The organism is Streptomyces sp. NBC_00178, assembly GCF_036206005.1.
GTDB lineage: Bacteria > Actinomycetota > Actinomycetes > Streptomycetales > Streptomycetaceae > Streptomyces.
In genome coordinates, this window is the sequence record NZ_CP108143.1 from 2172858 (window position 1) to 2228865 (window position 56008).

Consider the following 56008-nt stretch of genomic DNA (forward strand, 5'->3'; position numbering starts at 1 on the left):
GGCCGCCTCCGCGGTGCCGCCGTGCCACCCGTACGGGTGGACCGCCGCGATCGGGCTGCGCCGGCCGCGTACCGCGTGCATGATTCCGGGTCATGGACGCGGTACGTGTCGCTCTGCTGCGCGAGGTGCTCGCCGGGACGCAATGGCCTTCCGCGGCCCGGGGGTTCGCCCGCACCCTGCGGTCGTCGGTCGTCCCCCGTGGCGGCGGGCTGCTGCTCGTGGGGACCGAGGTCTACGAACCGTGGCACATGGCCGCGCACCTCGTGGACGAGTCGACGTGGTGCGGACTGCCCCAGCTCAGACCCACGCTCGTACGCCACCGGGTGGAGCCGGACGACCCCGCGCACCTGGCCGTCGGGCTCGGCCGGATCGAGGCGGCCGGACGGGGCGAGACGCTGCTCCTGGTGGCGCCGGCGCGGCCGGACGCCGCGCTGCTGGAGCGCGTGCACGACGCGCGCCGGGCGGGGGCGACGGTGCTCTCGCTGGACGGCGGCGATCCTGAGGTGCGCGGTCTCGCCCACGAGGCGCTGACGGTCTCCGCCGAGGACGAGGTGGACCTCGACACGGTGCAGCACCTGGTGAGCGCGGCGGCCGGGGAGAACGTGGCCGTCGCCCCGCGCGGCCGGAAGTCGTTCCGGGACCGGCTGTCCCGCCTCGCCGACCAGCTGACGGCTCCCCCGCCGGCCCGGTGGTGAGCGGCGCCGGGGACGACGGACCCGTCGCCCCGGCCGGGAAAACACGTTGCCGTCGCGGGCGCGGCGACGGACCATGATCCCTCGTGACCTCCCGCCTGCTGCCCGACCTCTCCCCCTGGCGCTCCTCCGCCGACTTCCGCCTGCTCTGGGTCCAGGGGCTGGTGACCTACTTCGGCAGCTTCATGGCCCTGATCGCGCTCCCGCTGCAGATCAAGCACCTCACCGGGTCGCCGCTCGCCGTGGGGGCGATGGGCGCGGTGGAGCTCGTGCCGCTGGTCGTCTTCGGACTGTACGGAGGGGCGCTGGCCGATGCGGCCGACCGCCGCAGGGTGATCCTGGGCACCGAGGCGGGGCTCGGGCTGCTGGCGGTGGTCCTGCTGGTCAACGCGCTCGCCCCGGAACCCGCGCTGTGGCCGCTGTACGTGGTGGCGGGCGGGGTGTCCGCGCTGGCGGGGCTGCAGCGGCCGGCCCTGGACTCGCTGATGGCCCGGATCGTGCCGCACGACCAGCAGACCGCGGCCGCCGCGCTCAACTCGCTGCGCTGGCAGGTCGGCGCCATCGCCGGGCCCTCGCTGGCGGGGGTGGTGGTGGCCTACGCCGGGCACGCGACGGCCTACGCCGTCACCGTCGTCACGTTCGCGGTCTCGGTACTGCTGTGCCTGCGACTGTCGTCGGCGCCGCCCGCCCATGACGCCGAGAAGCCGTCCCTGCGCGGGATCGCCGAGGGCGCGCGCTACGCGTGGAGCCGCCCGGTGCTGCTCGGGACGTACGCGATCGATCTCGCCGCGATGTTCTTCGCCTTCCCGAACGCGGTCTTCCCGTTCCTCGCGGACGACCTGGACGCCGAGTGGGCCCTGGGCCTGATGTACGCCGCGGGGTCGGTGGGCTCGCTCGCGCTGGGGCTGACCAGCGGCTGGACCTCGCGGGTGCGCCGGCACGGACTGTTCGTGGTGGGCGGCGCCGCGGGCTGGGGCCTGGCGATCGCGGCGGCCGGGTGGTTCCAGAACATCTGGCTGGTCCTGGTCTGCCTCTCCCTCGCGGGAGCCGGCGACATGCTCAGCGGGCTCGGCCGGTCGACGATCTGGAACCAGACGATCCCGGACGAGCTGCGGGGGCGGCTCGCCGGGATCGAGGTGCTCTCGTACAGCGTCGGCCCCCAGCTGGGGCAGGTCCGGGCCGGCGCGATGGCCGGCTGGACGGGGGCGCGCTCCGCGGTGTGGTCGGGCGGGGTGGCGTGCGTCGCCTCGGTGGCGCTGCTGGCCGCGGCGCTGCCGAAGCTACTCACGTACGACTCCGCGACGGACGAGGACGCGAACCGCAGGAGGGCGGCGGCGGGCGCCGGCCCCGTGGAGGACCGGCACGGGACGGAGCCCGGCACGGGGGCGGGCGTCCTGCCCGACGGGCGGCCCGCCGCCTGAGGGGCCGCCCCGGACCCTGACGGGCGCGCGACGACGGCCACGGCACCTCGCCGGAGCGCCCGGAACGCGTGCCCGTGTGCGGACGGACGTCTCTCCGCCGCGCGACGCACCGCGTCCGGCAGCGCGCGCCGGTCCACCACGGATGACGGGACAGCCCTCAGGGGCCGTCCGGGGTCCCGCCCGTGCGGTCGTGCCACTTCGGGTCGTTCTCCCACTCGAGGTTCCGCTCGCGCGCCGTGTCCATCGCGTGCTGCGCCTCCTCCCGGGAGGTGTACGGGCCGAAACGGTCCTTGGCAGGGCAATCGGGCCCTTCCTCGACCTTCTTGTGCTCCAGGCAGTAGAACCATTCGCCCGGTTTGCCCACCGTGCGCTTCTTGAACAGGGCCATCGACGGATCCTTTCCTCGCTGCCATGGTGCCCCCGAGACCGCTGGTTAGACTCGCTGACATGTCTGGCCAGTCGCTTCTCGTACCAGGGGAGATCACTCCCGTCCGATCCGTTCCCGGAAACATCCGGCGTCCCGAGTACGTGGGCAAGCCCGCCCCCACGCCGTACACGGGGCCGGAGGTCCAGGACTCCGACACCGTGGAACGCATGCGGATCGCGGGCCGCATCGCGGCGCAGGCGATGGAGGAGGCCGCCAAGCACATCGCCCCGGGGGTCACCACCGACGAACTCGACCGGGTCGCCCACGAGTTCATGGTGGACCACGGGGCGTACCCGTCGACCCTGGGCTACCGCGGGTTCCCGAAGTCGCTCTGCACCTCGCTCAACGAGGTCATCTGCCACGGCATCCCCGACTCCACGGTGCTGCGCGACGGGGACATCGTGAACCTCGACGTCACGGCGTACATCAACGGGGTGCACGGCGACAACAACGCCACCTACCTCTGCGGGGACGTGGACGAGGAGTCACGGCTCCTGGTGGAGCGCACCCGGGAGTCGCTGAACCGCGCCATCAAGTCCGTGCGCCCCGGCCGGCAGATCAATGTGATCGGGCGTGTCATCGAGTCGTACGCCAAGCGGTTCGGCTACGGCGTGGTGCGGGACTTCACCGGGCACGGCATCAACACCTCGTTCCACTCCGGCCTCATCGTCCCGCACTACGACAGCCCGCACGCGACGACCGTGATGCAGCCGGGGATGACGTTCACCATCGAGCCGATGCTGACGCTCGGCACCCACGACTACGACATGTGGGACGACGGCTGGACCGTGGTCACGAAGGACCGCAGGCGCACGGCCCAGTTCGAGCACACACTGGTGGTGACGGAGACCGGCGCGGACATCCTCACCCTTCCGTAGGGCCCGGGGAGAGCCTTCGGAAGACCGCGGGGTTGTACCGACGCCGAGTCGGGAACCTGTTGACTTAGGTAAACCTAAGTAGGAGGATCAGCGTATCGGTGCGCGGCGGCATGTCAAAGCTGCTGCCGGTATGTACGTATCCGTCCGGACTTCCCGTCCCCTCGGTCCCCGGAGGCCCGTCTTGGACCCGACCGCCACCACCACGCCCTTCTCGACGCTCATCCGCACCGCTTCCCACGAACAGCACACGGAGGCGGAGACCTCGGCCTTCATGGGCGACATGCTGGGCGGACGGCTCGGGGTGGACGCGTACACGCGCTACACGGAACAGCTGTGGTTCGTCTACCGCGCGCTGGAGGACGGGGCCCGGTCGCTGCGCGAGGACCCGGTCGCCGGACCCTTCATCCGGCCGGAGCTGATGCGCGCCGCCGAGCTGGAGCGCGACCTCACCCACCTGAGCGGCGAGGGGTGGCGGGACGGCCTCGAACCGCTGCCCGCCACCGCCGCCTACGCGGCGCGGGTCGCGCAGTGCGCCCGCGAGTGGCCGGGCGGCTACGTGGCCCACCACTACACCCGCTACCTCGGGGACCTCTCGGGCGGCCAGATCATCCGCGGCACCGCCGAGAAGACCTGGGGCTTCGCCCGCAAGGGCGACGGGGTGCGGTTCTACGTCTTCGAGCAGATCCCCAACCCGGCGGCCTTCAAGCGGGACTACCGGGAGCTGCTGGACGCGGTGGACGCCGACGACCTGGAGAAGCAGCGCATCGTCGACGAGTGCAAGCGCGCGTTCGCGCTGAACACCGCCGTCTTCCGCGAACTCGGCCAGGCCTTCCCCCTCGGCGCGTAGGCGCCGGGCGGCGCTCCCACCGCGGGCCCGGCCCGGCGACGCATGACTGTCGCCGGGCCGGGCCGTCTCCGGGCGGCCTCTCCGAACCGCGTCAGGACGCGACCACGAGAAGGACGCGTCCCCCGATCTCCACCATGCCGTCGGGCGCGGGCGCGGTGAGGATCTGCGAGCCGCGCCCTTGAGTGATGTTGAGCGCCCGGCCGAGCCGGGCGCTCAACTGCATGGCGGCGGCGCCGGTCGCCTCGTCCTCGTCGATCCCGTCGTGGCGCCGGGGGAAGGCCCGGGCCCGTACGCGTCCGGCCGCCTCGTCCTCCCAGGCCCAGACGTAGAGCCATCCCTCGCCGTCCGGCGGCCCGGTCAGCGCGTCGACCTCCGCGGCCGACGCGTACTGTTCGAGTGTCCTGGGCGGAGCCCACTCCGGGCGGGCCGTGATCCAGGTGAACTCGCCGTCCTGACGGGCCACCACGTCCCCGACCGGCATCTCCAGGAACTCCAGGTCCAGCAGCCAGGCCGCCCCCACGAGCGGATGCCCGGCGAACGGCAGCCGGAGGCCCGGCGTGCGGATGTCCACGACGCCGCGCTCGGGATCGTCCACGAACACGGTCTCGCTGAATCCCAGCTTCCGGGCGAGCGCCTGCCGGGTGTCGTCGCCGGGATACCCTCGCCCGTCCCGCACGACCCCGAGCGGGTTGCCGTGGCGGCCGTCCGGGCCGCAGAACACGCGCAGTACGTCGATGCCTTCGGGTACGTCGAAGTCGTTCACCCAGGCATTCAAGCACCGGACCCGCCCGGGTACACCCCAGGACCGCACCGGCGTGGAGCGCCGGTGCGGTCCTGGTGGCGCGGGGGCGGGGATCAGACGGTACGGCGGCGGCGCGCGGCGATCACCACGCCCGCGCCCGCCGCGACGACGACACCGGAGGCGGCGATCAGCGCACCGGCCGGGACGTCCGCACCGGTGGAGGCCAGGGCGCCCGAGCCGCCGACGGTGCCGCCGCCGACCGTGGCGCCGGTGGTGGACCCGCTGCCGCCGGTGCCGCCCGATCCTCCGGTGCCGCCCGATCCGCCCGCGGTGCCCGGGAGTTCGGCGTCCTCGTCGAGGGCGACGGAGACCGTCAGGGCGTCGAGCGGGGTGCCCTTGGCGTACATGCCGCCGAATGCCCTGGTGCCGTCGGCGGTCAGTGTGGCGGGCACGGCCGAGAGCGTCACCACACCGCCCTTCGCGGCGAGCCCGCCTCCGGGGAGCTTCAGGTCGGCGAGGGCGAGGTCGGTGTAGGCGGTGACCTTCTTGGTCTCGCGGTCCTTGGCCGAGACGTCGGCGACGAGGGTGCCGGAGCCGCCCTTCACGCGCACCTCGAGCCCGCTGAGCGACAGGTCGAGGGCGTGGGACCCGCCCTCCTCGTGGCCGAGGAAACGGACCGTGCCGTCGAACCCGGCGTCCAGGGTCTGCTTTTCGGCGTCGAAGGCGCCGGTCGCGTCGGGGAAGCGGTATCCGCCGGATGTGGCGGTGGCGCCGCCGGTCGTCTCGACCTTGCCGTGGGCGATCGGGCCCGTGACGTACGAGCGGAAGGACTCCTTGACGCCCCAGTCCAGGGTCCCGTCGACCAGTTTCCCCTGGCCGGCGGCGGGCGTGGTGGCCGAGGCGGTGGGGGCGGGGGAGGCCGGCCGGCCGGTGGGGGTGGCCGTGGGCTCCTTGGTCGGCTCCTTGGTCGGCTCCTTCGTGGGTTCGCCGGTGGGCTCCTTGGTCGGCTCCTTCGTGGGTTCGCCGGTGGGCTCCTTCGTCGGCTCCCCCGTGGGTTCCTCGGTCGGCTCCCCGGTGGGAGGCGCGGTGACGGCCTTGACGGAGAGGGTGGCCGGGTCGAGCACGTCCCCTTCCTTGTACATGCCGTTGAAGGCCTCCGCGCCGGTCTTCGTCAGCGTCGCGGGGATGTCCTTGAAGACCATGGCGCCGCCCTCGCCCTGGCCGGGCCTGACCGCCGAGAGGTCGAGCCGGGCGAGTTCGACGTCGTCCGAGGTGCCCTGCGGTGTCTTCAGGTCGACGGTGATGGCGCCGCCCGTGCCCTTCGTGGCGACCTTGACGTCGGAGAGCGTGATGTCGAGGACCCCGCCGTGGGCGTTGAAGTTGACGCCGCCGTCGAAGGCGGTGTCGGTGCCGTGGGTGGTCGTGTCGTAGGTGCCCTTGCCGTTGCCGAAGGTGAACACGCCGTTGCCGGCCGCCTGCGTGGCGCCGTCCTTGACGGTGATCTTCCCCGCGCCTCCGACGTATCTGCGGAAGGACTCCTTGAAGCCCCAGTCCAGCGTGCCGTCCGTCAGCCGCATGGTCGCGGCGGGAGCGGCGGCCGGGACCTCGGTGCCGGCCGCGAGCGCGGGGAGGGCGAAGGCCGCTCCGAGGGCGGTGACGGTGGCGACGGCTGCGGCGAGGGCTATGGGGCGGCTGGTGGCTGCCATGGGTGTGCTCCTGGTGGCGTGAGTGATGAGAGGGAGGAAAGCGGGGAACGGGGAGGACAGGCGAGGGGGTTCAGCTGTCGGGTCCGGTGCGGCGGCGGTGGACCGTGAACAGCACCGCGGCGAGGGCCACGAGCAGTACGGCGCCGCCCCCGACGGCGAGAGAGGTACGGGAGCCGGACTCCGCAGCGGCCGGGCGGGCGGCGGGGCTCTCGGCGGGGCCCGCCGAGGGCGCCTTCGAGGGTCCGGCTTCGCTGCCCAGGTCACCCATCGCCGTACCGGCCTTGTAGAGGGAGCCGAAGGCCTCGGCGCCGTCCGCGGTGAGCGTCGTGGGGGCCTCGGTGAGGGCGGCGAGCCCGTCCTCGGGGGTGAAGTCCTCCACGGGGAAGGCGACGAGCGGGACGTCCTCGCGCGTGACGCCCCCGGTGGTGACGTCGGCCAGGAGCGCGCCCCTGCCCGAGGCCACCCGGGCGGTGAATCCGCCCAGCCGGAGGTCGAGGCCGTCGGCGCCGGTGAAGTGGACGCTCCCGGCGAAGGAGGCGGTCAGCTCCTGCCGCGCCGCGTCGTAGGTTCCCTCGCCCCGGGGGAAGCGGAAGAGGGCGCCGCCGTCCTGGGCCCCGCCGGTGAGTGTCCACCTGCCGCGGCCGATGGAGCCGGTGACGTACTCGCGGTAGGTGCGGCGCACACCCCAGTCCACCGCGGCGTCCTCGAAGCGTCCCGCGGTGTCCTTCCTCTTCTGCTGCCCGGGGGCGGAGTCCGTGGGCGCCGCGGACTTCGCCGGCTTCGCGCCGGCCGGGGCCCTCGTGTCGACGGAGAGGCTGACCGGGTCCAGCGGCGTGCCCGCCGCGTAGTAGCCGGCGAAGGCGCGCGCGCCCTGCGCCGTCAGAGTCGCGGGGACACCCACGAGGGCGACGGGCGTGGATCCGCCCCTCATGTCGATGCCGGAGAGCCCGAGCGTGGCGAGCGGTACCTGGGCGTTGGTGGTGACCCGGCCGCTCGCCCGGTCCCTGCTGACCATGTCGGCGTGGAGCGTCCCGGCTCCGCCGGAGATCCGGACGGTGGGGCGGCTGATGGTGAGGTCCAGCCGGTTGCCGCCGCCGGCCTGCTTGTGGCCGACGAAGTGGACCCCGCCGGAGAAGCCGGCCCGGAAGGCCCCGCTCGCCGGGTCGTAGGAGCCGGTCGCGGAGTGGAAGCGGAACTGGCTTCCACCGACCGTCGCGGCTCCGCCCGTCAGGCTCCAACTGCCCTGCGCGATGGGCCCGGTGACATAGCTCTGGAAAGAGGACCTGATGCCCCAGTCCAGTCGGCCCCCCTGAACCGTGCGGCTCGCGGCCTGCGCGGCGGTGGCCGGGAGCAGGGCTCCGAACAGCACCGCGAGGAGCGCGACGGCGAGCGCGCGGGCGGAGACGGACGGCGGCATGGGAACCCCCCGGGGCTAGAAAGTGAGGTAAGGCTAACCTAAACTCAAAACCCTGCGTGCCGGAACCCCTTCCGTCACAATTGCCTCGTACCACCACAGGACGGTGCCCCCGTGCGATTGCCCCAGTACTCCGCCGCAGCGGTCCGAAGAGCCGTGCGACGGCGCACCGGTGGGCCCGCGGCCCTGGCCTCCGCCGTGGCACTCGCCGCGGTGCTGACCGGCTGCGGCGGTGCGGGAACGCCGGCCTCCGGGCCGGCCGACGGGACAACCGCCGCTGTCGCGCGGGGCGTTGTGGAGCCCCTGGCCGCCACCCCCTCCCCGCGTCTGCCCGTCACCGTGCGCTCGGCCGACGGCGACGACGTCACCGTCACGTCGACCGACCGGATCGTGCCGCTCACCGGCTCGCTCAGCGAGATCGTCTTCACGCTCGGCCTCGGCGAACAGGTGGTGGCGCGGGACATCACCGCCACCTTCGAACAGGCCGCGAAGCTGCCGGTCGTGACGCGCGCCCACGACGTCTCCGCCGAGGGCGTGCTCTCGCTGCGGCCCACCGTGGTCCTCGCCGACACCACGACCGGACCCGCGGAGGCCGTCGCCCAGATCCGTGACGCGGGGATCGCCCTCGTGGTCGTCGAACCGGCGAAGGAACTCGCCGACGTGGGCCGGCGGATCGGTGCCGTGGCGGCCGCGCTGGGCGTGCCGGCGGCGGGCGACGAACTGAAGGCGCGCACGGAGTCACGCATCGCCGCCGTGCGCGAGGCGGTCCCCGCCCGGCCCGAGGACGAGCGCCCGCGCGTCGCCTTCCTCTATCTGCGCGGCTCGGCCTCCGTCTACCTGCTGGGCGGTGGCGACTCCGGCGCGAGCTCGCTGCTCGAAGCGGCGGGCGCCGTCGACGCGGGCAAGGCCTCCGGCCTGGCCAAGGACTTCACCGCCCTCACCAGCGAAGCCCTCGCGGCGGCCGCGCCGGACGCCGTCCTCGTCATGAGCAAGGGCCTCGCGTCGGTGGGTGGCGTGGACGGCCTGGTGAAGATCCCGGGCGTCGCCGAGACGCCGGCCGGCATGGACCGCCGCGTCGTGTCGGTGGACGACGGGGTCCTGCTGAACTACGGGCCGCGCACCGACCGCGTGCTGGCCGAACTCGTGGAGCAGCTCTACCCGGACGGCGGGAAGAAGTGACGGCCACCTCGTACGACGGGCCGGCGACGCGGGCGGCACGCGCCCGGCGCGGCAGGACCCTCGCCCTCACCGCGTCCCTGGCCGCCGCGTTGTTCGCCTGCTGCCTGTCGTCCGCCGGACTCGGCGCGTACGGCATCCCGCTCGGGGACGTCCTCTCCTCCGTCCAGCACCGGCTCGGCCTCGGCGGGCACGCCCTGGACCGGGTCGGTGAGAGCGTCCTGTGGAACGTACGGCTGCCGAGGGTCGTCCTCGCCCTCCTCGTCGGCGCCTCGCTCGGCTGCGCCGGGGCGCTGATGCAGGGGGTGTTCGGCAATCCGCTGGCCGAGCCCGGGGTGATCGGCATCTCCTCGGGTGCTGCCGTCGGCGCGGTGGCGTCCATCGCGCTCGGCCTGACCTTCTTCGGCAACTGGACGGTCACCGTCTGCGCGTTCGCGTCCGGCCTCGCGACGGTCCTGCTGGTCTACGCGCTCTCACGCTCCGGCGGCCGGACGGAGGTGGTGACGCTGATCCTGACCGGCATCGCCGTGAACGCCTTCGCGGGCGCGCTGATCGGTCTGTTCATCTTCTTCGCCGACAACGCCCAGATCACCCAGATCACCTTCTGGCAGCTCGGTTCGCTGGCCCAGGCGACCTGGCCGAAGGTGCTCGCCGTGCTGCCGTGCGCGGTCCTCGGGCTGCTCGTCGCCCCGTTCCACGCCGGGAAGCTGGACCTGCTCGCACTCGGCGAACGCCCGGCCCGCCATCTGGGCGTCGACGTCGAACGGCTGCGGATCGTCCTCGTCCTCGTCGTGGCGCTGCTGACCGCCGCCGCCGTCGCCGTCGCCGGGATCATCTCCTTCGTCGGGCTGCTCGTCCCGCATCTGCTGCGGATGGCGAACGGACCCGGGCACCGCTTCCTCGTGCCGGGCAGCGCGCTCGGCGGGGCGCTGGTGCTGGTCGCGGCCGACCTCGCGGCGCGCACGGTGGCCGACCCGGCCGAGCTCCCGCTCGGCGTACTGACCGCACTCCTCGGCAGCCCGTTCTTCTTCTGGCTGCTGCGCAGAACCCGTCGCAGGCAAGGTGGTTGGGCATGAACCCGTTCAGGAGGCCGCTGGGGACCCGCCGCCGGGTGCTGCCCTCCCCCGCGGCCGCCGGAGCCGCCGTGGCCGAGGCCACCGGTCTGGGCGTCCGGCTGGGCGGACGCCCGGTCCTCGATTCCGTGGACCTGACCGTCCGGGCCGGTGAGGTACTGGCCCTCGTCGGGCCGAACGGCGCCGGGAAGTCCACGCTGCTCGCCGCCCTGTCGGCCGATCTGCCGGTGGACAGCGGGGAGGTCCGTATCGACGGCCGCCCCGTCGCCGGCTGGTCCGCGGCCGAACTCGCCCTGCGGCGGGCGGTGCTGCCGCAGACGGCCGCACTCGCCTTCCCCTTCCCGGTCGAGGACGTCGTACGGATGGGGCGCGCGCCGTGGGCGGGGACGGCCCGCCAGGACGAGGACGGGGAAGCGGTCGCCGCGGCCATGGCGGCGACGGAGGTGTCGGACTTCGCCACCCGCCCCTTCTCCGCCCTGTCCGGCGGCGAGCGCGCCCGCGTCGCCCTGGCCCGGGTGCTCGCCCAGCGTGCCCCTCTGCTGCTCCTGGACGAGCCGACGGCGGCGCTCGACCTCCGCCATCAGGAACTGGTGCTGCGGATCTGCCGGGAACGCGCGGCCGCCGGGGAGGCGGTGGTCGTGGTGCTGCACGATCTCGGGCTGGCCGCGGCCTACGCCGACCGGGCCGTGGTGCTGCGGGGCGGCAGGGTCGCCGCGGCCGGCCCGCCCGCCGGGGTGTTCACCGGCGCGCTGCTGGGCGAGGTGTACCGGCAGGCGGTCGAGGTGTTCCCCCACCCGCGGACCGGTGTGCCGCTCGTCGTACCGAAAAGGCTTGCTTGACCCGTCTTTGACCTTTCTGTGGGTTCCCCATGAGGCTGCTGTGACCGGGCCGTTTCCCACCCCTCCGAGTGAGACCTGAATCACGCGAAAGACGGGTATCGGTGAGGTAAGGCACGGTTAAGTTAGGGCCGCCTCACCTACTGTCTTCCGCACCGTCCCCCGCTCTTTTCACCCTTGTGGAGCCCCGCATGCGAGCCCTTCGTACCTCCGTCGTCACCGCCGTCGCCACGGTGGCCGCACTGACCGCCGTCACGGGCTGCGCGGAGAAGAGCGACGGCAAGGGCGACGGCGCCGTCCGGGTCGTCGCCAAGGACGACTCGTGCGCGGTGTCGGCGAAGAAGATCCCGGCGGGCCACGTCGAACTCGCCGTGGAGAACAAGGGGTCCAAGGTCACCGAGGTCTACGTCCTGTTCCCGGACGACCGGATCGTCACCGAGCGCGAGAACATCGGCCCGGGCACCAAGGCGAAGATCACGGCCGAGATCAAGGCCGGCACGTACGAGATCGCCTGCAAGCCCGGCATGCAGGGCAAGGGCATCCGCCAGACGGTCGAGGTCACCGGGGGCAAGGCGGCCGCGCGCAGCCCCGAGATGGACCGGGCCGTCGCCGGTTACCGCACCTACGTGCAGACGCAGGCCGACGAGACGCTGCCGAAGGTGAAGGCCTTCACGGACGCCGTCGCCGCGGGTGACGTCGAGGCGGCGAAGAAGGCGTACGCCGGCTCCCGGATCGGCTGGGAGCGCACCGAGCCGGTCGCCGAGTCCTTCGGTGACATCGACCCGAAGGTCGACGTCCGCGAGGACGGGCTGGAGGACGGCCAGAAGTGGACCGGCTGGCACCGCCTGGAGAAGGCGCTGTGGCAGGACGGGAAGCTGGGTTCCGAGGAGAAGGCCCTCGCACCCACCCTCTACACGGACCTGCTGGACTGGCAGAAGCGGGTCGGCCGGGCCGACATCACCCCGACCTCGATGGCCAACGGCGCCAAGGAACTCCTCGACGAGGTCGCCACCGGCAAGGTCACCGGTGAGGAGGAGCGCTACAGCCACACCGACCTCGTCGACTTCAAGGCGAACGTCGAGGGCGCCGAGCAGTCCTACACGCTGCTCAAGCCGGTCGCGTCGAAGAACGACGCGGCGCTGACCGCCTCCCTGGACAAGCAGTTCGCGGCGCTGAACACGCTGCTGGACAAGTACCGCGCCGACAAGGCCTCCTACGACTTCACGTCGTACGACAAGGTCGGCAAGGCGGAGCGCAAGGAGCTCTCCGACGCGGTCAACGCGCTGGCCGAGCCGCTGTCCAAGCTGGCCGCCGCGGTCACGAAGTAACGGGAGCGGAACATGACCGCGGAGACCGGGAACACCGGGAACACCGAATCGGGCACCGTCCCCTCGCGCCGGGCCCTGCTCGGCTGGGGCGGTGCCGGGCTGGCGCTCGGTGCCGTGGCCGCCGGTGGCGCGGTCGCCGCCGTGCGCTCCGGAGGGGATGCGGAACCCGCGTCGGACAGCGGCGCCGCCGTGCCCTTCCACGGTGAGCACCAGGCGGGCATCGCCACCGCCGTCCAGGACAGGCTGCACTTCGCCTCGTTCGACGTGACGACGAAGGACCGGGCCGAACTGGTCGCGCTGCTCCGGGAATGGACCCGGGCGGCCGAGCGGATGACGGCAGGGCGGACCGTGGGCGAGGGGGCGTACGGCGGTGCCGAGGAGGCGCCGCCGGACGACACGGGCGAGGCGCTCGGGCTCAGGCCCTCCCGGCTCACCCTGACCCTGGGTTTCGGCCCCTCCCTGTTCGCGACGGGCCGCTTCGGCATCGAGGACCGGCGGCCCGAAGCACTCGTGGACCTGCCGAAGTTCCCCGGCGACAACCTCGACCCGGCCCGCAGCGGCGGCGACCTGTGCGTCCAGGCCTGCGCCGACGACCCCCAGGTCGCCGTGCACGCCATCCGCAACCTCGCCAGGATCGGCATGGGGCGCACCGCGATCCGCTGGTCGCAGCTCGGGTTCGGCAAGACGTCCTCGACCACGCCCGGCGCACAGACCCCGCGCAACATGATGGGCTTCAAGGACGGCACCCGGAACATCTCGGGTACGGACGCGGCGGCCCTTCGCAAGCACGTGTGGGCCGGCGCGGCGGACGGTTCCGGGTGGATGGCGGGCGGCTCCTACCTGGTGGCCCGGCGCATCCGGATGCACATCGAGACCTGGGACCGCGCGCCGCTACGGGAGCAGGAGGACATCTTCGGCCGGGACAAGGGCGAAGGCGCGCCGGCCGGCAAGGCCAAGGAGCGCGACGAGCCGTTCCTCAAGGCGATGCTGCCCACCGCCCACGTGCGCCTGGCCCACCCGGACAGCAACGGCGGGGCGACGATCCTGCGCCGCGGCTACTCCTTCACCGACGGCACCGACGGTCTGGGCCGGCTGGACGCGGGACTGTTCTTCCTCGCCTACCAGCGGGACATGCGCACGGGCTTCATCCCGGTGCAGCGCGGCCTCGCGGGCTCCGACGCGCTCAACGAGTACATCCAGCACGTGGGTTCGGCGGTCTTCGCCGTCCCACCGGGCGTCCGCGACGGGGACGACTGGTGGGGCCGGGCACTGTTCTCATGAGCGTCACCCCTCGTCCGGCCGGCGATCGCCGGGCCGGCACCGCACCCAGGACCGGCACCGTGGAGGGACCCGCATGTTCGGCAACTATCTGATCGGCCTGCGCGAGGGTCTGGAGGCGGGACTGGTCGTCTGCATCCTGATCGCCTACCTGGTCAAGACCGGGCGCCGCGACGCACTGCGCCCGGTGTGGACGGGCATCGGGATCGCCTGCGCCATCTCGCTGGCCTTCGGCGCCGCGCTCGAATTCGGTTCGCAGGAGCTGACGTTCGAGGCGCAGGAGGCGCTGGGCGGTTCGCTGTCGGTCGTCGCCGTCGGGCTGGTGACCTGGATGGTGTTCTGGATGCGGCGCACCGCGCGGCATCTGAGGAAGGAGCTGCACGACAGGCTCGACTCGGCTCTCGCGATGGGGACCGGCGCGCTGGTGGCGACCGCGTTCCTGGCGGTGGGCCGCGAGGGCCTGGAGACCGCCCTGTTCGTCTGGGCGTCGGTGCGGGCGAGCGGCGAGGGCTCCTCGTCGCCGCTGATCGGTGTCCTGTCCGGCATCGCGACGGCCATCGCGCTGAGCTGGCTGTTCTACCGGGGCGCGCTGAAGATCAACCTGTCGCGGTTCTTCACCTGGACGGGCGGCATGCTCGTCGTCGTGGCGGCCGGTGTGCTCGCCTACGGAGTCCACGACCTGCAGGAGGCGCGCTTCCTCGGGGGCCTCCAGGACAAGGCGTTCGACGTCACGGCCACGATCCCGCCGGACAGCTGGTACGGCACGCTGCTCAAGGGCGTCCTCAACTTCCAGGCCGACCCGACCGTCCTCCAGGTCACGGTGTGGGCGCTGTATCTCGTCCCCACACTCGCGCTGTTCCTCGCCCCGGTAGGGTTCAGGCGGTCAGTGCGGACGACGGATCAGAAGGCGCAGAAGGCAACGGATGACAAGGCTGGGTCGACTGGCGGCGGGGCTCGCGACGGCGACGGTGCTGAGCGTGACGGCGAGCGGCTGCGTGACGGTGCACGGGGAGCGGGAAGTCGTGCCGGGAGCGACGAGGTCTGAGGCCGCGAAGGCCCTGGAGGACTTCACCGTCGCGTACAACAAGGCGGACAAGGCGTACGATCCGGCGCTGGACGCGGACCGGGTGACCGGTTCGCTGGGCGCGATCAACCAGGCCGGGCTGGCCGCACGGGGGAAGAACAACCCGGGCGGGAACCGGGCCCACAAGCCGCTGGAACTGACGGACGCCTCCTACGTCATCCCCGAGAAGGCGGGCTGGCCGCGCTGGTTCGTCGCGGACACCGACTCCGACCGCGACCAGGACGGCGGGAAGGCGGACACCCGCTGGCTGCTGGTGTTCGTGCGCACCGCCCCGGACGCGAAGTGGAAGGCCGCCTATCTGGCGGTCGTGGCGGCGTCCGAGGTGCCGAAGTTCCGCAGGAGCGCCGAGGGCTGGGCCCAGCCCGTGCCCTCGGCCGGCACGGATGCCGCACTCGCCACGCCCCCGGCCCGACTGAGCGCCACGTACACCGGCTTCCTCCGGACGGGCGCCCCGGACGTCTTCGCCCCGGGCGCGACGACCTCGGGCTGGCGGGACGCGCGGAAGAACACCCGCAGGCCGGGCTTCTCGTTCCAGTACATCGACCAGAAGCTGGACTACGGGACGTTCGCGCCGCTGGGCCTGACGACGGAGGACGGCGGCGCGCTGGTCTTCTTCAGCAGCAAGCACTTCGAGCGCCAGACCGCGGCCGAGGGCCTGCGTCCGGCGGTCACGGCGGACGTGCGGGCGCTGCTGACCGGCGAGGTGAAGAACACCCTGACCAAGGAACGGGTCTCCAGCCAGCTGGTCTACGTGCCCAAGAAGAGCGCGGGAGACCCCGGCGGCACGGACGGCAGGGTACGGGTGCTGAACCGGCTGCCCGGACTGATAGCGGCGCAGGGTTCCTGACCGCCGGCTCCGGGACGGGTCCCGGGCCGACGGGACGTCAGCGGCTGAGCGGCCAGGCGACCGCGTCGTGCGCGAGGTCGCTCTCGTCGGCCGTGTCCGCGTACTGCGCGCAGGCGTCGGTCAGCGCCTCCAGCAGGGTCAGCGGATCGGGCAGGGGGTTCTCGGGACCGCGGATCCAGCGGACGTCCAGCTCACCGGGCAGCCGGGCGGGCGGCAGGAGGACGTAACTGCCACGGCAGTGCCAGCGCAGTCCCGGATGCTCGTCCATGGTCTCGGGGTGGCTGTCGAGCTCACAGGGCCACCACTCGTCCTCGTCCTCGGGGGTGCCCCGGGTGGCGGTGAAGAACAGCATCCGGTCGTCCCCGGACTGTGCGACCGGGCCCACGTCGACGCCGTCGTCGGTGAGCCGCTGCAGGGCGGCGCGCCCGGCGGTCAGGGGCACGTCGAGGACGTCGTGCACGAGGCCGGTCGCGGTGATGAAGTTGGCCAGCGGCTGGCCGGCCGCCCAGCGCTCGATCTGGTCGCGGTCCGTCGTGGACTGCGTCTGCCAGGCGAAGGAGACGGGGTGCCGTGCCGGGGTGGGGCAGCCGATGCGTTCGCACGAACACCGGTAGCCGGACGGGTGCGCCGCGGGTGAGATGGGCATTCCCGCTTCGGCGACGGCCAGGAGCAGCCCCAGCCGGGCCGCGTCGTCGGCCTCCGGCTGCTGTTTCGGCCGCCTGCGCAGCCACTGGGAAATCCTGCCCTCTGTGCCGCGATAGCGGCCGGAATCGGCGCCCATCTATCCCCTCACCTCAGCGGTTTCGTCTCCATGGTCCCACCATCCTGCTCCTCGGGTGGCCGAAGTCGGCGAGCGGGGTGCCCGGACAGCCGTGCGGAGAGGCGGCGACTCGTGGCGAATGTCACGAAATCGTTGATCGTTTCAGGGCCTCGGAGTGAGTCCGCGCAGGGCGTGGTCGACGACCGCGTCGGCGTACTCGTGGGTCAGGGGAAGGGTTCTCAGCAGCCAGCGGTGGGTCAGCGGGGCCACGAGGAGCTCCAGGGCGACCCGCGGATCGGCGTCGGCGCGGACGTCTCCGGCCTCCTGCGCGGCGCGCAGGCGTGTGACATACAACTGGAGCTGGGGTTCGAGGAGGTCCTCGACGAACCGGGCGGCCAGCGCCGGATCGATGACCCCCTCCGCGGTCAGGGCCCGAGTGGGCGCCTCGGTCGCGGGGTCGTTCAGCTCGTCGACCGTGGCCCGCAGGACGGCTCTGAGGTCGGCGGCCAGGTCCCCGGTGTCCGGGATGGCGGGCTCGCCGGCTTCCTCCGACCGCCGGGCGGCCATGTCGAGGAACGCCTCCATGAGCACGGCCGACTTGGAGGGCCACCAGCGGTAGATGGTCTGCTTGCCGACCCCCGCCCGGGCCGCGATGCCCTCGATCGTGGTCCTCGCGTACCCGGCCTCGCCGACCAGGGCGAGCGCGGCGTCGTAGATCGCACGGCGGGAGCGGTCGCTGCGGCGGCTGGAGTCGGGGGCCTTCTGGGGTGCCATCGGGCCAGCCTAGAGCCCGTACGGTCCGGTGCGGGGCGTCCCGCCGGTCACCCCGCCGGCCCACGCGAACCACCCGAACGGATCACAGCGCGACGGCCCGGCGGGGGCGCACCATGAGCTCACGCACACACCCCGTGCGTATCCCGCCGTTCCGCGGCCGAGGCCGCCGTTCGTAGGAGCCCGCATGACCCGTGACGCCACCCCTCGTCGCTACCTGATGTGCGCCCCGGTCCACTTCGAGGTCACGTACTCCATCAACCCGTGGATGGACCCGTCGAAGCCCGTGGACCTGCCCCTGGCCAACACCCAGTGGGAGGACCTGCGCGACCGCTACCGGGCGCTCGGCCACACCGTCGAACTCCTCACCCCGCGCCCCGACCTGCCCGACATGGTGTTCGCCGCCAACGGCGCGACGGTCGTCGACGGGCGCGTCCTGGGTGCCCTGTTCGCCTACCGCGAGCGCTTCGCGGAGGCCGAGGCGCACCGCGACTGGTTCCGGTCCCACGGCTTCACCGAGATCCACGAGCCGGACCACGTCAACGAGGGCGAGGGCGACTTCGCCGTGACCTCGTCGTACGTCCTGGCCGGACGCGGCTTCCGGTCCAGCCCGCTCTCGCACGGTGAGGCGCAGGAGTTCTTCGGGCGCCCGGTGATCGGCCTCGACCTGGTGGACCCGCGCTACTACCACCTGGACACCGCGCTGTGCGTGCTCGACGACGCGGCCGACGAGATCATGTACTACCCGGGGGCGTTCTCGCCCGGCAGCCGCAGGGTGCTGGCCCGGCTCTTCCCCGACGCGCTGACCGCCAGGGAGGCGGACGCCGCGGCGTTCGGCCTCAACGCGGTGAGCGACGGACGGCACGTGCTGCTGCCGCAGGGCGCCGTGGGGCTCTTCGACCCGCTGCGCGACCGGGGCTTCGAGCCGCTTCCGATGGACCTGAGCGAGTTGCTCAAGGGCGGTGGCAGCGTGAAGTGCTGCACCCAGGAGCTGCGGCCCTGAGCACCGTCCCGTGATCCCGCCGGGCGGCCCTCAGGGCCGCTCGTCGGTCCCGGGCGGCGGCCACGCGTCACCCCACGCGGTGTCCCGGGCGGCACGGTAGAGCGAGCCGTGCCGCTTGGTGACCGTGGCGCGCCGCAGGCCCTCCTCCAGCGTGCAGAGCTCCAGCAGCACCTGCCCCTTGCGGATCTGCGGCCTGCGCGTGACGCGGGCGGAGGCGGGGGCGGTCGGGAAGCGCGTCGCGACGACGTAGCTGAACTTCTCGTCCTCGTGGCTGAGGGTGCCCCCCTTGACCCGGCGGTGGAGCGACGAACGGCTGACCCGCGCCGAGAAGTGGCACCAGTCGGTGCCGGGCTCGATGGGGCAGGTGCCGTCGTGCGGGCAGGGCGCCGCGACGCTCAGCCCCGCGGCGATCAGCCGGTCCCGGGCCTCGATGACGCGGGCGTAGCCGTCGGGGGTGCCGGGCTCGACGACGACCACCGCCTGGGCGGCCGCCGCCGCGGCGTCCACGAGGGCGACCCGGTCCTCGGGCGTGAGCTCCTTGAGCACGTACGACACCGTCACCAGGTCGGTGGGCGCGAGGTCCAGGGCGGTGCCGATCCGTGCCCGCTGCCAGACCGCGGCGCGCAGGCCGGGGATGCCGGACGCCTCGGCCAGCTCACGGCCGAGCGTGAGGGCGGGCTCGGCCCAGTCCAGCACCGTCGTCCGCGGCCCGTCCCACGCCCCGGCGACCGCCCAGGCCGCCGCACCCGTGCCGCCGCCGATGTCGGTGTGCGTGGCGGGCGTCCACCCGGGGGCGGCCTCGCGGAACGCGTCGAGGCAGGACCGTACGGCCTCGAAGGTCGCGGGCATGCGGTACGCGGCGTACGCGGCGACGTCCGAGCGGTCCCGGAGCACCGGAACGTCGGTGGGGGTGGTCCCGCGGTAACTGGCGATCAGCCGGTCGACCGCCTGCGCGGCCTGGGACGGCGGCAGTCCGTCCAGCAGTGCTGACAGCGCCGCGCGCAGGGATTCCGCGGTGGGGAGGGTGTCGTTCACCGCCGAATTCTAGGCGCAGCGCGACCGGGGCCGTGACGGGCAGGTCCCCCCGCCTTCCCCGGGTCCTGGTACACGACCGCGACGAAACCGCCGCGCGGCCGAACCCCTGCCTGTCACCGCCCCGTTGCTACGCTGATCGCCGCCCGCGCCCGGGGAGGGTGCGGCGGATGCTCATCCGGGGGAAACCATGGGACAGAGGATCGTGCGCCTGGCTCTGGTCGGCGGGGTGCTGGTTCTCGCCCTGCTGCTCCTCCTCGCCATGTGCGCAGGGGGCGCGGACGGCGGCGGGGACGACGGGGCACCGGAGCGGCCCCGGAAGAGGAGCGCGGGCCCGGCGACCCGGCTGAACGTGCCGCGGGAGTACACGACGGGACGCGGCTGGGAGGTCGTCGGCGCGGGCCCCGACTACGCCGTCTCGCATCCGACGGGGCGACTGGGCTACCTCGTGCGGACGCCGGACGGGCGCTACCGGCTGCGGACACTCGACGCGGAGACGGGCCGGGCCGGCTGGCACGGCGAGGCCCTGACCTCGGCGGACCCCGAGCGCTTCCCGAAGCTGATCACCGTGGCCAAGGACGACCGGCAGTTCTTCGTGACGTGGTCCCTCGGACGGACCGGAGACGCGCTCACCCCCGCGAAGGGCTTCGTCTCCCTCGACGTGTACGACGTCGAGGACGGTGGGCACCGGCACGTCGAGGTGCCGTGGACGGGCGTGCCGGCCGTCACGGCGACGGGCCCCGGCGTCCTGATCACCGACGGGAGCGCGGCCGGCACGGTCGTGGACCCCGTGGACGGCGGGGTGTCGGCGATCGGCGCGTCCGCGGCCCGGTACCCGGAGGACTGTCCCGCCTGCGAGCAGCTCACCGAGGTGCGGGGGCAGACGGCGAAGGGGCTGCTCCTGAGCGGGTCGCGCGAGTTCTGGGTGCGCGGCGGCTGGTTCAGCCGCCGGTCCGCCCCGCCGGGCGCCGACCCCCGGTCGGGGATTCCGACGTCCGTCGTGCCCGGGCTCGTCCTGGCCAGGTGGCAGCCGGCGGCGGGGACGCGGCAGGCCGCGACCCACCAGATCTGGACGGTCCACGACACGGTGAGCGGGAAGCCGGTCGTGTCGGTCCGGTGCCACAGGCCGGCCATGGAACCCGGGACCCATCCGCAGGCGGTTCTCTCCCCCTCGGCCCGCTACCTGGTGGCGGGGAACCTGGCCTTCGACCTGACCGGTGGGAAGGCGTTCTGCTTCGAGGACGAGGGCGGCGCGGCGCGGCTGACGTTCGCCTCGGTGACGGACGGCGGCAGCGCGTACGGCGCGACGGACGCGCGCGACGCCGACGAGGCGCTGCGCGGCGGCACGGGCCCGGTCTCGATGAGCTTCCCGTCCTGGGACGTCGAGGCGCTGCCCCCGAACACGCGCCTGCCGGACATGGAGACCGCCGGCACCGGGGTGTTCCGCTGGACGGACCGCAAGGACCGGCTCCACCTGATCGGCTACCCGCGCACCGGGTGAACCTGCGGGGCGTACGCCGTCCCCTCAGTCGGCCCGCCGGGCAGACCGGAGCAGGGCGCGCCGGTAGCGGACGCGGAAGACGCGCTGGGCGACGAGCAGCAGCGGGAAGAGCCGCCGCCACACCCCGGCGGGCGCGGGGGCGGTGAGCGACCGCAGGGTCAGGGTGACGCGGCCGCCGGGGCCGCGGCGTACGACGAAGGCCTCCTCGCCGGACACCGGGTGCCCGGGGAGCGTGCCGTAGGCGAAGCCGCGGGTGTCGGCCGTGTCGACGACCGCCACGATCCGCACGGGTTCGTGCACGGCCAGGCGCCTCCAGCCCGCGGTGATGCGGTACTCGGCCCCCTCGGCGACCTCGTCGTCCGCGTCGCCCGCGCCCGTCGGCGGTTTCGCACCGTCCGCGCCCGCCGACGGTGCGACGGCGAAGCCGCTGCGCCGCTTCACGCCCCAGCGGAGCACCGCCTCGGAGGCGGCGCGCCAGTCGTCGTCGCCCCGGCCGATGTCCACGGTCGTCTCGAACCGCCGGAAGCCCGGGACGGCGTCCCGCCACTCCGGGTCGCCCGGGCGGGTCGCACCGGCCGGGGCGTAGGTGAGCGGTGTGCGGCCTGGGCCGTCGGACCGTTCGGGGCTCATGGCCGGCTCCTGTGGCGGACGTCGGTGTGTCTCCCGGTCACCCGGATCCGCCCTGTGCGGCGCGGGCGGTGCACCGTCAGCCATCAGTCGTCTGCCATCAGTCGTCAGCCGGACAGGCTGCCGCTCCGCCACGGCCGGCAGAGCAGCAGGAAGCACGCGGTGGCGGACAGCCCGCAGACCACCTGCACGACGGCCATGGGCACGGCGGTCGACTCGCCCGCGATCCCGACGAGCGGCGAGGCGATGGCACCGATGAGGAACTGGGACGTGCCCAGCAGCGCGGACGCCGAGCCCGCGGCGTGCTTCGTCCGCATCAGGGCCTGGGAGTTGGTGTTCGGCATCGCGAGGCCCATGCAGGACATCAGGACGAAGAGCCCGGCGGCGACCGGCAGCAGACCGACGTCCCCGAACACGCCGGACGTCATCAGCAGCAGGGCGATCGCGGCGAGGGAGATGACCACGAGTCCGAAGCCGAGCGCCTTGTCGAGGCTGACCCGGCCGACCAGCAGCTTGCCGTTGATCTGGCCGACGGCGATCAGCCCGACGGAGTTGATGCCGAAGAGGAGGCTGAAGGTCTGCGGTGACGCCCCGTAGATCTCCTGGACGACGAAGGGGGACGCGCTGACGTAGGAGAAGAGCGCGGCGAAGGCGAGGCTGCCCGCCACCATGTAACCGGTGAACACCCGGTCGGCGAGCAGCCCGCGCATGGTGCGCAGGGCGTCCGTGAAGCCGCCGGTGTGCCGCTCCTCCGGGGGAAGGGTCTCGTGGAGGAACTTCCAGACGACGAAGGTGAGGGCCGCGCCGACGGCGACGAGGACGACGAAGATGCCGCGCCAGTCGGTGAACCGGAGGACCTGGCCGCCGATCACCGGGGCGATGACCGGGGCCACCCCGGAGATCAGCATCAGCGTGGAGAAGAACCGGGCCATGTCCTCGCCGTCGAAGAGGTCGCGCACGACGGCCCGCGAGATCACGATGCCCGCCGCGCCGGCCAGTCCCTGCAGCAGGCGGAAGCCGATGAGCAGCTCGGCGGTGGGGGCCAGGGCGCAGATCGCGGTGGCGACGACGTAGACGATCATGCCGAGGAGCAGCGGCCTGCGGCGGCCCCAGCGGTCGCTCATGGGTCCGACGACGAGCTGGCCGAGCGCCATGCCGGTGAGGCAGGCGGTCAGGGTGAGCTGGATGGTGGCGGCCGGCGCGTGCAGGACGTCGGTGACCTCGGGCAGCGCCGGGAGGTACATGTCCATGGAGAGGGGCGGCAGCGCGGTCAGTCCGCCCAGGACCAGGGTGACCAGGAGTCCGACCCGCCGTGCCGCGGGGACGGAGATGCCTGGTGCGGCGCTGCCGGTGATCGGTATGTAGGGATGCTGCTCTCGCTGGGCCCGGCTCACGCCGCTGTCCGGCATCATCGTCTCCGCTTCGTTGAAACCGCATCTATGCTCTCAGGTCAGTCGTAGTGGTCGAAACCTTTTCTCCGGGAGCGGGCGGGCATGAGCGGAACTGTGCGTTGGGGCGTTCTGGCCACGGGCGGCATAGCCGCGACCTTCACGGCGGATCTGCTGGCCATGAAGGACCCGCGGGCCGAGATCGTGGCGGTCGCCTCGCGCACCGAGGCCTCGGCGAAGGCCTTCGCCGAGCGGTTCGGGATCGGACGGGCGTACGGCAGCTGGGCGGAGCTCGTCGCCGACGAGACGGTCGACGTGGTCTACGTCGCGACCCCGCATTCCGCGCACCGGGAGGCGGCGGGGCTCGCCCTGGAGGCCGGCAAGCACGTGCTGTGCGAGAAGGCGTTCACGCTCGACGAGCGCGAGGCCCGGGAGCTGGTGGACCTGGCGCGGGAGCGCGGGCTGTTCCTGATGGAAGCCATGTGGACGTACTGCAATCCGCTCATCCGCCGCATGACCGAGCTGGTGCGGGACGGGGCGATCGGCGAGATCCGCACGGTGCAGGCGGACTTCGGGTTCGCGGGCACGTTCGGGGCCGAGCACCGGCTGCGGGATCCCGCCCTGGGCGGCGGCGCGCTGCTCGACCTCGGCGTCTATCCGGTGTCGTTCGCGCATCTGCTGCTGGGTGAGCCGGACCGCGTACAGGCCGACGCCCTCCTGTCACCCGAGGGCGTGGACCTGAACACGGGAATGCTGCTGGGCTGGGACTCGGGTGCGACCGCGCTGCTGGGCTGCTCGATCGTGGGGGACCTGCCGACCGTCGCGTCGGTGACCGGGACGGCGGGGCGCATCGATTTCCCGCACGGCTTCTTCCACCCGGACAGCTTCGTCCTGCACCGCACCGGCCGGGAGCCGGAGACGGTCACCTCGGGCCCCGGCCCGCAGGGGCTGACGGGTATGCAGTACGAGGCCGCCGAGGTGAACCGGGCCCTGCTGGCCGGCGAGAAGGAGTCCCCTCTGGTGCCGCTGGAGGGCTCCCTCGCCGTGATGCGGACGCTCGACGCGGTGCGTGAGCGCATCGGCGTCCGCTACCCCGCGGACCGGGCCTGACCCGGGCCGGCTAGGCGGGGGTGAGCCCCGGGTTGCCGGCCTCCGTCACGAAGGAGGCGGCCGTGCTGACGGGCGCGCCGGGGGTGGTGACCGCCGGCACCGTGCGGTAGTCGGCGCGTGCCGAGTCCTTGCCGAGACCGACGAGGACGTAGCCGCGGCGGCCGTTGTAGAACTTCAGGTGGGGGTTGGCCGCCATCTGGTTGGCGTAGCTGGCCGGCTTGTCCGAGCCGTCCTTGCCGCTGGTGATCGAGGTGGCCACGATCTCGGTGCCGACGGTCCGGGACGCCGGGTCGTCGAAGTCCTTCTTCAGGTCGAAGCCGTAGGCGACGTGGACGTCACCGGTCAGGACCATCAGGTTGTCGATCCCGGCTGCCTCCGCGCCGTCCATGATCCGCTGCCGGGACGCCGGGTAGCCGTCCCACGAGTCCATGGACAGCTTGTAGGCGTCGGTCGGCACGTCCCGGCGCTGGGCGAAGGTGACCTGCTGGGGCACGACGTTCCAGAGAGCGTCCGAACGCTTCCAGCCGTCGATCAGCCAGCGCTCCTGTGTGGCGCCCGTCATGGTGCGCGACGGGTCCTCGGACTCCGGGCCCGGGACCTTCCAGCCGTCGCCGTACGCCTGGTTGCTGCGGTACTGGCGGGTGTCGAGGATGTCGAACTGCGCGAGGCGCCCGAAGCGCAGGCGGCGGTAGAGCCGCATGTCGGGGCCGGCCGGGCGCTGCGGGGTGCGCAACGGCTGGTTCTCCCAGTACGCGCGGTAGGCGGCGGCCCGGCGCAGCAGGAACTCCTCCGGCGGGACGTCGTTCTCCGGGGTGTCGCCCGCGTAGTTGTTCTCCGTCTCGTGGTCGTCCCAGGTGACGACGAAGGGGTGCGCGGCGTGGGCGGCCCGCAGGTCGGGGTCCGACTTGTAGAGGCCGTACCGCATGCGGTAGTCCTCCAGCGTGAGCGTCTCCCGGTTGAAGTGGTCGGGGAGCACGCGGTCCGTGTAGTTGCGGGCGCCGCCGACGGCCGTGACGGCGTACTCGTAGAGGTAGTCGCCGAGGTGGAAGACCACGTCGACGTCCTCGCCCGCCAGGTGCTTGTAGGCGGTGAAGTAGCCGTCGTGGTAGGCCTGGCAGGAGACCGCGGCCAGGTTCAGCGAGCTGTTGCGGGCCCCGGCGGAGGGTGCGGTGCGGGTGCGGCCGGTGGGGCTGATCCAACTGCCTGCGCGGAAGCGGTAGTAGAACGTCCGGTCGTCGTCGAGGCCCTTCACGTCGACGTGGACGCTGTGGCCGAACTCCGGGTGCGCGGTGGCGGTGCCGCGCCGCACCGAACGCCGGAAGCGCTCGTCGCGGGCGATCTCCCAGTGGACCACGACGCGCTCGGCGGGCAGTCCGCCGTTCGCCTCGTAGGGGCGGGGCGCGAGTCTGGTCCACAGCAGCACGGAGTCGGGCAGGGGGTCGCCGGAGGCCACACCGAGCGTGAAGGGGTCCTCCGTGATCTTCCGGGCATCGAACTCGGCGGCGCTCGCGACACCGGCCGCGGGCAGGTTCGCGGCGAAGGCGAGCGCGGCGGCCGCGCCGGTGACGGTGAGGAAGCGGCGGCGGCCCACTCCCGAACCGAGGCGCCTCGCGGCGGCCCGGAACTCTTCGGAATGCCCCTGCCCTGCGGGCGCGGTGATGATCTGTGCGGGTGTCATATGCCCCTCCCCTGCTGGATGTTGCCAGAGGCATTCGAGACCGCGCGGACAACGTCCCGTGGGCACGTACACAACATCCGAATGGCGGTGCGATGAGCACCGGGTGCCGGCACGGTGCAAACCCTCCCGTACGCTGCCGGGCCATGAACGCTGAGCAGCACATCGCAGTCGTCACAGGTGCGGGATCGGGGATCGGGAGGGCGGTCGCGCTGGCGCTCTCGGGTGCGGGATGGACGGTGGCACTGGCGGGCCGGCGGGCAGCGGCCCTGGAGGAGACCGCCGCGGCGGCCGGCCCGGGCCGCACGGTGTGCCTGCCGACCGACGTGACCGATCCGGACGGCGTGGCGGCGCTCTTCACCGCCGTGCGGGAACGGTTCGGCAGGCTCGATCTGCTCTTCAACAACGCGGGTACGTTCGGGCCCGGTTCGCTACCGGTCGAGGACCTGGCGTACGAGGACTGGCGGACCGTCGTGGACGTCAACCTGACGGGAGCCTTCCTGTGCGCCCAGGGGGCGTACCGCCTGATGAAGGACCAGGAGCCGCAGGGCGGGCGGATCATCAACAACGGGTCCGTCTCCGCGCACGCCCCGCGCCCGCACTCGATCGCCTACACGGCGACGAAGCACGCGGTGACCGGCCTGACGAAGTCGCTGTCCCTGGACGGGCGGCCGTACCGGATCGCCTGCGGCCAGATCGACATCGGCAACGCGGCGACCGACATGACGGAGCGCATGAGCACGGGGATCCTCCAGGCCGACGGCACGGTGGCCGCGGAGCCGGTGATGGCCGCGTCGGACGTGGCTCGGACGGTCCTGCACATGGCGGAGCTCCCCCTGGAGGCCAACGTGCAGTTCGCGACGGTGCTGGCCACGGCGATGCCGTACGTGGGCCGAGGATGACTGTTTCGCTTCACAATCGCCCGCATTTCGGCGCTAATTGAAAGAGTTTGCAAATTTCCGCCGACCAGTCCGCGCAAGCGCGTGCTGCCCGTATGCTGCTGACCTTCACCAGTTGCACACAGAAGGACCACACCGCATGCGCATACGCACCGCCGCGCCCCTCGCCCTGGCCGCCGCCGCCGCACTGGCCGGCTCGCTCCTCGCCACGGCCCCGGCCTCGGCGGCCTCCCACCAGGGCGGGCTGCACCTCGGCAAGATCCAGTACGACAGCCCGGGGTCCGACAACCGCTCGAACACCTCGCTGAACGCCGAGTACGTGGACATCCACAACAACGGCCGGTCCACGCTGCAGCTGAGGGGCTACAAGCTGAAGGACAACACCGGCTACACGTACACCTTCCCGTCCCACACCGTCGGCGCGGGCAAGACGGTCCGGGTCCACACCGGCAAGGGCCGCGACAGCGGGGCCCACGCCTACTGGAACCGCGGCTCGTACGTCTGGAACAACACCGGCGACAAGGCCCGGCTGTACAAGCCGGGCGGCACGCTCCTCGACTCCTGCTCCTGGCCGAAGGGCAGCGGGGTCAAGGTCTGCCACTGACCACAGTGACCGGGCCACCGCGGCCAAGGGGGGTCCGCGGGACGGCCGGGAGGTGGTCCGGAGTGTCAGGACTCCGGACCACCTCGGGACCCGCCGGGGGACGCCCTCCCCGCGGACACTCCCGCACCGCACCGAAGGACACGGGCCGGGAATGCGCGCCGGGGCCGCCGGGTTGGGCCCGTACATGAGCCCACTCCCGCGCGCCGAGGTACTCCGCTACACCGCCTTCTCCGCCGACCCGGACGGCGGCAACCCCGCCGGGGTCGTCCTCGACGCCTCCGGACTGGACGATGCCGGGATGCTCGCCGTCGCCGCGGAACTGAACTACAGCGAGTCGGCGTTCCTCACCGCCCCGGACGGCCGCGGCGGCCACACCATCCGCTACTTCAGCCCCCGGGCCGAGGTCCCCTTCTGCGGTCACGCCACCGTCGCCGCCGCCATCGCGCTGGCGGAGCGGGACGGCCCGGGCGACCTGGTCTTCTCCACCGCCGCCGGACCGGTCCCGGTCACCGTCACCCGCGAGGGCGGAGAACTGCGCGCCACCCTCACCAGCGTCGAGCCCCGCGTCACGGACGCCGCCCCCGGAGACCTCGCGGAGGCCCTGTCCGCCCTGGCCTGGCCGGCCGTCGACCTCGACCCGGCGCTTCCGCCCCGCATCGCCTACGCGGGCGCCCGCCACCTGGTCCTGTCCGCGGCCACGCGGGAACGCCTCGCGGACCTGTCGTACGACTTCGACCGACTGGACGCGCTCATGCAGCGGCTCGACCTGACGACCGTTCAGCTGGTGTGGCGCGAGTCGGAGACCGTCTTCCACGTGCGTGACCCGTTCCCGGTCGGCGGCGTGGTCGAGGACCCGGCGACGGGCGCCGCGGCGGCCGCCTTCGGGGCGTACGCGCGTGAACTCGGCCTCGTCCCGGACGACGCGGTGCTCACCCTCCACCAGGGCGCCGACATGGGCCGCCCCGGCACCCTGACGGTCGGGCTCCGCCCGGGCGACCCGCGCGTCAGGGTGAGCGGAACGGGCACCCGTATCGGCTGACCCCACTATTCCCGGTCCCGGGCGAGCAGATCCCCCATCTCCTCGAACTGCTCCGGCGTCAGCGGACCGCGGGTAGGGGGGCAGCCGATACGGGTTGGAGTGCATGAGGAGGCAAGCGGTCCCTGCCGGTCACGCTCCGACGACGTACACCCCGCCCCGCGCCGCCGCTGCCGCCGCGGCCGCCGCGCGGTCCGCGACAGTCTCGTCGAGGACGCCGCCGGCGGCCAGCAGCCGGTAGTAGAGGGGCGCCGAGACCGCCCCGACCACCTCACGGGCATCCGTGCCGGCGGGGAGTTCACCGCGGGCGACCGCCGCGTCGACGCAGCCGGACCATTCGTCGATGCGCACCGCGTAGAAGCGGTGCAGCGCCTCGGCCGTGCGGTCGTCGCAGGTGGCGGCGGCGATGACGGCGGCGAAGAGGGGGCCCTGGCGCGGGTCGGCCAGAGTGCGTGCCACCAGCCGCGCGTTGGCCCTGAGGTCCTCGTCGAGGGAGCCCGTGTCCGTGCGCGGGACGGACTGCTCCGCCATGTCCGTCAGCAGGTCGGCGACCAGTCCCGCCGTCGTGGACCAGCGGCGGTAGACCGTCGTCTTGCCGACCTCCGCGCGGCGTGCGACGTCGGCGAGGTCCAGCCCGTCGAAGCCGTGCTCGATCAGCGCGTCACCGGCCGCGCGCAGCACCGCTTCGCGCACCCGGGCCGTGCGCCCGCCGGGCCGGACCGTTCCCGGCTCCGCGTCGCCTGCATCCATAACGGGTCTCCAGTTCCATTAATAGCCGCACCCTGTTACGTTGAGCCCATTCTAACGGAACTCCGGAACCATTAAGACTCCATGGACCCCGGACCATGTCCAGGAAAGGGCACCCCATGTCCCACACCGGCACGAGACCGGCCGACGCACCCTCCCGGGCGGCCGCACCGCGCATGACCGGCCGCCAGAAGCTCGTCCTCGCCCTCCTCCTCGGCGCACAGTTCATGATCGCCGTCGACTTCTCCATCCTGAACGTCGCACTGCCCGCCGTCGGCCAGGGCCTCGGCTTCTCGCTCGCACACCTCCAGTGGATCGCCACCTCCTTCGCGCTCGCCGCCGCCGGATTCACGCTCCTGTTCGGGCGCGTCGCCGATCTCGTGGGCCGCAAACGCCTGTTCACCGGCGGCATGGCCGTCCTCGGTCTCGCCTCCGCACTCGGCGGGATCGCCACGTCCCCCGAGGTCCTGCTCACCGCGCGGGTGCTGCAGGGCCTGGCGACCGCGGCGGTGACCCCGGCCGGACTCGCGCTGCTCACGACGGCGTTCAGGGAGGGGCCGCTGCGCGAGCGCGCCCTCGGACTCAACGGCGCCCTGATGTCGGCCGGGTTCACCGCCGGAGCGGTCCTCGGCGGGCTCCTGACCGATCTGCTCTCCTGGCGCTGGGCCTTCTTCGTCAACGTCCCCGTCGCCGCGCTCGTCGTCGCCCTGGCCCCGTCCGTGATCACCGACTCCCGTCCGGCCGTACGCCCGAAGCTCGACGTACCGGGTGCCGCTGCCGTCACCGGCGGTCTGCTGCTGCTGGTGTACGGGCTGACGCGGGCGGGCGAGTCGGGCTGGACCGCGCCCGCCACCCTCACCGCCCTGCTCGCCGGGGCCGCGCTGCTCGGCGCGTTCCTGCTCGTCGAGAAGCGGTCCGCGGAGCCCCTCGTCCCGTGCGCATCCTCCGGCGCCGCAACGTGATCTGGGGCAACGCCGCCGGGCTGATCGCCTTCGTGACCGAGACCTCCCTGGTCTTCCTGCTCACGCTGTACCTCCAGGAGGTGCTCGGCTACTCGCCGCTGGCCACCGGCCTCGCCTTCGGGGTCCTGGGCATCGGCACCGTGACCGGCGGGATGCTGGGCGGCCGCGCCGTCGGCCGGTTCGGCAACCGGCGCACCCTCGTGCTCGGCGGTGTCGTGCAGGCCGCCGCCACCCTCTCGCTGGTGGCGCTCGGCACGTCCGGCGGATGGATCGCCCTCCTGCTGGCCGCGACCTTCGTGGGCGGCGTCGGCAACATGCTGGTGATCGTCGGCTTCATGGTCACCGCCACCTCCGGGCTCCCCGACGAGGAGCAGGGACTCGCCACCGGGCTCGCCACGATGACGCAGCAGGTCGGCATCACGATGGGCATCCCGGTCATGAGCGCGGTGGTGACCGCCCGTACGGGCGCGACGACCGGGCCGGACGCGGTGCTGTCCGGAGTCTCGGCGGCGGTCCTGGTGAATGCCGTGCTCGTCCTGGCGGGTGCCGTGCTCGCCCGGGCGTTCCTCGGACGGCCGGACGCGCGCTCCACGACCGGGCGCGCCGATGGGTGAGTCGGACCGGGGGTGAGTCGGACCGGGGGTGAGTCGGGACGGTGAGTGGGTCGGGACGGCGGGTGAGTCGGGCCACGGCCGGGCGGCGGGTGCGCGGCAGGATGGCGGTCATGGCACCACCTCTGACCGTCCCCAGCATGACCGCAGGAGCGGACTTCGTCCTGCGGCCCTGGGAGATGAGCGACCTGCCCCTCGTCCGCGAGGCCGCGCAGGACGACTACATCCCGCTGATCACCACGATCCCGTCGCCGTACTCCGACGCCGGAGCGCAGGCCTTCGTCAGACGGCAGTGGAGCCGGGCGGCGGCGGGCACCGGCTACCCCTTCACCATCGCCAGGACCCGGGACCGCAGGCCGGTCGGCGCGATCGGCCTCTGGCTCGGGGACGAGGCGGAGGGCCGGGCCTCGCTCGGCTACTGGATGACGGGGCAGGCCCGTGGCCAGGGCGTGGCGGGAGCGGCCCTGCGCACGGTCACGACCTGGGCCCTGCACGAGCTGCGCATCCCGCGCGCACAGGTCCTCATCGAGCCGTGGAACACCGCGTCGGTGCGGACCGCGGAGAGCGCCGGATACCGCCGTGAGGGACTTCTGCGCGGCTGGCAGGAGATCGGGGGCCGCCGCCGCGACATGCTGATGTACGCCCGGCTGAACGACGACCGTCCCTCCGGTGACAGGGCGCCGACGGAGAGCTGAACAGCGGGACGTTACGATCGCGGGCACCGTGGCCGGAACACGCCGCCGCGGCAACCGAACCCCAGGAGTGACGCACCGTGTCCGCACCACGCATCGGCGTATCGGTCGTGACCATGGGAGACCGCCCCCAGCAGGTCGAGGCGCTGCTGGCGTCGGTGGCCATGCAGGATGTGCGGCCCACTCGTGTCGTCGTGGTGGGCAACGGCTGCACGCTCCCCGACTACACCGCCTTCCCGGGGCTGGCGGATCTCACCGGCGGGGTGACCCTGCTGGAGCTCGACGAGAACCTGGGCTGCCCCGGCGGCCGCAACGAGGCCCTGACCGCCCTCGCGGACTTCGGCGACGTCGACGTGGTCATCGAGCTCGACGACGACGGGCTCCTGGTCGACAAGGACGTCTTCCGCACGGTCGAGAGGCTGTACGCGGAGGACCCCCGGCTCGGCATCGTGGGCTTCCGGATCGCCGACGAGCACGGCGAGACCCAGCGCAGGCACGTCCCCCGGCTGCGCGCCAAGGACCCGATGCGCCGCGGTCCGGTCACCGCGTTCCTCGGCGGCGGCCACGCGCTCTCCATGGAGATGCTCGCCGGGACGGGGCCGTGGCCGGCGGAGTTCTTCTTCACGCACGAGGAGACGGACCTGTCCTGGCGCGCCCTCGACGCGGGCTGGAAGATCCTCTACGAACCCTCACTGCTGCTCCAGCACCCCAAGACGTCCCCGGCCCGGCACGCGGTCTACTACCGCATGACCGCCCGCAACCGCGTCTGGCTGGCCCGCCGCCACCTGCCCGCGCCCCTGGTCCCCGTCTACCTCGGCACGTGGATCCTGCTCACCGTCCTGCGCACCCGTTCCGTCTCCGGGCTGCGCGCCTGGGCGTCCGGTTTCGCGGAGGGGATGCGCACCCCGTGCGGGGTACGCCGGCCGATGCGCTGGCGGACCGTGTGGCGCATGACGCGTCTGGGCCGCCCGCCGGTCATCTGACCACCGTGTGGCGCAGCGCATGACGCGTCTGGGCCGTCCGCCGGTCATCTGACCGCCGGCCGCCGCGAGGATGCCGAAAGCGCTCCGCTCCCGGCGTTCCCGGTCGTCCGCCGGCCGGGCCGTCAGCACCCCGTCATGATCCGGGGCCGCGGCGTCAGAGCGCCGTCAGTGCCGTACGCGGCGCACCGCGGCCCGCGCTCTCATGGGAGCGGCGGGTCGGACGGGAGTGAGGCGGAGCGGATGTCGTCCAGGGTCGTGGTCGGAGTGAGCGGGACGTCCGGAGGGCTGGCGGCGTTGCACGCGGCGGCCGCCGAAGCGCGGGTGCGCGCAGCGGAGTTGTGGGCGGTGCTGGCCTGGGACGTCCCCGGGGGCGGGGTCGGCGGCCGGGGTCCCGACGCCCTCTCCCCAGCCCTTCCGCTGCATCGCGCCGACGCCGCCGCGCGACTGCGCGACATCCTCGACCTGGCCTTCGGCATCGGCGGTCCCGGGGTGCCGGTCACCGGTCTCGCGGTGCGGGGCACACCCGGCGCCGCACTCGTGGACGCGGCCGGCGGCCCGGAGTGCGTGATCGTGGTGGGGACGGGATCGGGCGGGGCGCTGTCCCGCCGACTGCGGCCGTCCGTGGCGCGCTACTGCCTGGCGCACGCACCGTGCCCGGTGCTGACCGTGCCGCCGTGGCCGGGCCTGACGGGACCGGACCTCGCACACCGGCACATCGCCTGAACGGCCCGTGCCCCGGGCGCCGGGCGGGACGGACCCGGTCGGGTGCGAGAAGGGGAGTTGGCGCGTATCACCGCAGCCGTTCCGGGACGAACGTTGCATAATGCGGCGCTGAGGCACCATCACCCGGCCCCTGTCGAGGAGTGCACCCGTGGCATTGACCCGTGCAGAGCGTGAGCAGTTTCTGGCCGAACCGCACGTCGCGGCCCTGGCCGTGGACGCGGCGGAGGGACGGGCACCGCTGACCGTGCCCATCTGGTACCAGTACGCTCCCGGCGGCGACCTCTGGATCATGACGGGACGCGATTCCCGCAAGGGCACCGCGATCGCCCGGGCGGGCCGTTTCAGCCTGATGGCCGACCGTGTCGAACCGACCATCCGCTACGTCTCCGTCGAGGGCCCCGTCGTCGCCACGCTCCCCGCGACCCGGGAACAGCTCGTCGAGATCGCCTCGCGCTACCTGCCGGCCGAGAAGGTCGACGGCTACGTCGACTACGCGTGGAAGGAACACGGCGAGCAGGTCGTGATCCACATGCGGCCCGAGCGCTGGCTCAGCTCGGATCTCGGAAACCTCTGAGCACCGAGGGCGACCCGCCCGCCGGCGGACACGCAGGGGGCGGACCCGGAGAGAGCAACGTGCGCCCTCGGTCCGGAACGGTCGCGAGGGCGCCGGCTCCGCCGACTCCGCACCACCAGCGCATCACCCGTTCGAGGAGTGACGCCCCGGGGGTCCAGGCGAGGCGGCCCCGACGGCCCCGGGGAGCCCCGGGGACAACATCTATTTGACCTGTCAATTATGTCGTGATTGGGTCCTTCACAACAGCACCGACCGGCCGCGGCCGGTCGCGGCAGGCCGTCGGCGCGGAGCAGCTGCCGACGTGTGACCGCTGCCTACGGCACTCGCGACGCGAAAGGCGACGACACGGCCGGCACACCAGGCCCGACGCGGCCTCCTTGCGGCATTACCCCAGGACTTGATCATGACTGAACGTCTGACGCGCGGGTTCGCCGTGACGGACCGCGAGCCGAAATGCCCCTTCGATCCGTCGGCCCGCCTCGTCGGGATGGCCCGGGCGGAGGAACCGGTGCGGGTCCCGATGTACGAGCCGAGGTTCGGTGACGCGGACGTGCTCGTCGTGTCCCGGTACGCGGACGCCCGCGCCGCCCTGGGGGACAACCGCCTGCGGTACAGCCACCTGCCGCTCGCCGACGGCAGCCCCCGGACGTACATGCCCGGCTTCCCGCCCGACTTCGACGGCGCCGAGCACGCACGCCTCCGCCGCATGCTCTCCGGGATCTTCACCCGCAAGCGGGTACAGACCCTGCGACCGATGATCGAGCGGGTCGTGGCCGAGTGCCTGGACGCGACGGAGAAGGCCGGCCCCGGAGCGGACCTCGTCGCGACGTTCGCTCTCGCGGTCCCCTCGAACGTGATCGGCGAGGTGCTCGGAGTGCCCACCGAGCTGCGTCACGACTTCCACCGGCTCAGCACCGGCATCGTCAACTTCGCCAGCTCCCCGGCGGAGTACTTCGCACACCTCGGCGCGTTCCGCGAGTACATCACCCACGTCGTGGAGGAGATCCGCCGGCAGCCCGGTGAGGGCCTCATCAGTTCCCTGCTGAGGGACGAGGAGGGCAAGCTCAGCACGGAGGAGATCATCGGCATGACCAGCGCCCTGGTCGTGGCCGGGCACGAGACGACCGCCGCGATGATCGGCGTGAGCGCGCTGGCGCTCATCCAGCAGCCCGAACAGCTGGCGCTGATGCTCGCCGGCGGTGAGGACGGCACCGAGAAGGCCGTGGAGGAGTTCCTCCGCTACATGAGCATCTCGGGCGTGTTCCCCCGTGCGGCGACCGAGGACGTCACCATCGGTTCATGGCAGGTGAAGGCCGGCGAACGCGTCCTGATCTCCCTGCTGAACGCGAACCGCGACCCGGAACTGGTAGCGGAACCGGACCGGCTCGACCTCTCCCGCGAACCGGTCGGGCACCTGGCCTTCGGATTCGGCACCCACCAGTGCCCGGGACAGCACCTGGCCCGCCTGGAACTCCAGGTGGCCCTGACCGCACTGTTCCGACGCTTCCCCGGCCTCGCGTCGGCGGTCCCGGCCGAGGATCTGGCCTTCCACAGCGAGGGAGCGAACGTCTACGGCCTGGAGGCCCTTCCCGTCACCTGGTGACGACGCAACGACCGGAAGGGGCCTCCTACGCAGGGCCCCTTCCGGCGTATTCCGGGAGGCGGTGGCGGGAGACGGGTCGGGCGACTCGGGATCCGGCCAGGGGCAGGGGCAGTTCGATCGGTTCGCACCGAATCCTCCCGGCCGCAGACCGGCCTCGTCCCCCACGACGGGCCTTCCGCTCTTCCCCTTTAGCGGCGGTGTGGCGCAGGACACGGGAACGCGGTCGGGTCGGCGGAGAGTCATTGGGTGTGAGGCATACAGAAACCAGTGAGTCGTTGCGAGCGCGCGTGCGGGCGGGGGACCGTGCGGCGTTCGCCGAGCTGTACGACCAGAACGCTCGCGCTGTCTACAGACAAGCCCTGAGGCTGACGGGTAACTGGTCGGAGGCCGAGGAAGTGATGTCAGAGACCTTCCTGGGTGCCTGGCGCACCCGGGAGGCGCTGGATCCGGAGGGTGGTTCCCTCACACCGTGGCTGCTCGGCATCGCCACGCACAAGGCGCACAACGCCAATCGCGGTCTTCGTCGGCGGCTCGCCTTCCTGGCAGGCAGCCCGGAGCCCCGGCCGGTGGAGGACTTCGCGGACGAGACGGCCGGCCGGATCGACGATGCCCGCCACCTCGAGTCGGTCCACGAAGCCCTGCGCCGGCTGAGCCGCCCGGACCGTGAGGTGATCGCTCTGTGCGTGGGTGCCGGGCTGGACTACCACCAGGCCGCCGAGGCGCTGGGCGTCCCGGTCGGCACCGTGAGGTCGCGGCTCTCCCGCGCCCGGGCGCGACTGGCCCGCCACAGCTCCGGCCCCGCGTTCCGAAAGAACCGGGAACCGCGCGGCCGTCGCGGAGAGAAAGAGAGTGAAGCCGCAATCGCGGCCCTGTTCCTGCAGGAGGAAACCCGATGAACGCCGACAACTCACGCGCCGGCTTTGCCCGGAGTGAGGCGGAAGAACTCCTCGCCGCTCCGGTCGACTGGGACCTCTCGCCGAGCCGCCACCTTCACCACAAGGACGTCCTGATGCAGCAGATCGATCACGATCGCAACTCCGTCGGCGAGACCTCGCCCGCTCCCTCCCGCCGCCGCAGGCTGCCGCGCCTCGCCCTGATGGTGCCCGCCACGTCACTCGCCCTGGCCGGCGCACTGGTCGTCACCCTTTCCGGCGGCGACCACGCCTCCGCCCCGACGGCCAAGTCCGCTGTCTCCTCACCGGCCCGGGTCACCAACGCATCCGTCACGCTGGGCCGGATCGCCGACGCGGCCATGAAGACGGACGCGACGCCGGTCCGGGAAGACCAGTTCGTGTACTTCCGGCGCCTGGTGCGCGAGAACAAGGGCACGTTCGGCGGCCCGGTGGTGCTCGGTGCAGCACACAAGGACGAGCGGTGGCTGGCTCAGAAGCCCGGCCCGGTGACCACGACCGGCTGGCTCCGCTCGAGCGGGAAGGACGCCATGATGCCTGGTCAGCTCGGCCCTGTGACCACGACATCGCCCGTGCGGCCCGGTGTGTGGTACCCCACCTACGCGTGGCTTGCCTCGCTGCCCACCGACCCCGACGCCCTGCTCGAACTGCTCTACACCCAGACCAGGGTGGATGAGCGGGAAACGAAGGACGAGGCCGTCTTCGGGACTGTCGGCGACCTGCTCTTCAACGCGATCATGCCGCCCGCTACAGCCTCCGCGCTGTACCAGGCTGCCGCAAGGATCCCCGGCGTCACCTGGATCCCCGACGCCGTCGACGCGGCCGGACGCCATGGCATCGGCATCACCCGCAGGGACGCCCGCTCCGCCACCCGGACCGTGTTGATCTTCGACAAGGACACCCTCGCCTACACGGGCTCGCAGTCGTACTTCATCAACCACAAGTCCAAGGCCGACGCCAGGGGCACCACCGGCGACGTGCTGTACGGCACCGACGCCGTGATGGAACGCGGCGTCGTCGACCGGCATGACGAGGCACCCGCGAAGACCGCCGGCTGACTCCGGCCCATGGACGGGGGCGGCTGAAAAGCTGAAAAGGGTCCTGCTGCCCGACCGGGCGGCAGGACCCCTGGCGTGCGCGTCACCACGGAACCTCGTGGCCCGACAGAAGCGAGTGACGGGGACGGCCTCGTACCGATGGTCGGTGCCGGACCTCGGGCCGACGGGAGCCCTGGCGCGGGCCGTCGGCTCGTGGGGGCTCCGGCGGTGCTGTCCGCACCGGGTCCCACCGGCGAAGCCGCTGGTGGCGGCAGACGAGTCGGGCTGTACGCCGGGTTCTGTCTCCCGGTCGCCTCGCGGCGGCCGGGGAGACGGCCATCCATCTAGGACCGGCATTGCTGCCGGTCTCGTGCGGTCTACCCGCGAACTCGGGCGAGCCGCCCTCGGTCGTTCGCGCAGGAGCACCGGGGTGCTCCCTCTTGACCTTGCTCCGGGTGGGGTTTACCTAGCCGCCTGAGTCGCCTCAGGCGCTGGTGGTCTCTTACACCACCGTTTCACCCTTACCCGGGACCGGAGTCCCGGGCGGTCTGTTTTCTGTGGCACTGTCCCGCGGGTCACCCCGGGTGGCCGTTAGCCACCACCCTGCCCTGTGGAGCCCGGACGTTCCTCGGGAGGATCCGGGGATCCTCACGCGGCCGTCCGCCCGGCTCGTCTGCCGTGGTGACCATGCTACCCGGCGGCGCGGCCGGCGAAGGCCGCGATGCCCGACTCCCGGGCACCGGCGCTCCGGCGCCCGGGGGAAACAGCGCGTGCGCGAAGCCGTGACCGTACGGGGCGGCTCGGGCTGCCCGCTCCGAGGGCTCACACGGGCGCGAACAGCACCTTCGAGGATCCCGGGTCCGCGCGGGTCAGCCGGACCCTCAGCCGTTCGCCCAGCGGGAGAGGTGCGGCGGACTCGACGCGGGCGACGATCGCCGGGTCCTCGATGTGGACGGTGCCGACGGACGGCCGGTCCTCCTTGACGTCGATGACGTATCCGTCGAAGACCTCGCCGACCCGGCCCCTGAGCAGCGCGGCCTCGACCACGTCGACGCACTCCCGCTCCACCGTGTTCGCCCGGCGGCTGCCCTCAGCCATCTCCTTCGGCAGGCCGCGGAGGGCCTGGAGCACCCATTCCGGCGGCCGGGTCTCCGCGGTCGCGGAGAGGCACAGCTCGGCGGCGTACCGGTCCACGAGGCGGCGCAGCGGCGCGGTGCAGTGCGTGTACAGCTCGGCGACGGCCGCGTGCACGGCGGGGGTGGGGAGTACCCCGTGCTCGAACACGCTGTAGCCGGCGCCTCGCAGGAGTGTGGTGCACTCCTGGAGGAACGCGGCGTGGCTGCTCTTCGCCGGGTCCAGCGAGCGCACCACCTCGGCGTATGCGACGTGGTGGGGCCAGTCGATGTGCAGGGCCTGCGCGGAGCGTCTGAGCCGGGCCACGGCCCCGTCGGGGGCGACGGGCAGGGTGCGCAGGATGCCGGTGCCGGAGTCCCGCATGAGGGCCGCGGCCGCCATTCCGGTGAGCAGGGAGAGCTGGGCGTTCCAGCCGTCCGCGGGCAGCGGGGTGCGGTAGCCCAGGCCGTAGGTCCCGTCGTGTTCGACGATCTCCTGCTCGGGCACGTTGAGCGAGATGCCGCCCCGCGCGGTCTCCTGCTCCTCGCGCAGCCGGCCGATGACCGCGAGGAGGGCGAGAGGTTCCTCGGCGGTGCCGGCGTCGATCTGTCGCTGGACGCCCGCGTAGTCGAGTTTCGCCCGGCTGCGCACGACGGCGCGGCGCACCTCGGCGCCCATGGTGCGGCCCTCCGGGTCGAGGTCGATGCGCCACAGGGCCGCGGGACGCGTCTCGCCGGGGAGCAGACTGGCGGCCCATTCGGAGAGCGGGGCGGGGTGCAGGGGCGCCCTGCCGTCGGGGAAGTAGAGCGTCGTCACCCGCCGGTGGGCCTCCGCGTCGAGCGCACCGCCGGGGCGGACGAAGGCGGCGACGTCGGCGATGGCGTAGAACACCCGGAAGCCGTGCCTGCGCCGCTCCAGGTACAGGGCCTGGTCGAGGTCGGTGGAGGCGGGCGGGTCGATGGTCAGGAACGGCAGGTCCGTGGCGTCGAGGTGGGCCGACACGTCCGGGGCCCTCGCCGCCTCGGCGGCTTCGGCGAGCACGGCGGCCGGGAAGCCGTCGGGCACGTCCAGCCGTGTGCGCAGTTCACGCAGGGCCGCCCGCAGGGCGGTGCCGTCTGCGCCTGTCATGTGGAGCCGGCGGCGGGGCATGCCACCGAGCGTAGGGCGGTGCGGTGCGGTCGGCATCCCGGTCGGGGGGCGGGTCGGTGCGGTCGGGACCGCCGTACCCTTGCTGCGGGGTTCCCGCGCGTCAGGGGCCCTGTGCCGCGTCCGAAGGAGAACCCCGTGCTCGTGTTGTTGCCGCCCTCCGAAGGCAAGGCCGCATCGGGGCGCGGGGCACCGCTGAAGCCCGAGTCGCTGTCCCTGCCGGGCCTTTCCGGGGCCCGTGCCGCGGTCCTCGACGAGCTGGTCGAGCTGTGCCTGGCCGACGAGGAGAAGGCCCGCGAGGTACTGGGACTGAGCGAGGGGCTGCGCGGTGAGGTGGCGAAGAACGGGGAGCTGCGCACCGCCGGCACCCGCCCTGCCGGGGAGATCTACACGGGCGTGCTCTACGACGCGCTGGACCTGGCCACCCTGGACGCCGCCGCGAAGCGGCGGGCCGGGAAGTCGCTGCTGGTCTTCTCCGGGCTCTGGGGCGCGGTCCGGATCGGTGACCGCATCCCGTCGTACCGCTGCTCGATGGGGGTGAAGCTGCCCGGACTGGGGGCCCTGGGCGCGCACTGGCGCGCCCCGATGGCCGAGGTCATGCCCGAGGCGGCCGGGGACGGACTGGTACTGGACCTGCGGTCGGCGGCGTACGCGGGCGCGTGGAAGCCGGCGGGCGAGATCGCGGGGCGGACGGCGAGCGTGCGGGTCCTCCAGTCGCAGGTGGTGGACGGGGTCGAGAAGCGGTCCGTGGTCAGCCACTTCAACAAGGCGACGAAGGGCCGGATGGTCCGCGACCTGCTGACGGCCGGTGCCCGCCCGAAGGGGCCGGCCCAGCTGGTCGAGGTGCTCCGTGACCTGGGGTACCTCGTGGAGGCCGAGGCTCCGGCACGCGCCGGCCGGCCGTGGGCCATCGACGTGGTGGTCACCGAGATCCACTGACCGTTGCAGTATGCGCAACGCTCGTTGCGCATACTGCTGTTCTCCCGGCAGGATGAGCCCATGACCTCATCCGCGCCCTCCGCCGTGTCCTCCTCCGTCCTGGACCTCGCCCCCGTCGTCCCCGTCGTCGTCCTGGAGGACGCGGCCGACGCCGTGCCGCTGGCCCGCGCCCTCGTCGCCGGCGGGCTGCCGGCCATCGAGGTCACGCTGCGCACGGCGGCCGCCCTGGACGCGATACGGGCGATCGCCGCCGGGGTACCCGGCGCCGTGGTGGGCGCGGGCACGGTGATCTCGCCCGCGCACGTCGATGCCACGGTGGCCGCGGGGGCCCGCTTCCTGGTCAGCCCCGGCTGGACGGACGCCCTGCTGGAGGCGATGAAGGGCTCGGGTCTGCCCTTCCTGCCCGGGGTCTCGACGACGTCCGAGGTGGTCGCGCTGCTGGAGCGCGGAGTCACGGAGATGAAGTTCTTCCCCGCCGAGGCGGCCGGCGGCACCGCCTACCTGAAGGCGCTGTCCGCGCCGCTGCCCCAGGCCCGGTTCTGCCCGACGGGCGGCATCTCGCTCACGTCGGCACCGTCGTACCTCGCACTGCCCAACGTCGGCTGCGTCGGCGGAAGCTGGATGGTGCCGGCCGACGCGGTGGCGGCGAAGGACTGGGCGCGCGTCGAGCGGCTCGCCGCCGGGGCCTCGGCGCTGGGCCGCGGCTGAGCCTCCCGGCTCAGCTCACGGCCTGGACCGCGTACAGCAGTCCGATGCCCAGCGCGAGGAGGCCCAGCAGCAGCCGCAGACCCGTCTCGGGGAGGCGGGGCGCCAGGCGCGCGCCGAGGTAGCCGCCGCAGAGACCGCCGAGACCGCAGGCGAGGCCGAGTGGCCAGTCGGGGGCGATGTCGCCCGTCGCCGTGAGGGACAGCAGCGCGTACACGCCCGCCCCGGCCAGGGACGTGACGAACGTGCAGGCCAGCGCGGCAGGGGCGACCTTGGCGACGGGGACCCCGCGCCCCACCAGGATCGGCCCCAGGAGCGAGCCTCCGCCGATGCCGTAGACCCCGCCCGCGACGCCGACTGCCAGGGCGAGCCCCGTGGTGGCACGCGGAGACGGCGGTCCGGCCGGCGTACCACGCCGTGCGGGGTGCACCGTACGGGCGCACAGCCAGGCCCCCAGCGGGAGCAGCAGCACGGCGATGAACGCCCGGAACACGGTGGCGCCCGGCACGGCGAAGACCCGGATGAGCGCGCCGATCGCGACCCCCGGCACGGCTCCCGCGACCAGCAGCCTGGTGAGCGGCCCGCGCAGCCGCCCGCCCCTGCGGTAGCGCAGCAGGGCACCGGGGCACGACACCACGTTGTAGAGCAGGTTGGTGGGCGTCACCGCGGGAGACGGCACCCCGAGCACGCTGACCTGCACAGGCAGCAGGAACACCGCCCCGGACACGCCCACGGGTGCCGTCACCATGGAGAGCAGAAGTCCCGCCGCGAAACCGAGGACGCCCGTGGACCAGGTCACGGCACCCGGCGTCAGCGCAGGTGCGAGGTGTCGTTGAGCACCCTCAGCGAGGGGTTGCCGTCCGCGTAGTACGCGACGGTCGACACGGAGGCCGGCGAGAGTTCCATACGGAACAGTGACTCCGGCGGCGCGCCCAGCGCGAGCCGGACCAGCGTCTTGATCGGGGTCACGTGGGTGACCAGGAGCACGGTGCGGCCGGCGTAGCGGGCGACGAGGCGGTCGCGGGCGGCCGACACCCTCTCGGTGACCTCCGCGAAGCTCTCCCCGCCGCCCGTGGGCGCCACGTCGGGGGACGCGAGCCACGCGGTGAGGTCGGAGGCGTACCGCTCGCGCACCTCGGCGAAGGTGAGCCCCTCCCAGACGCCGAAGTCCGTCTCGCGCAGGCCCTCCTCGATGCGTACGTCGAGCCCGAGGCGGCCGGCGACGGCGGCGGCCGTCTCCCGGCAGCGGCGCATCGGGGAGCTGACGATCTCCTGGACCGTGCCCCGTGCGGCGAAGGCGTCGGCGGCGCAGGAGGCCTGGTGGCGGCCGGTGGCCGAGAGCTCGGGGTCGGTGCCGCCGCTGCCGGAGAACCGCTTCTCCGGGGTCAGGGCCGTCTCGCCGTGCCGGAGCAGGACGAAGGTGGCGGGCGCACCCAGATCGGGGGCGCTCCCCCAGCCCGTCTGCGGTACGGCGGCCGCGGCCGGACGGGCGGCGGCCATCGCCGCGCGGACCTTCGCCGCGCCCGCGACCGGGTCGCCGGGAGGGCCCGCGGGAGACCCGGGCAGCTCGGCGGGACGCCCGGTGTCCAGGTCGGCCGTCGAGGACGACCGCTCCCACCGCTCGCCCCGCCTGCCCGCGTCCATCGCCTCGTTGGCGAGCCGGTCGGCGTGCTTGTTCTCGGCGCGCGGGATCCACTCGTACGTCACGGAGGAGGCGGGCAGGACGCCCGCCGCCTCGGCGGCCAGCGGCTTCATGTCGGGGTGCTTGATCTTCCAGCGGCCCGACATCTGCTCGACCACCAGCTTGGAGTCCATCCGGACGTGCACCCGCAGGTCGCCGTCCGGGACCAGGGCCCTGGCCGCCTTGAGGCCGGCGATCAGGCCCTTGTACTCGGCGACGTTGTTCGTCGCGACGCCGATGTACTCGGCGGCCTCGGCGAGCGTCCCGCCGGTGACCGGGTCGAGGACGACCGCGCCGTACCCGGCGGGCCCCGGGTTGCCCCGGGAGCCCCCGTCCGCCTCGACGACCAGCTGGTGGGAAGCGGGCATTACAGGCCCGACTCCGAGGTACGGACGAGGATGCGGTGGCAGTTCTCGCAGCGCAGCACGGTGTCCGGGGACGCGGCCTTCACGTCGTTGACCTCGGTGATGTTCAGCTCCAGGCGGCAGCCCTCGCAGCGGCGCTGGTAGAGCCGGGCCGCACCGACGCCGCCCTGCTGGGCGCGCAGCTTGTCGTACAGCTTGAGCAGGTCGGCGGGGACCGAGCCGGCGACGACCTCGCGGTCCTTGCCCACCGTGGCGGCGTCGCCGTCGATCTCCTGGGTGGCCGCGTCCCGCCGGGCGGTCGCGTCGTCCACCTTGGCCTGCACGGCGCGGACGCGCTCGGTCAGCTCGGTGACGCGTTCCTGGGCGGACTCACGGCGCTCCATGATCTCGAGGACGACGTCCTCCAGGTCGCCCTGGCGCTTGGCCAGCGAGGTGATCTCCCGCTGGAGGCTCTCCAGGTCCTTCGGCGAGGAGACCGCGCCCGAGTCGAGCCGCTGCTGGTCGCGGACGGCACGCTGGCGCACCTGGTCGACGTCCTGCTCCGCCTTCGACTGCTCGCGGGTGGTGTCGCTCTCCTCGGTCTGCGAGGCGACGAGGAGGTCGCGCAGCTGGGCGAGGTCGCTGTTGAGCGAGTCGATCTCCGCGTGCTCGGGCAGCGACGTCCGCCTGTGGGAGAGCTGCGACAGGCGTACGTCGAGTGCCTGGACTTCGAGGAGTCGGATCTGGTCGGCGGGCGCGGCGTTCAGTTGGGGGCTCCAGAAGAGTGGTGGGTGGTCCAGGGGTCGGTGACCTGCTTCGAGACGTGGACCCGCAGGTCCCATCCGTGGCGGTCGGAAAGTGCGTCGAGCTGCGCGGCGGCCTGCTCGCACCAGGGCTGCTCGGTGGCCCAGTGTGCGGCATCGACGAGTCCGAGCGGCGAGTGCTGGACCGCCTCGGAGGCCGGGTGGTGGCGGAGGTCCGCGGTGAGGAAGGCGTCCACACCCGCCGCACGCACGGCCTCGAAGAGGCTGTCGCCCGATCCGCCGCTCACCGCGACCCGTCGCACGACGGCGTCGGGGTCGCCGGCCAGCCTGATGCCCTGCGCGGTGGCGGGCAGCCGGGCGGCGGCGCGGGCGGCGAACTCGCGGAGCGTCTCGGGGTGGTCGAGCTCGCAGATCCGGCCGAGGCCGCGGCGGCCCGCGGAGTCCGTGGGGTCGGGCACGAGCGGGCCGGTGACCCGCAGGTCCAGGGCGCCGGCCAGGGCGTCGGAGACCCCGGGGTCGGCGGTGTCCGCGTTGGTGTGCGCCACGTGCAGGGCGATGCCGTGCTTGATGAGGTCGTGCACGACCCGGCCCTTGAAGGTGGTGGCCGCGACCGTCGTCGTACCCCGCAGGTAGAGCGGGTGGTGGGTGACGATCAGCTGGGCACCGAGGGTCCGGGCCTCCTCGACGACGCTCTGGACGGGGTCGACGGCGAAGAGGACCCGGTCGGTCTCCGCCGCGGGATCGCCGCACACCGTGCCGACGGCGTCCCATCCCTCGGCCCGCCCGGGAGGCCAGAGGGCGTCGAGCTCGGCGATGACTTCAGACAGACGGGGCACGGGGGAAAGGCTACCTGCCCCCCGTGCCCCGCCGCCCCTGGCCGCCGGGGCCCGTGCGGGCGGAACGGCGGTGCGGCACGAATCGTTACCCGGCCCGCCGCGCCCCGGTACGCGATCCGCTACTTGACGAGGTCGGCGCGGAGGTCGTCGAGGACGAGGTTCGCGGAGCTGACGCCCAGGCCGAGGTACCAGGTCTCGTCGGAGACGTCCTTGGCGTGCCCGGCCTTGACGGCGGCGAGGTTCTTCCACAGCGGGTTGGCGCGTGCGGTGTCGCGCTTGGTGGCCTTGGCGTCGCCGTAGACCCCGGTGAAGATCCAGTCGGCGTCGGCCTGGTCGATGTTCTCGGGGCTGATCTCCGCCGCCAGGTCGTCGATCTGCTGGTTCTTGGGCCGCGGGAGGCCGACGTCCTGGAGGATCGTGCCGATGAAGGAGTCCTTGGCGTAGAGGCGGATCTTGTCCGGCAGGTAGCGGACCATGGAGATGGTCGGCTTGTCGGGGCCGATGTCCTCGCCGAGCTTGTCCGCCTTCGCCTGGTAGGCGGCGAGCTCGGACTTCGCCTTCGCGGTCCGGTCGAGCGCGGCGGCGTTCAGGAGGTAGTTCTCCTTCCAGGTGAAGCCCGGGCGGATGGAGAACACGGTGGGCGCGATCTTGGACAGCTCGTCGTACTTGTCCGCCGCGCGCAGCTGGCTGCCGAGGATCAGGTCCGGCTTCAGGCCGGCGATCGCCTCCAGGTTGAGGCTGTTGATGGTTCCGACGCTGACCGGGTTCCCGGCCTCCTTCTTCAGGTAGGACGGGATGGCCGCGTCGCCCTCGGAGGGGGCGTAGCCGACGGGCTTCACACCGAGCGAGACAACGTTGTCGAATTCACCGACGTCCAGGACGACCACACGGCGGGGCTTCGACGGGAGCTTCGTCGTCCCCATGGCGTGGGTGAGGGTGCGCGGGAACACGCCCGCCGCGGCGTCCGTGCCGTAGCCCGCGGTCTTCTTCGCCGCGTCCCCGAAGTCCTTGCCGCCCGTGGCGACGGCGGCCTTCTTGTCGGCGCCCGCGTCACCGGCGGCCGAGCCGCCGGAGTCGTCACCTCCGCACGCCGAGAGGGTGAGGGCGGCGGCGACCGCGAGACAGGCAGCGGCGGTGCCGCGGCGTCCGAAGGACATGGTGTGCTCCAGTTCGGGACGTACACAGGAAAGACTTAGGAATGCCTAACCTTAGACCCCGCGCAAAAGCACGGCGACACCCCCGTTCGCAGGCGAATACGAACATCGGCACCCTTATGTGTGAAGTGCCGGGTCTCGTGTTGTCCGGGGGGGAGTGCGAAACCTAGCTTCGGTTGCCGGAGGTGACCGAACCATGACTGCCTGTGCCATCGAGATCAGCACCACGGGGGCCGCCCGGGCCGCCGCGACGACGGAACCCGGCCCCGGGCCCGTGGAAGCGGCCGCGCCGGCCGAGGCGGAGACTCCCCGCGCCGCGGGTACGTCCGACGAGGGCGCGGATCCACTCAGAGTGGGCGCGTCCGGCGAGGGTCCGGGCGGCGGGGGCACGTCCGGACCCGGCGTCGGGTCCGCGGCGTCCGCTCTCCCCGCCGGGAACACCGCGCCCGGCGGACCGGACGGCCGGGGCGCGCCGGACGCATCCGCCGAGCCACCCGCTCCGCCCCGTCCCCCGGTGCCTCCGGTACCGGCGTTCCCGCCCGGCCTCCGGGACGGGGCGGCGGAGGCGGCCGGGGTGCCCCCGCGCGTGATCCCCCCGGTGCTCACCCTCGCCGCCGACCACTCCTACGCCGCACGCCTCACGGCGGCCGACCCCGGGGCGGCGGACCCGGCCTGGTTCCCCGAGCGCTGGACGCTGGGTCCCGAGCCCTACGCCGTCCCGCTGCCCCTCGGGCAGCCGGAGGAGGCCGACTCCGACGTCCTGCCGCTCTCGGACGGGCGGGTCCTCATCAGGCGCCGGGTGGCGGACCGTCACACCTTCTCGCTGCTCTACCCGACCGGCCCCGCGACGGGTGAAGTCCCCCTGGGCGCCCTCGAATGCGAGGACCTCACCCTGCTCCCCCCGCCTCCGGACGGCATGAGCGCCTACGCCCTGGTCCCCGGCGACCGGTCCACCGGCGTCTGGCTGGTGGCGGGCGGCCCCTTCGGCCCCGAACACGTCGCGGACGTGGCGGGACACTGTTCGGGCGGCGCCTGGCTGGACCGCGAGGGACGGCTCCTCGCCCTGGACCGGCAACTGCCCGGCGGCGGGCCCGTGAAGGCCGTCGCCGTCGACCTGGAGCGGGGCGGCGAGGTGACACCGCTGCTGCAGATCGCGCCGGACAGCGACGACCGGCTGCTGCTCGCGGACGCCGACAGCGGCCTCCTGCTCATCCGCTCCGACGCGCCCGGCCACGACCGCCTCGGCTGGGGGGTGCTGGGGAGTTGCCTGCCGGTGCGGTTCCCCGAGTGCCTGCACCCCGCGGACGTGGCCGTGACGCCGATCGCCGTGCAGCCCGGGCAGATGCTGATGCCGGAGAACTGCGCGGTCGCGCTGCGGCTCGACGGGCCGGGCGGCAGCTGGGTGGGGCTCTGGCGTCCGGCCGGCCGGCGGATGCACCACGTCGCGGCACCGGAGGGCTGGCTGGCCGGCGCCGGGTTCTGGAGCCGGGAGGGCACGCTGCACCTGCCGTACGCGCAGCCCGGGGCGCCCTGCGGAGTGGCGGTGACGCAGGCCCCGGCGGAGGAGTCGCCGGAGCTGACCACGGCCGGAGCGCAACCGTCCGCGGCGCCCGCGCCTCCTGGAGTGTGCAAGCCCGTCCCGCTCGGTCAGGCCCCGCTCACGGGCAGCACGGCGGCCGGCTGACGCCCGGGCCGGGCCCGTACACTCTGGCCCGGACTGCGCAGCCGTACGCGCGGACAGCCGACTGCGGTGACCGTGCCCGCGGAGGCGGGTCCGCGATGTACACGTAAGCGATTCATACGGGGTGAAGTTCCCAGATGTCCCAGGACCGAACCGACACGAGCCGGCGCCCGCAGGGCGCGGAGCAGGGCGACGACGGCTCCGGAAAGCACCGAGGGGGCGCGTCGGCGGACCACGCCGCCGCGCAGCCGCACGGCCGTCACCGCCGTCCCGCCGAAGGGGGTGGCAGCGCGGCGGCCTGAGAACCGCGTCGCAGGACACGCGAGGGCCGTCCGGGCCGTGGGCCGGGGCGGCCCTCGCCGTCGCCGACGGCCCGCCGTTCGCCCTCCGCCCCAACTCGGCCCGGACCCGGGACATTTGTCACGGCGCGGTCCGTACACACGCCCCTGCCGGAACGGCTGCCTCCTCCGTAGCGTCGTGGGTATGACACAGACGACGGACACCACGACCGGGCCCGCGGCGGTATTCGCCGGGGTGGTCAAGACGTTCGGGAGGGCGGGCCGCACCGTGCGGGCCGTCGACGGCCTCGACCTCACGATCCGGCGCGGCGGGACGGTCGCGCTCCTGGGCCGCAACGGCGCGGGCAAGTCCACGGCCATCAGCCTGCTCCTGGGGCTGAACGATCCCGATGCGGGCAGCGTACGGCTCCTCGGCCGCACCCCGCGCGGCGCGGTGCGCGCCGGTCTGGTCGGCGCGATGCTGCAGGACGGACAGCCGATCCCCCGGGTGACGGTGCGGGAGCTGATCGCCTTCGTCGCGTCCACCTACCCGCGCCCCCTGCCCGTGGCCGAGGCCGCCGCACTGGCGGGGGTGACGGAGTTCGCGGACCGGCGGGTCGACAAGCTCTCCGGCGGCCAGGTGCAGCGGGTGCGCTTCGCCGTCGCGCTGGCGGGCGGTCCCGGTCTCGTCGTCCTGGACGAGCCGACCGCCGCGCTGGACGTGGAGGCGCGGCGCGGGCTCTGGGACTCGATGCGGGCGTTCACGGCACGGGGCAACACCCTGCTGTTCTCCACCCATCACCTCGAGGAGGCGGACGAGCACGCCGACCGGATCGTGGTCCTCGACCGGGGCAGGGTCGTGGCCGACGGGACCGGTGAGGAGATCAGGCGGACGGCCGGCCACCCCGTGGTGTCCGTCGACCTGGCGGGACGTCCGGCCGAGGGACTGGAGTTGCTGCCGGGAGTCGTGGGCGTCGAGGTGCGCGGAGGGCGCGCGTCACTGCGCAGCGAGGACTCGGACGCGACCGTGACGGCGCTGGCCGCGCTCGGTGCGGTACGAGGGCTCCGGGTCGCCGGGGCGACACTGGAGGACGCCTTCCTCGCCCTGACCACCCCTGCCGCGGCGGCCGGAACCGCCGCGCGTGACGAGCAGTCGAAGGAGGCCGTCTGATGTTCGCGTACATCGTCCTGGAGGTCCGCCGGACCCTGCGCGACCGGACGTTCCTCGTGTTCGGGGCGGGCATGCCGGTCATGATGTACCTCCTCTTCACCAACCTCGGCGGGGCCGGCGACAACACCGGCTGGAAGGCCGCGTCCATGGTCGGCATGGCCGCCTACGGAGCCCTCGGGTCCGCGATGGCGATCGGGACGGGCATCGCGTCCGACAAGTCCCTGGGCTGGCTGCGGCAGTTGCGGATCACACCGCTGGACCCCGGCCACGCCGTGGCGGGCCGGGCCGTCAGCGGAGTCGTCACCGTCCTGCCGGCGATCCTGGCCGTGCTGCTGGCCGGCGGGCTGGTCAACGGCGTACGGCTCGCGGTGTGGCAGTGGACCGCCGTGGCGCTGCTGCTGTGGGCGGGCTCCCTGCCCTTCACCCTGCTCGGGATAGGGAACGGCTACCGGCTCAACCCGCAGGGCACGGGGGTGGTCAACGTGGCCTGCCTGATGGGGTTCGCGGTGCTGGGCGGCCTGTGGTTCCCGCTCACGGAGTTCCCCGGCTGGCTGCGCGCCGTCGGGGAGCTCACCCCCGCCCACGGCTTCGCGGAGCTCGGCCGTGCGACGGTCGCCGGGCACGCGCCGGCGGCGGGCCCGGTCGCGCTCCTGGCCGGATGGATGCTCCTGTTCGGGGGCTACGCCATGACCTCCTACCGTCGGTCCGCCCGGACCGAGTGAGCGGAGCGACCGTGTCCCGTACGGAAAGAGAGAAGAACCGTCCCTCGGCGGGCCGTCCCCGGACCGGCGGCCCTCTGTTCCGCCGCCCCCGGACCGGCCGTCCCCGGACCCGTCACCCGGAGTGCCGCCGCCCGGGCCCTCCGGGACCGTACGCCCTGCTGCCCTGCCTGCTGCTGGGGCTCGGCGCGTTCTCCAACCTCTGGCAGGGTGAGACACCGAACCCCTGGGTCGGCGGCATCGGCCTGTTCACCTTCAACTCCCTCTACATCGCTGTGGTGTTCAGGGGATTCGACCGCAGGAGGCGGGAGAGCGCCACCTCGTACGCCCTGCTGGCCGCCATGGCCGTCATCACCTTCGGGCTGGCCATCGGCTACGGCGGCGGATGGCTGCTCTTCTTCCCGCTGCTGTCACTGGCCTGCGGCACGATCCTGCGGGGCCGCGGGCTCGGTGCCGGGCTGCTCCTGCTCGCCGGGTGTGCCGGGTTCATCGCCGCCTGGCGCGGCGACCACGTCTCGGAGCCCTGGACGATCGGCTACGGGACGGTGATCTCCGGCGGTGTGACCGCGGCGCTCCTCATCCTGTCGGAGACGGTGACGGAACTCCGCGCCACCCGGCAGGAGCTGGCCCGCGGCGCGGTGGAACAGGAGCGGCTGCGCTTCTCCCGGGACCTGCACGACCTGCTCGGGCACACCCTGTCCGTGATCGTGGTGAAGTCGGAGGCCGCCCGCCGGCTCGCGCCCCACGACGTGGACGCCGCGCTCGAACAGGTCCGTGACATCGAGTCGGTGGGGCGCCAGGCCCTCACCGAGGTGCGCGAGGCGGTGACCGGCTACCGGGAGGGAAGCCTCACCACGGAGCTGGGGCGGGCCGCGTCGGTGCTGACGGCGGCCGGCGTCCAGCCGGTGGTACGGCGCTCGGGGCCGCCGCTCGGCTCCGGGAGCGAGGCGCTGCTGGGCTGGGTGGCGAGGGAGGCGGTGACCAACGTCGTCCGGCACAGCGGCGCGACACGCTGCGAGTTCACGCTCGACTCCACCGGTGAACGGGTGCGGCTGACGGTCACCGACGACGGTGTGGGGCCGTCGCCGGACGCGGGAGGGGGTGACGGGACCGGCCTGAGGGGGCTGTCGGAACGACTCGCCGCGGTGGGCGGCTCGCTGGAGTCGGGCCCCGGTCCGCAGGGCGGCTTCGTGGTGACGGCGCGGCTGCCCGCCGACGGCCCGCAGCCGGACCCCACCCGGCCGGAGGGGTGCTGAGCCCTGGGTGGTGGCTGTGCCGTCGTCCCCGGCCGGCGCGCGACGCCGGCCACGGCGTCCCGCCGTACTGCCCGAAGGCCCGGACACTTCGGTACGCGTGCGCCCCTCCGCCTCGCGATGCACCGCGTCCGACGCCGCGCGCTGATCCGCCGGGGACCACGGGAGAGCCCCTACCCTGAGCCCGTGAACGAGATGCCGCGGGACCACCGCCCGGCCAGGTCCGTCCGGATCCTCCTCGCCGAGGACCAGGGCATGATGCGCAGTGCTCTCGCCCTGCTGCTGGGTATGGAGCCGGACTTCGAGGTGGTGTCCCAGGTCGCCGCCGGGGACCAGATCGTCGGATCGGCGCTCGTCTCGCGCCCCGACGTGGCGCTGCTGGACATCGAGCTTCCCGGCCGGAGCGGCCTGGACGCGGCGGCGGACCTGCACGAGGAGGTCCCGGAGTGCCGGGTGCTGATCCTGACGACGTTCGGCAGACCGGGCTATCTGCGGCGGGCGATGGAGGCGGGGGCCGCGGGGTTCCTGGTGAAGGACGGGCCGGTCGGGGATCTGGCGAAGGCGATCCGGCGGGTGCTGACCGGCGAGACGGTGATCGACCCGGCCCTGGCCGCGGCGGCGCTCGGCGCGGGACCCAGCCCGCTGACCACACGGGAGCGGGACGTGCTGAACGCGTCCGTGGACGGTGCCACCGTCGCCGACATCGCGGCGAAGCTGAGCCTGTCGGCGTCGACGGTGCGGAACTACCTGTCGTCGGCCATCGGCAAGACCGCCACCCGCAACCGCATGGAGGCGGTGCGGGCGGCCCGGCAGCAGGGCTGGCTCTGACTCCTGCGCCTCCTCCGGCCCCCGTGTCCTACGCCTTCTCCGGCACCGTGTCCTACGTCTCGTCCGGGACCGTGTCCTACGCCTTCTCCGGGCCCTTCCGGGCGGACTCGGCCCCGAGCGGCACGTCCGTGCGCTTGCGGCCGGGCGGTTGGGCCGGGCCGCTGCCCCGCCGTCCGGGGTGTCCCGGCAGCCACAGCAGCATCATCACGGCTCCGGCGACGAGCACGGTGGCGGAGGTGCGGAAGGCCAGGGCGTATCCGGCGGTGATCTCCGCGGCCCCGCCCGAGCCGGCCGTGCGGGCGGCGGCGACCGTGGAGAGCACGGCGAGGCCCAGCGCCCCGCCCATGGTTCGGGACGTGTTGATGAGCCCGGAGACGAGCCCGGCGTCGCCCGGTGCGGCGCCCGACGTGGCGAGCGAGGCAAGCGGGGTGGACGCCAGCCCGGACCCCGTCATCATCAGGACGCCGGGGAGGCAGACCGCGGTGAGGTAGGAACCGTGCACGCCCATGGTGGACTGCCAGGCGAAGCCGGCGGCGGCGATGAGGAAGCCGGCCACGGTCAGCGGCTTGGCGCCGGTCCGTGCCATGATCCCCGGCGCGGCCTTCGCGGCGACGAAGACGGCGACGGAGCTCGGGACGAGCGCGAACCCGGCTTCCAGGGGCGTGTAACCCAGCACGTTCTGGGCGTAGACGGTCATGAAGTACCACATGCCGAAGGTCGCCGAACCCAGCAGCATCATCGAGACGTTCGCCGCCGAGACCGCCCGCACACCGAGCACCCGCAGCGGCATCAGCGGGGCCTGGGCCGTCGCCTCCACCCGGACGAAGAGCCCGAGCAGTGCGAGGCCGGCGGACAGCGGCACCAGGGTGCCGGCGGCGGCCCAGCCCGCGGCCTCGGTCTGCACGATGCCGTACGCCGTCGTGGCCAGCCCGGCCGTGACGAGCACCGCGCCCGGCAGGTCGACCCTGCGCCGGGTGCCCGCGCGGCCCTCGGCGAGCCACAGCGCGGCCCCGGTCAGGACGAGGGCGCCGACCGGCACGTTGATGAGGAGGACCCAGCGCCAGGAGAGGGCGTCCGTCAGCACTCCTCCGACCAGCCCGCCGGCCGCCCCGCCGCCCGCGCCGACCGCCATCCAGGTGCCGATCGCCCGGGTCCGCGCGGGGCCTTCGGGGACCGCCGCGGTGAGCAGGGTGAGCGTGGCCGGGGAGAGCACCGCCGCGCCGAGACCCTGTGCGGCGCGGGCGGCGAGCAGGTGCCAGCCCTCCTGGGCGAATCCGCCCGCGAGTGAGGCCGCGGTGAAGAGACCGAGGCCGGTCATGAATATCCGTTTGCGGCCGTACAGGTCCGCGGCCCGCCCGCCCAGGAGCATGAAACCGGCGAAGGCGATCGCGTAGGCGTTGACGACCCACTGCAGCCCGGAGGCGCTCAGACCGAGGTCGGCCCGCATCGACGGCAGCGCCACATTGACCACGGAAACGTCGAGGACGACCAGGAACTGGCCGGTGCAGGCGGCCGCGACCACGGCCCAGGTACGGGTACGCGGCCGGGCGGGTGGGGAGTCGTCAGCCATGGGTGTCATACTCGCAGGCTGCACGTGCCCCGTACATCGGTTTCGGGTCCCACCCGCTCCGGCCGCAGGACGTAGGACCCCGTCCCCGTCGGCCGGACCGCGGCACGGGACCGAGGACCGAGGACCGCCGGCACGTCCCGTTCCGTTACCTCGTGTTCACCGGAATACGGCGCGCGCACGGAATGGTTCACTATGCACACACTTGGCGGTGGGTGCTGCCCTCGGCGCACTCCCGCACGCTCCACCCCGTCTTTTTCCGCATTTCCCTGCCCGGAGGCCACACGCATGCAACGGACGACGAACGAACAGCCGGCCGGGGAGCACCTCCCCGATCCGCGCCGGGGGCGGGGCGGCGTCGTTCCCGTACTCGCGTTCGCAGGCATCACCGTCGCGGTGATGCAGACCCTGCTCGTCCCCGTCATCAAGGACCTGCCGGTCCTCCTGCACACCGACCCGGCCAACGCGACCTGGGTGCTGACGGCGACTCTGCTCGCCGGCGCGGTCGCGACCCCGATCATGGGGCGGCTCGGTGACCTGTACGGCAAGCGCGGCATGCTGCTCGCCAGCCTCGCCGTCATGGTGGTCGGCTCGCTGATCTGCGCCGCCACCGACGACCTCGTGATCATGATCGTCGGCCGGGCGCTGCAGGGATTCGCCATGGGCGCCATCCCGCTCGGGATCGGCATCATGCGCGACGTGCTGCCGCGCGAGAAGCTCGGCTCGGCGATGGCGCTCATGAGCTCCTCCATAGGCGTCGGCGGCGGACTCGCCCTGCCCGGCGCCGCGCTCGTGGCGCAGCACGCCGACTGGCACACCCTCTTCCTCGGTTCGGCCGCGCTGGGGGTGCTGGCCATGGTCATGACCGTCGTCGTCGTGCCCGAGCCGCCGCTGCGCGCCCCCGGCCGCTTCGACCTCGTCGGGGCGCTGGGACTCTCCCTCGGCCTGGTCTGCCTGCTCGTGCCGGTGACCAAGGGGGCGGCCTGGGGCTGGACCTCGCCCCTGACCCTGGTGCTGATCGCGGCGGCTGTGGTGATCCTGCTGCTGTGGGGGCTCTTCGAACTGCGCAGCAAGGCTCCGCTCGTCGACCTGCGCACGAGCGCGCGCCGCGAGGTGCTGCTCACCAACCTCGTCTCCGTCATGGTCGGGGTGGCGTTCTACGCCGTCTCGCTGGTCCTGCCCCAGCTGCTCCAGCTGCCCGCGTCGACCGGCTACGGTCTGGGGCGGTCGATGGTCGTCGCCGGACTCTGCGTGGCGCCGCTGGGGCTCACGATGATGCTCGTGGCTCCGCTGTACGCGAGGATCTCGGCCCGCCGGGGCCCCAAGGTCTCCCTGATCCTCGGCATGGTGATCATCGCGATCGGCTACGGCGCGGGGCTCGGCCTGATGAGCGCCGCCTGGCAGACCGTGGTGATCGCCGTGGTGCTGGGTGCCGGGATCGGGCTCGCCTACTCCTCACTGCCCGCCCTGATCATCGGGGCCGTCGACGCGTCGGAGACGGGCGCCGCGAACGGCCTGAACACCCTGATGCGGTCGATCGGCACGTCGCTGTCCAGCGCGGTGATCGGGATGGTGCTGGCGAACACCTCGGCGCGGTTCGGGCCGGTGAACGTCCCCACCATGGAGGGCTTCCGGATCTCGTTCATGATCGCCACGGGTGCGGTGCTGGTCGGTCTGGTGCTGGCCGTGTTCCTGCCGGCCCAACGGCCGGGGCGCCCGGTGCTGCTGGCCGCCGGTGCGAGTGACGCGGCGGCCCCGGAGCCCGCACCGGCCGCCGGGGCGACGGCCCCGGTCGCTGCCGTGGGACGGCGCGCCTCGGCCACGTAACGGGCGGCGGTCCGGGCGGGCGGCCCGGGGAGCGCCGCGCCGGGCGCCGGCGGTGCCGGGTCCGGTCCGTGGCGGCCCGGGCGCCCCCGCCGGTCCCGACGCGGGCGGCGTACGGCACGATGGGACGCCGTCCGATCCACCGCCCCATCAGGAGGAACCCCGTGGCCGCCGAGTCGCCCGTCCGACCCGAGCCGGATGTCCTCGCCGCCTTCGAGGCCGCCAAGGGCTTCATGCCGGTCCACGAGGGTCTCGCCCTGTACTCCGCCGCCGTGGAGGCCGCGTCCCTCGGACTGCCTCTCCTGGAAGTCGGCACGTACTGCGGGCGCTCCACGATCCTGCTCGCCGCCGTGGCCCGCGCCTCCGGCGTCACCGCGCTCACCGTCGACCACCACCGGGGCAGCGAGGAGCAGCAGCCGGGCTGGGAGTACCACGACCCGTCCGTGGTGGATCCCGCGCTCGGGCTGATGGACACGCTGCCGTCCTTCCGCCGGACACTGCACGCCGCGGATCTGGAGGAGCACGTGGTGGCGCTCGTCGGCCGTTCCCCCCAGGTGGCGGCCGTGTGGGGCGGCCCGCTCGGCCTCGTCTTCATCGACGGCGGGCACACCGACGAGCACGCGAACGGCGACTACGAGGGCTGGGCCCCGAAGGTCGCCGACGGCGGTCTGCTCGTCGTCCACGACGTGTTCCCCGACCCGGCCGACGGCGGCCAGGCACCGTACCGGGTCCATCAACGCGCCCTGGCCTCGGGGGCGTTCACCGAGATATCGGTGACGGACTCGCTGCGGGTGCTGCGGCGCACGGGACCGGGGATCTGAGGGCACGGATAGCATCTCGACGTGCTCCACGACGACTTCACCGCCTCCCTCCCGCGTCCGCGTGCGCGCCGCAGGACCGTGTTCGCCGCCGCGGGCCTCTTCTGCGCGTGCCTGGCCGTCTCGGGATGCGGGGGTGACGGCGGGCCGGCGCCCGGCGCGGACCCCTCGGCGGCGCGCTCCTCCGTC

At 73.3% G+C, this 56008-nt stretch carries 53 protein-coding genes, 1 other RNA gene and 2 pseudogenes (1 of these 56 running past the window's edge); 36 read left to right on the forward strand and 20 right to left on the reverse strand.

Going from position 1 to position 56008, the window contains the following annotated elements; all coding sequences use genetic code 11:
- Nucleotides 1-92 precede the first annotated feature (92 nt).
- Complete coding sequence (locus OHT61_RS09355; RefSeq protein WP_329036766.1) at nt 93-695, forward strand: hypothetical protein; 603 nt, start codon at nt 93-95, stop codon at nt 693-695.
- A gap of 83 nt (nt 696-778) precedes the next feature.
- Nucleotides 779-2113, forward strand: a complete 1335-nt coding sequence (locus OHT61_RS09360; protein WP_329036768.1) for an MFS transporter — start codon at nt 779-781, stop codon at nt 2111-2113.
- 157 nt (nt 2114-2270) lie between these two features.
- Here OHT61_RS09360 and OHT61_RS09365 read toward each other — a convergent pair whose 3' ends face one another.
- Nucleotides 2271-2501, reverse strand: a complete 231-nt coding sequence (locus tag OHT61_RS09365) for a hypothetical protein (RefSeq protein ID WP_329036770.1) — start codon at nt 2499-2501, stop codon at nt 2271-2273.
- 59 nt (nt 2502-2560) lie between these two features.
- Here OHT61_RS09365 and map point away from each other — a divergent pair, with 59 nt between their 5' ends.
- The gene (gene map / locus OHT61_RS09370; protein WP_329036773.1) at nt 2561-3418 is read left to right on the forward strand and encodes a type I methionyl aminopeptidase; all 858 of its coding nucleotides are present in this window, start codon (nt 2561-2563) and stop codon (nt 3416-3418) included.
- Between the two features lie 181 nt (nt 3419-3599).
- Entirely contained in the window at nt 3600-4265 is a 666-nt protein-coding gene (locus OHT61_RS09375) for a biliverdin-producing heme oxygenase (RefSeq protein WP_329036776.1), read from the forward strand.
- Nucleotides 4266-4356: 91 nt separating this feature from the next.
- Here the strand turns inward: OHT61_RS09375 and OHT61_RS09380 are convergent, their stop codons facing one another.
- The 4 genes and pseudogenes from OHT61_RS09380 to OHT61_RS09390 all read right to left on the reverse strand — a co-directional run bounded on the left by OHT61_RS09380 (nt 4357) and on the right by OHT61_RS09390 (nt 8130).
- The gene (locus tag OHT61_RS09380) at nt 4357-5028 is read right to left on the reverse strand and encodes a PhzF family phenazine biosynthesis protein (RefSeq protein WP_329036777.1); all 672 of its coding nucleotides are present in this window, start codon (nt 5026-5028) and stop codon (nt 4357-4359) included.
- Between the two features lie 92 nt (nt 5029-5120).
- The gene (locus tag OHT61_RS32500) at nt 5121-5873 is read right to left on the reverse strand and encodes an HtaA domain-containing protein (protein ID WP_443049607.1); all 753 of its coding nucleotides are present in this window, start codon (nt 5871-5873) and stop codon (nt 5121-5123) included.
- A gap of 294 nt (nt 5874-6167) precedes the next feature.
- Nucleotides 6168-6713 (reverse strand): annotated as a pseudogene (locus tag OHT61_RS32505) (HtaA domain-containing protein); the annotation flags it as partial.
- A 70-nt stretch (nt 6714-6783) separates the two neighbouring features.
- Nucleotides 6784-8130, reverse strand: a complete 1347-nt coding sequence (locus OHT61_RS09390; RefSeq protein ID WP_329036780.1) for an HtaA domain-containing protein — start codon at nt 8128-8130, stop codon at nt 6784-6786.
- A 111-nt stretch (nt 8131-8241) separates the two neighbouring features.
- Here OHT61_RS09390 and OHT61_RS09395 point away from each other — a divergent pair, with 111 nt between their 5' ends.
- The 7 genes from OHT61_RS09395 (at nt 8242) to OHT61_RS09425 (ending at nt 15749) form a co-directional block, all read left to right on the forward strand.
- Complete coding sequence (locus OHT61_RS09395; protein WP_329036781.1) at nt 8242-9306, forward strand: heme/hemin ABC transporter substrate-binding protein; 1065 nt, start codon at nt 8242-8244, stop codon at nt 9304-9306.
- Nucleotides 9303-10379 carry a FecCD family ABC transporter permease gene (locus OHT61_RS09400; protein ID WP_329036782.1) on the forward strand — a complete coding sequence of 359 codons (1077 nt, stop codon included), beginning with the start codon at nt 9303-9305 and terminating at the stop codon, nt 10377-10379. Before OHT61_RS09395 ends, OHT61_RS09400 begins: the two co-directional genes overlap by 4 nt.
- Nucleotides 10376-11215 carry a heme ABC transporter ATP-binding protein gene (locus OHT61_RS09405; protein ID WP_329036784.1) on the forward strand — a complete coding sequence of 280 codons (840 nt, stop codon included), beginning with the start codon at nt 10376-10378 and terminating at the stop codon, nt 11213-11215. Before OHT61_RS09400 ends, OHT61_RS09405 begins: the two co-directional genes overlap by 4 nt.
- 188 nt (nt 11216-11403) lie before the next feature.
- The gene (efeO, locus tag OHT61_RS09410) at nt 11404-12540 is read left to right on the forward strand and encodes an iron uptake system protein EfeO (protein ID WP_329036786.1); all 1137 of its coding nucleotides are present in this window, start codon (nt 11404-11406) and stop codon (nt 12538-12540) included.
- 12 nt (nt 12541-12552) lie between these two features.
- On the forward strand, nt 12553-13821 hold the full coding sequence (efeB, locus tag OHT61_RS09415) for an iron uptake transporter deferrochelatase/peroxidase subunit (protein ID WP_329036788.1): 1269 nt from the start codon (nt 12553-12555) through the stop codon (nt 13819-13821).
- A gap of 73 nt (nt 13822-13894) precedes the next feature.
- A complete protein-coding gene (gene efeU, locus OHT61_RS09420; protein WP_329036790.1) occupies nt 13895-14863 on the forward strand; it encodes an iron uptake transporter permease EfeU in 969 nt (322 codons plus the stop codon).
- Entirely contained in the window at nt 14751-15749 is a 999-nt protein-coding gene (locus tag OHT61_RS09425) for a hypothetical protein (RefSeq protein ID WP_329043164.1), read from the forward strand. Before efeU ends, OHT61_RS09425 begins: the two co-directional genes overlap by 113 nt.
- A 37-nt stretch (nt 15750-15786) precedes the next feature.
- Here the strand turns inward: OHT61_RS09425 and OHT61_RS09430 are convergent, their stop codons facing one another.
- On the reverse strand, nt 15787-16530 hold the full coding sequence (locus OHT61_RS09430) for a bifunctional DNA primase/polymerase (protein WP_329036792.1): 744 nt from the start codon (nt 16528-16530) through the stop codon (nt 15787-15789).
- Nucleotides 16531-16671: 141 nt separating this feature from the next.
- Nucleotides 16672-17283, reverse strand: coding sequence for a TetR/AcrR family transcriptional regulator (locus OHT61_RS09435; RefSeq protein ID WP_329036794.1), 612 nt, complete (start codon nt 17281-17283; stop codon nt 16672-16674).
- A gap of 184 nt (nt 17284-17467) precedes the next feature.
- Here OHT61_RS09435 and ddaH point away from each other — a divergent pair, with 184 nt between their 5' ends.
- Nucleotides 17468-18283 carry a dimethylargininase gene (gene ddaH, locus OHT61_RS09440; protein WP_329036796.1) on the forward strand — a complete coding sequence of 272 codons (816 nt, stop codon included), beginning with the start codon at nt 17468-17470 and terminating at the stop codon, nt 18281-18283.
- A 30-nt stretch (nt 18284-18313) separates the two neighbouring features.
- On the opposite strand, the gene OHT61_RS09445 is transcribed toward ddaH, so the two are convergent.
- Nucleotides 18314-19318 carry a small ribosomal subunit Rsm22 family protein gene (locus OHT61_RS09445; RefSeq protein ID WP_329036798.1) on the reverse strand — a complete coding sequence of 335 codons (1005 nt, stop codon included), beginning with the start codon at nt 19316-19318 and terminating at the stop codon, nt 18314-18316.
- 187 nt (nt 19319-19505) lie between these two features.
- On the opposite strand from OHT61_RS09445, the gene OHT61_RS09450 reads away from it, so the two are divergent.
- The gene (locus OHT61_RS09450) at nt 19506-20816 is read left to right on the forward strand and encodes a hypothetical protein (protein WP_329036800.1); all 1311 of its coding nucleotides are present in this window, start codon (nt 19506-19508) and stop codon (nt 20814-20816) included.
- Between the two features lie 24 nt (nt 20817-20840).
- Here the strand turns inward: OHT61_RS09450 and OHT61_RS09455 are convergent, their stop codons facing one another.
- Nucleotides 20841-21446 (reverse strand): DUF1990 family protein, encoded by a 606-nt coding sequence (locus tag OHT61_RS09455; RefSeq protein WP_329036802.1) that lies wholly within the window; start codon nt 21444-21446, stop codon nt 20841-20843.
- A 104-nt stretch (nt 21447-21550) separates the two neighbouring features.
- Nucleotides 21551-22852, reverse strand: a complete 1302-nt coding sequence (locus OHT61_RS09460) for a Bcr/CflA family multidrug efflux MFS transporter (protein WP_329043166.1) — start codon at nt 22850-22852, stop codon at nt 21551-21553.
- A gap of 84 nt (nt 22853-22936) precedes the next feature.
- Between OHT61_RS09460 and OHT61_RS09465 the strand changes: the two genes are divergently transcribed.
- On the forward strand, nt 22937-23941 hold the full coding sequence (locus OHT61_RS09465) for a Gfo/Idh/MocA family protein (protein ID WP_329036804.1): 1005 nt from the start codon (nt 22937-22939) through the stop codon (nt 23939-23941).
- Nucleotides 23942-23951: 10 nt separating this feature from the next.
- Here OHT61_RS09465 and OHT61_RS09470 read toward each other — a convergent pair whose 3' ends face one another.
- Complete coding sequence (locus tag OHT61_RS09470; protein ID WP_329036806.1) at nt 23952-25619, reverse strand: alkaline phosphatase D family protein; 1668 nt, start codon at nt 25617-25619, stop codon at nt 23952-23954.
- 143 nt (nt 25620-25762) lie between these two features.
- On the opposite strand from OHT61_RS09470, the gene OHT61_RS09475 reads away from it, so the two are divergent.
- The 3 genes from OHT61_RS09475 (at nt 25763) to OHT61_RS09485 (ending at nt 28158) form a co-directional block, all read left to right on the forward strand.
- A complete protein-coding gene (locus OHT61_RS09475; protein ID WP_329036809.1) occupies nt 25763-26518 on the forward strand; it encodes an SDR family oxidoreductase in 756 nt (251 codons plus the stop codon).
- A gap of 136 nt (nt 26519-26654) precedes the next feature.
- A complete protein-coding gene (locus OHT61_RS09480) occupies nt 26655-27119 on the forward strand; it encodes a lamin tail domain-containing protein (protein ID WP_329036810.1) in 465 nt (154 codons plus the stop codon).
- 184 nt (nt 27120-27303) lie between these two features.
- The gene (locus tag OHT61_RS09485) at nt 27304-28158 is read left to right on the forward strand and encodes a PhzF family phenazine biosynthesis protein (RefSeq protein ID WP_329036812.1); all 855 of its coding nucleotides are present in this window, start codon (nt 27304-27306) and stop codon (nt 28156-28158) included.
- 129 nt (nt 28159-28287) lie between these two features.
- Here the strand turns inward: OHT61_RS09485 and OHT61_RS09490 are convergent, their stop codons facing one another.
- Nucleotides 28288-28905 (reverse strand): TetR/AcrR family transcriptional regulator, encoded by a 618-nt coding sequence (locus OHT61_RS09490; RefSeq protein WP_329036813.1) that lies wholly within the window; start codon nt 28903-28905, stop codon nt 28288-28290.
- A gap of 116 nt (nt 28906-29021) precedes the next feature.
- On the opposite strand from OHT61_RS09490, the pseudogene OHT61_RS09495 reads away from it, so the two are divergent.
- The 8 genes and pseudogenes from OHT61_RS09495 to OHT61_RS09530 all read left to right on the forward strand — a co-directional run bounded on the left by OHT61_RS09495 (nt 29022) and on the right by OHT61_RS09530 (nt 37019).
- Nucleotides 29022-30478, forward strand: a pseudogene (locus OHT61_RS09495) (MFS transporter).
- 110 nt (nt 30479-30588) lie between these two features.
- Complete coding sequence (locus tag OHT61_RS09500; RefSeq protein WP_329036814.1) at nt 30589-31170, forward strand: GNAT family N-acetyltransferase; 582 nt, start codon at nt 30589-30591, stop codon at nt 31168-31170.
- A gap of 77 nt (nt 31171-31247) precedes the next feature.
- Nucleotides 31248-32150, forward strand: coding sequence for a glycosyltransferase family 2 protein (locus tag OHT61_RS09505; RefSeq protein ID WP_329036817.1), 903 nt, complete (start codon nt 31248-31250; stop codon nt 32148-32150).
- Between the two features lie 240 nt (nt 32151-32390).
- Nucleotides 32391-32873, forward strand: a complete 483-nt coding sequence (locus tag OHT61_RS09510; RefSeq protein ID WP_329036820.1) for a universal stress protein — start codon at nt 32391-32393, stop codon at nt 32871-32873.
- A gap of 148 nt (nt 32874-33021) precedes the next feature.
- On the forward strand, nt 33022-33447 hold the full coding sequence (locus OHT61_RS09515) for a pyridoxamine 5'-phosphate oxidase family protein (RefSeq protein WP_329036822.1): 426 nt from the start codon (nt 33022-33024) through the stop codon (nt 33445-33447).
- Between the two features lie 403 nt (nt 33448-33850).
- Nucleotides 33851-35050: a cytochrome P450 gene (locus OHT61_RS09520; protein WP_329036824.1), complete on the forward strand. Its 1200-nt coding sequence runs from the start codon at nt 33851-33853 to the stop codon at nt 35048-35050.
- Nucleotides 35051-35325: 275 nt separating this feature from the next.
- Complete coding sequence (locus tag OHT61_RS09525; RefSeq protein ID WP_329043167.1) at nt 35326-35946, forward strand: RNA polymerase sigma factor; 621 nt, start codon at nt 35326-35328, stop codon at nt 35944-35946.
- Nucleotides 35943-37019 carry a CU044_5270 family protein gene (locus OHT61_RS09530; RefSeq protein ID WP_329036827.1) on the forward strand — a complete coding sequence of 359 codons (1077 nt, stop codon included), beginning with the start codon at nt 35943-35945 and terminating at the stop codon, nt 37017-37019. Before OHT61_RS09525 ends, OHT61_RS09530 begins: the two co-directional genes overlap by 4 nt.
- 251 nt (nt 37020-37270) lie before the next feature.
- Here OHT61_RS09530 and rnpB read toward each other — a convergent pair.
- Nucleotides 37271-37670, reverse strand: an RNA gene (gene rnpB, locus OHT61_RS09535) — RNase P RNA component class A.
- Between the two features lie 150 nt (nt 37671-37820).
- A complete protein-coding gene (locus OHT61_RS09540) occupies nt 37821-39239 on the reverse strand; it encodes an RNB domain-containing ribonuclease (RefSeq protein ID WP_329043168.1) in 1419 nt (472 codons plus the stop codon).
- 156 nt (nt 39240-39395) lie between these two features.
- Here OHT61_RS09540 and yaaA point away from each other — a divergent pair, with 156 nt between their 5' ends.
- Nucleotides 39396-40196: a peroxide stress protein YaaA gene (gene yaaA / locus OHT61_RS09545; protein WP_329036828.1), complete on the forward strand. Its 801-nt coding sequence runs from the start codon at nt 39396-39398 to the stop codon at nt 40194-40196.
- Nucleotides 40197-40256: 60 nt separating this feature from the next.
- The gene (gene eda, locus OHT61_RS09550) at nt 40257-40904 is read left to right on the forward strand and encodes a bifunctional 4-hydroxy-2-oxoglutarate aldolase/2-dehydro-3-deoxy-phosphogluconate aldolase (RefSeq protein ID WP_329036830.1); all 648 of its coding nucleotides are present in this window, start codon (nt 40257-40259) and stop codon (nt 40902-40904) included.
- 10 nt (nt 40905-40914) lie between these two features.
- On the opposite strand, the gene OHT61_RS09555 is transcribed toward eda, so the two are convergent.
- From OHT61_RS09555 to OHT61_RS09575, 5 genes are all read right to left on the reverse strand, one after another.
- Complete coding sequence (locus OHT61_RS09555; protein ID WP_329036831.1) at nt 40915-41700, reverse strand: sulfite exporter TauE/SafE family protein; 786 nt, start codon at nt 41698-41700, stop codon at nt 40915-40917.
- A gap of 11 nt (nt 41701-41711) precedes the next feature.
- Nucleotides 41712-42950, reverse strand: a complete 1239-nt coding sequence (locus OHT61_RS09560) for a bifunctional RNase H/acid phosphatase (protein ID WP_329036833.1) — start codon at nt 42948-42950, stop codon at nt 41712-41714.
- The gene (locus OHT61_RS09565) at nt 42950-43693 is read right to left on the reverse strand and encodes a zinc ribbon domain-containing protein (RefSeq protein WP_329043169.1); all 744 of its coding nucleotides are present in this window, start codon (nt 43691-43693) and stop codon (nt 42950-42952) included. The genes OHT61_RS09560 and OHT61_RS09565 overlap by 1 nt, the downstream gene beginning before the upstream one ends.
- The gene (locus OHT61_RS09570; protein WP_329036834.1) at nt 43690-44526 is read right to left on the reverse strand and encodes a Nif3-like dinuclear metal center hexameric protein; all 837 of its coding nucleotides are present in this window, start codon (nt 44524-44526) and stop codon (nt 43690-43692) included. The genes OHT61_RS09565 and OHT61_RS09570 overlap by 4 nt, the downstream gene beginning before the upstream one ends.
- Nucleotides 44527-44645: 119 nt before the next feature.
- Nucleotides 44646-45683 (reverse strand): ABC transporter substrate-binding protein, encoded by a 1038-nt coding sequence (locus OHT61_RS09575; RefSeq protein ID WP_329036837.1) that lies wholly within the window; start codon nt 45681-45683, stop codon nt 44646-44648.
- 193 nt (nt 45684-45876) lie between these two features.
- Between OHT61_RS09575 and OHT61_RS09580 the strand changes: the two genes are divergently transcribed.
- From OHT61_RS09580 to OHT61_RS09605, 6 genes are all read left to right on the forward strand, one after another.
- A complete protein-coding gene (locus OHT61_RS09580) occupies nt 45877-47364 on the forward strand; it encodes a hypothetical protein (RefSeq protein WP_329036839.1) in 1488 nt (495 codons plus the stop codon).
- A 134-nt stretch (nt 47365-47498) separates the two neighbouring features.
- Nucleotides 47499-47663 carry a hypothetical protein gene (locus OHT61_RS09585; RefSeq protein WP_329036841.1) on the forward strand — a complete coding sequence of 55 codons (165 nt, stop codon included), beginning with the start codon at nt 47499-47501 and terminating at the stop codon, nt 47661-47663.
- A 181-nt stretch (nt 47664-47844) separates the two neighbouring features.
- On the forward strand, nt 47845-48810 hold the full coding sequence (locus OHT61_RS09590) for an ABC transporter ATP-binding protein (RefSeq protein ID WP_329036843.1): 966 nt from the start codon (nt 47845-47847) through the stop codon (nt 48808-48810).
- Nucleotides 48810-49532, forward strand: a complete 723-nt coding sequence (locus OHT61_RS09595) for an ABC transporter permease (protein WP_329036846.1) — start codon at nt 48810-48812, stop codon at nt 49530-49532. The genes OHT61_RS09590 and OHT61_RS09595 overlap by 1 nt, the downstream gene beginning before the upstream one ends.
- Before the next feature lie 11 nt (nt 49533-49543).
- Complete coding sequence (locus OHT61_RS09600) at nt 49544-50785, forward strand: sensor histidine kinase (protein WP_443049386.1); 1242 nt, start codon at nt 49544-49546, stop codon at nt 50783-50785.
- 192 nt (nt 50786-50977) lie between these two features.
- Nucleotides 50978-51610, forward strand: coding sequence for a response regulator transcription factor (locus OHT61_RS09605; RefSeq protein ID WP_329043172.1), 633 nt, complete (start codon nt 50978-50980; stop codon nt 51608-51610).
- A gap of 76 nt (nt 51611-51686) precedes the next feature.
- On the opposite strand, the gene OHT61_RS09610 is transcribed toward OHT61_RS09605, so the two are convergent.
- A complete protein-coding gene (locus OHT61_RS09610) occupies nt 51687-53189 on the reverse strand; it encodes an MFS transporter (RefSeq protein WP_329036847.1) in 1503 nt (500 codons plus the stop codon).
- A 276-nt stretch (nt 53190-53465) separates the two neighbouring features.
- Between OHT61_RS09610 and OHT61_RS09615 the strand changes: the two genes are divergently transcribed.
- From OHT61_RS09615 to OHT61_RS09625, 3 genes are all read left to right on the forward strand, one after another.
- Nucleotides 53466-55004 carry an MFS transporter gene (locus OHT61_RS09615; protein WP_329036850.1) on the forward strand — a complete coding sequence of 513 codons (1539 nt, stop codon included), beginning with the start codon at nt 53466-53468 and terminating at the stop codon, nt 55002-55004.
- Between the two features lie 161 nt (nt 55005-55165).
- Nucleotides 55166-55822, forward strand: coding sequence for a class I SAM-dependent methyltransferase (locus tag OHT61_RS09620; RefSeq protein WP_329036852.1), 657 nt, complete (start codon nt 55166-55168; stop codon nt 55820-55822).
- Nucleotides 55823-55843: 21 nt separating this feature from the next.
- On the forward strand, nt 55844-56008 hold the start of the coding sequence (locus tag OHT61_RS09625; protein ID WP_329036854.1) for an N-acetylmuramoyl-L-alanine amidase. 723 nt of this gene lie beyond the right edge of the window; only the first 165 of its 888 coding nucleotides appear in the window; the start codon lies at nt 55844-55846; its stop codon lies beyond the right edge, outside the window.

What these genes read in the sequence shown, in the direction of transcription:
- OHT61_RS09520 (WP_329036824.1), top strand. Translation starts at nt 33,851, where the DNA reads ATGACTGAACGTCTGACGCGCGGGTTCGCCGTGACGGACCGCGAGCCG.
- OHT61_RS09460 (WP_329043166.1), bottom strand. Translation starts at nt 22,852, where the DNA reads ATGCCGGACAGCGGCGTGAGCCGGGCCCAGCGAGAGCAGCATCCCTAC.
- eda (WP_329036830.1), top strand. Translation starts at nt 40,257, where the DNA reads ATGACCTCATCCGCGCCCTCCGCCGTGTCCTCCTCCGTCCTGGACCTC.
- OHT61_RS09605 (WP_329043172.1), top strand. Translation starts at nt 50,978, where the DNA reads ATGCCGCGGGACCACCGCCCGGCCAGGTCCGTCCGGATCCTCCTCGCC.
- OHT61_RS09390 (WP_329036780.1), bottom strand. Translation starts at nt 8,130, where the DNA reads ATGCCGCCGTCCGTCTCCGCCCGCGCGCTCGCCGTCGCGCTCCTCGCG.
- OHT61_RS09365 (WP_329036770.1), bottom strand. Translation starts at nt 2,501, where the DNA reads ATGGCCCTGTTCAAGAAGCGCACGGTGGGCAAACCGGGCGAATGGTTC.
- OHT61_RS09560 (WP_329036833.1), bottom strand. Translation starts at nt 42,950, where the DNA reads ATGCCCGCTTCCCACCAGCTGGTCGTCGAGGCGGACGGGGGCTCCCGG.
- OHT61_RS09455 (WP_329036802.1), bottom strand. Translation starts at nt 21,446, where the DNA reads ATGAGCCCCGAACGGTCCGACGGCCCAGGCCGCACACCGCTCACCTAC.
- OHT61_RS09595 (WP_329036846.1), top strand. Translation starts at nt 48,810, where the DNA reads ATGTTCGCGTACATCGTCCTGGAGGTCCGCCGGACCCTGCGCGACCGG.
- OHT61_RS09480 (WP_329036810.1), top strand. Translation starts at nt 26,655, where the DNA reads ATGCGCATACGCACCGCCGCGCCCCTCGCCCTGGCCGCCGCCGCCGCA.
- OHT61_RS09465 (WP_329036804.1), top strand. Translation starts at nt 22,937, where the DNA reads ATGAGCGGAACTGTGCGTTGGGGCGTTCTGGCCACGGGCGGCATAGCC.
- OHT61_RS09470 (WP_329036806.1), bottom strand. Translation starts at nt 25,619, where the DNA reads ATGACACCCGCACAGATCATCACCGCGCCCGCAGGGCAGGGGCATTCC.
- OHT61_RS09435 (WP_329036794.1), bottom strand. Translation starts at nt 17,283, where the DNA reads ATGGCACCCCAGAAGGCCCCCGACTCCAGCCGCCGCAGCGACCGCTCC.
- OHT61_RS09615 (WP_329036850.1), top strand. Translation starts at nt 53,466, where the DNA reads ATGCAACGGACGACGAACGAACAGCCGGCCGGGGAGCACCTCCCCGAT.
- OHT61_RS09485 (WP_329036812.1), top strand. Translation starts at nt 27,304, where the DNA reads ATGAGCCCACTCCCGCGCGCCGAGGTACTCCGCTACACCGCCTTCTCC.
- efeU (WP_329036790.1), top strand. Translation starts at nt 13,895, where the DNA reads ATGTTCGGCAACTATCTGATCGGCCTGCGCGAGGGTCTGGAGGCGGGA.
- efeO (WP_329036786.1), top strand. Translation starts at nt 11,404, where the DNA reads ATGCGAGCCCTTCGTACCTCCGTCGTCACCGCCGTCGCCACGGTGGCC.
- efeB (WP_329036788.1), top strand. Translation starts at nt 12,553, where the DNA reads ATGACCGCGGAGACCGGGAACACCGGGAACACCGAATCGGGCACCGTC.
- OHT61_RS09450 (WP_329036800.1), top strand. Translation starts at nt 19,506, where the DNA reads ATGGGACAGAGGATCGTGCGCCTGGCTCTGGTCGGCGGGGTGCTGGTT.
- OHT61_RS09430 (WP_329036792.1), bottom strand. Translation starts at nt 16,530, where the DNA reads ATGGGCGCCGATTCCGGCCGCTATCGCGGCACAGAGGGCAGGATTTCC.
- OHT61_RS09475 (WP_329036809.1), top strand. Translation starts at nt 25,763, where the DNA reads ATGAACGCTGAGCAGCACATCGCAGTCGTCACAGGTGCGGGATCGGGG.
- OHT61_RS09355 (WP_329036766.1), top strand. Translation starts at nt 93, where the DNA reads ATGGACGCGGTACGTGTCGCTCTGCTGCGCGAGGTGCTCGCCGGGACG.
- OHT61_RS09490 (WP_329036813.1), bottom strand. Translation starts at nt 28,905, where the DNA reads ATGGATGCAGGCGACGCGGAGCCGGGAACGGTCCGGCCCGGCGGGCGC.
- OHT61_RS09540 (WP_329043168.1), bottom strand. Translation starts at nt 39,239, where the DNA reads ATGACAGGCGCAGACGGCACCGCCCTGCGGGCGGCCCTGCGTGAACTG.
- OHT61_RS09590 (WP_329036843.1), top strand. Translation starts at nt 47,845, where the DNA reads ATGACACAGACGACGGACACCACGACCGGGCCCGCGGCGGTATTCGCC.
- OHT61_RS09530 (WP_329036827.1), top strand. Translation starts at nt 35,943, where the DNA reads ATGAACGCCGACAACTCACGCGCCGGCTTTGCCCGGAGTGAGGCGGAA.
- OHT61_RS09575 (WP_329036837.1), bottom strand. Translation starts at nt 45,683, where the DNA reads ATGTCCTTCGGACGCCGCGGCACCGCCGCTGCCTGTCTCGCGGTCGCC.
- OHT61_RS09405 (WP_329036784.1), top strand. Translation starts at nt 10,376, where the DNA reads ATGAACCCGTTCAGGAGGCCGCTGGGGACCCGCCGCCGGGTGCTGCCC.
- map (WP_329036773.1), top strand. Translation starts at nt 2,561, where the DNA reads ATGTCTGGCCAGTCGCTTCTCGTACCAGGGGAGATCACTCCCGTCCGA.
- OHT61_RS09510 (WP_329036820.1), top strand. Translation starts at nt 32,391, where the DNA reads ATGTCGTCCAGGGTCGTGGTCGGAGTGAGCGGGACGTCCGGAGGGCTG.
- ddaH (WP_329036796.1), top strand. Translation starts at nt 17,468, where the DNA reads ATGACCCGTGACGCCACCCCTCGTCGCTACCTGATGTGCGCCCCGGTC.
- OHT61_RS09585 (WP_329036841.1), top strand. Translation starts at nt 47,499, where the DNA reads ATGTCCCAGGACCGAACCGACACGAGCCGGCGCCCGCAGGGCGCGGAG.
- OHT61_RS09500 (WP_329036814.1), top strand. Translation starts at nt 30,589, where the DNA reads ATGGCACCACCTCTGACCGTCCCCAGCATGACCGCAGGAGCGGACTTC.
- OHT61_RS09610 (WP_329036847.1), bottom strand. Translation starts at nt 53,189, where the DNA reads ATGACACCCATGGCTGACGACTCCCCACCCGCCCGGCCGCGTACCCGT.
- OHT61_RS09580 (WP_329036839.1), top strand. Translation starts at nt 45,877, where the DNA reads ATGACTGCCTGTGCCATCGAGATCAGCACCACGGGGGCCGCCCGGGCC.